60 protein-coding genes, 4 tRNA genes and 1 pseudogene (1 of these 65 only partly in view) are annotated in these 53,631 nt (G+C 65.0%); 59 read left to right on the plus strand and 6 right to left on the minus strand.

Translation table 11 applies throughout. The features are described from left to right. Positions 1–206: 206 nt before the first annotated feature. Entirely contained in the window at positions 207–674 is a 468-nt protein-coding gene (locus QRN34_RS15920) for a MarR family transcriptional regulator (protein ID WP_285405879.1), read from the plus strand. Positions 675–719: 45 nt separating this feature from the next. Here QRN34_RS15920 and QRN34_RS15925 read toward each other — a convergent pair whose 3' ends face one another. Genes QRN34_RS15925 through QRN34_RS15935 form a run of 3 tightly spaced genes read right to left on the minus strand, consistent with a single transcriptional unit; the run spans position 720 to position 3,413 of the window. Next, positions 720–1,094 (minus strand): STAS domain-containing protein, encoded by a 375-nt coding sequence (locus tag QRN34_RS15925; RefSeq protein ID WP_285405880.1) that lies wholly within the window; start codon positions 1,092–1,094, stop codon positions 720–722. Continuing rightward, positions 1,091–1,516: an ATP-binding protein gene (locus tag QRN34_RS15930; protein ID WP_285405882.1), complete on the minus strand. Its 426-nt coding sequence runs from the start codon at positions 1,514–1,516 to the stop codon at positions 1,091–1,093. Before QRN34_RS15930 ends, QRN34_RS15925 begins: the two co-directional genes overlap by 4 nt. After that, positions 1,497–3,413 carry a SpoIIE family protein phosphatase gene (locus QRN34_RS15935; protein WP_285405884.1) on the minus strand — a complete coding sequence of 639 codons (1,917 nt, stop codon included), beginning with the start codon at positions 3,411–3,413 and terminating at the stop codon, positions 1,497–1,499. The genes QRN34_RS15930 and QRN34_RS15935 overlap by 20 nt, the downstream gene beginning before the upstream one ends. 102 nt (positions 3,414–3,515) lie before the next feature. Here QRN34_RS15935 and QRN34_RS15940 point away from each other — a divergent pair, with 102 nt between their 5' ends. The 48 genes from QRN34_RS15940 to QRN34_RS16175 all read left to right on the plus strand — a co-directional run bounded on the left by QRN34_RS15940 (position 3,516) and on the right by QRN34_RS16175 (position 39,565). Then, positions 3,516–4,001 (plus strand): acyl-CoA thioesterase, encoded by a 486-nt coding sequence (locus QRN34_RS15940; RefSeq protein WP_285405886.1) that lies wholly within the window; start codon positions 3,516–3,518, stop codon positions 3,999–4,001. Positions 4,002–4,173: 172 nt separating this feature from the next. Next, a tRNA-Tyr gene (locus tag QRN34_RS15945) sits at positions 4,174–4,259 on the plus strand. A 17-nt stretch (positions 4,260–4,276) separates the two neighbouring features. After that, positions 4,277–4,350: transfer RNA gene (locus QRN34_RS15950), tRNA-Gly, on the plus strand. Between the two features lie 25 nt (positions 4,351–4,375). Continuing rightward, positions 4,376–4,451, plus strand: a tRNA-Thr gene (locus QRN34_RS15955). A gap of 63 nt (positions 4,452–4,514) precedes the next feature. Further along, a complete protein-coding gene (tuf, locus tag QRN34_RS15960; RefSeq protein ID WP_285405888.1) occupies positions 4,515–5,705 on the plus strand; it encodes an elongation factor Tu in 1,191 nt (396 codons plus the stop codon). A gap of 93 nt (positions 5,706–5,798) precedes the next feature. Further along, a tRNA-Trp gene (locus QRN34_RS15965) sits at positions 5,799–5,874 on the plus strand. Positions 5,875–5,958: 84 nt separating this feature from the next. Beyond that, the gene (secE, locus tag QRN34_RS15970; RefSeq protein WP_285405890.1) at positions 5,959–6,354 is read left to right on the plus strand and encodes a preprotein translocase subunit SecE; all 396 of its coding nucleotides are present in this window, start codon (positions 5,959–5,961) and stop codon (positions 6,352–6,354) included. 8 nt (positions 6,355–6,362) lie between these two features. Continuing rightward, complete coding sequence (gene nusG, locus QRN34_RS15975) at positions 6,363–6,923, plus strand: transcription termination/antitermination protein NusG (RefSeq protein WP_036140127.1); 561 nt, start codon at positions 6,363–6,365, stop codon at positions 6,921–6,923. 203 nt (positions 6,924–7,126) lie between these two features. Continuing rightward, a complete protein-coding gene (rplK, locus tag QRN34_RS15980; RefSeq protein ID WP_285405893.1) occupies positions 7,127–7,555 on the plus strand; it encodes a 50S ribosomal protein L11 in 429 nt (142 codons plus the stop codon). Positions 7,556–7,558: 3 nt separating this feature from the next. Continuing rightward, the gene (rplA, locus tag QRN34_RS15985) at positions 7,559–8,266 is read left to right on the plus strand and encodes a 50S ribosomal protein L1 (protein ID WP_285405896.1); all 708 of its coding nucleotides are present in this window, start codon (positions 7,559–7,561) and stop codon (positions 8,264–8,266) included. 342 nt (positions 8,267–8,608) lie between these two features. Next, positions 8,609–9,142: a 50S ribosomal protein L10 gene (rplJ, locus tag QRN34_RS15990; protein WP_285405899.1), complete on the plus strand. Its 534-nt coding sequence runs from the start codon at positions 8,609–8,611 to the stop codon at positions 9,140–9,142. A 45-nt stretch (positions 9,143–9,187) separates the two neighbouring features. Further along, positions 9,188–9,559, plus strand: coding sequence for a 50S ribosomal protein L7/L12 (gene rplL, locus QRN34_RS15995; protein ID WP_036140134.1), 372 nt, complete (start codon positions 9,188–9,190; stop codon positions 9,557–9,559). 257 nt (positions 9,560–9,816) lie between these two features. Next, complete coding sequence (gene rpoB / locus QRN34_RS16000; RefSeq protein ID WP_285405903.1) at positions 9,817–13,986, plus strand: DNA-directed RNA polymerase subunit beta; 4,170 nt, start codon at positions 9,817–9,819, stop codon at positions 13,984–13,986. A 25-nt stretch (positions 13,987–14,011) separates the two neighbouring features. Next, positions 14,012–18,226 carry a DNA-directed RNA polymerase subunit beta' gene (rpoC, locus tag QRN34_RS16005; RefSeq protein WP_285405905.1) on the plus strand — a complete coding sequence of 1,405 codons (4,215 nt, stop codon included), beginning with the start codon at positions 14,012–14,014 and terminating at the stop codon, positions 18,224–18,226. Between the two features lie 174 nt (positions 18,227–18,400). Beyond that, the gene (gene rpsL, locus QRN34_RS16010; RefSeq protein ID WP_036115505.1) at positions 18,401–18,775 is read left to right on the plus strand and encodes a 30S ribosomal protein S12; all 375 of its coding nucleotides are present in this window, start codon (positions 18,401–18,403) and stop codon (positions 18,773–18,775) included. Between the two features lie 16 nt (positions 18,776–18,791). Continuing rightward, the gene (rpsG, locus tag QRN34_RS16015; protein ID WP_036140138.1) at positions 18,792–19,259 is read left to right on the plus strand and encodes a 30S ribosomal protein S7; all 468 of its coding nucleotides are present in this window, start codon (positions 18,792–18,794) and stop codon (positions 19,257–19,259) included. A 26-nt stretch (positions 19,260–19,285) separates the two neighbouring features. Beyond that, positions 19,286–21,415: an elongation factor G gene (fusA, locus tag QRN34_RS16020; RefSeq protein ID WP_285405914.1), complete on the plus strand. Its 2,130-nt coding sequence runs from the start codon at positions 19,286–19,288 to the stop codon at positions 21,413–21,415. Positions 21,416–21,465: 50 nt separating this feature from the next. Further along, positions 21,466–22,656, plus strand: a complete 1,191-nt coding sequence (tuf, locus tag QRN34_RS16025) for an elongation factor Tu (protein ID WP_285405916.1) — start codon at positions 21,466–21,468, stop codon at positions 22,654–22,656. 454 nt (positions 22,657–23,110) lie between these two features. Beyond that, positions 23,111–23,422, plus strand: coding sequence for a 30S ribosomal protein S10 (rpsJ, locus tag QRN34_RS16030; RefSeq protein ID WP_036140140.1), 312 nt, complete (start codon positions 23,111–23,113; stop codon positions 23,420–23,422). 20 nt (positions 23,423–23,442) lie between these two features. Beyond that, a complete protein-coding gene (gene rplC, locus QRN34_RS16035) occupies positions 23,443–24,084 on the plus strand; it encodes a 50S ribosomal protein L3 (RefSeq protein ID WP_036140141.1) in 642 nt (213 codons plus the stop codon). 11 nt (positions 24,085–24,095) lie between these two features. Beyond that, positions 24,096–24,698: a 50S ribosomal protein L4 gene (gene rplD / locus QRN34_RS16040; protein ID WP_036140143.1), complete on the plus strand. Its 603-nt coding sequence runs from the start codon at positions 24,096–24,098 to the stop codon at positions 24,696–24,698. Continuing rightward, positions 24,695–24,988 (plus strand): 50S ribosomal protein L23, encoded by a 294-nt coding sequence (rplW, locus tag QRN34_RS16045; RefSeq protein ID WP_036140147.1) that lies wholly within the window; start codon positions 24,695–24,697, stop codon positions 24,986–24,988. Before rplD ends, rplW begins: the two co-directional genes overlap by 4 nt. An 18-nt stretch (positions 24,989–25,006) precedes the next feature. Further along, positions 25,007–25,828 carry a 50S ribosomal protein L2 gene (rplB, locus tag QRN34_RS16050; RefSeq protein WP_036140150.1) on the plus strand — a complete coding sequence of 274 codons (822 nt, stop codon included), beginning with the start codon at positions 25,007–25,009 and terminating at the stop codon, positions 25,826–25,828. Between the two features lie 13 nt (positions 25,829–25,841). Next, positions 25,842–26,114 carry a 30S ribosomal protein S19 gene (rpsS, locus tag QRN34_RS16055; protein ID WP_029213892.1) on the plus strand — a complete coding sequence of 91 codons (273 nt, stop codon included), beginning with the start codon at positions 25,842–25,844 and terminating at the stop codon, positions 26,112–26,114. Continuing rightward, on the plus strand, positions 26,114–26,449 hold the full coding sequence (gene rplV, locus QRN34_RS16060) for a 50S ribosomal protein L22 (protein WP_029213891.1): 336 nt from the start codon (positions 26,114–26,116) through the stop codon (positions 26,447–26,449). Before rpsS ends, rplV begins: the two co-directional genes overlap by 1 nt. Positions 26,450–26,464: 15 nt before the next feature. Beyond that, the gene (rpsC, locus tag QRN34_RS16065) at positions 26,465–27,187 is read left to right on the plus strand and encodes a 30S ribosomal protein S3 (protein WP_285405928.1); all 723 of its coding nucleotides are present in this window, start codon (positions 26,465–26,467) and stop codon (positions 27,185–27,187) included. Positions 27,188–27,198: 11 nt separating this feature from the next. Next, positions 27,199–27,612, plus strand: coding sequence for a 50S ribosomal protein L16 (gene rplP, locus QRN34_RS16070; protein ID WP_036115475.1), 414 nt, complete (start codon positions 27,199–27,201; stop codon positions 27,610–27,612). Further along, the gene (gene rpmC, locus QRN34_RS16075; protein ID WP_036115473.1) at positions 27,612–27,797 is read left to right on the plus strand and encodes a 50S ribosomal protein L29; all 186 of its coding nucleotides are present in this window, start codon (positions 27,612–27,614) and stop codon (positions 27,795–27,797) included. The genes rplP and rpmC overlap by 1 nt, the downstream gene beginning before the upstream one ends. An 11-nt stretch (positions 27,798–27,808) precedes the next feature. Next, positions 27,809–28,069, plus strand: a complete 261-nt coding sequence (rpsQ, locus tag QRN34_RS16080) for a 30S ribosomal protein S17 (protein WP_036115469.1) — start codon at positions 27,809–27,811, stop codon at positions 28,067–28,069. Between the two features lie 14 nt (positions 28,070–28,083). Next, positions 28,084–28,452 (plus strand): 50S ribosomal protein L14, encoded by a 369-nt coding sequence (gene rplN, locus QRN34_RS16085; protein ID WP_036115467.1) that lies wholly within the window; start codon positions 28,084–28,086, stop codon positions 28,450–28,452. 13 nt (positions 28,453–28,465) lie between these two features. Next, on the plus strand, positions 28,466–28,777 hold the full coding sequence (gene rplX, locus QRN34_RS16090) for a 50S ribosomal protein L24 (protein WP_036140155.1): 312 nt from the start codon (positions 28,466–28,468) through the stop codon (positions 28,775–28,777). A gap of 12 nt (positions 28,778–28,789) precedes the next feature. After that, entirely contained in the window at positions 28,790–29,329 is a 540-nt protein-coding gene (gene rplE / locus QRN34_RS16095; RefSeq protein ID WP_285405932.1) for a 50S ribosomal protein L5, read from the plus strand. Between the two features lie 13 nt (positions 29,330–29,342). Further along, positions 29,343–29,648, plus strand: a complete 306-nt coding sequence (gene rpsN / locus QRN34_RS16100) for a 30S ribosomal protein S14 (RefSeq protein WP_036115457.1) — start codon at positions 29,343–29,345, stop codon at positions 29,646–29,648. Between the two features lie 165 nt (positions 29,649–29,813). Then, on the plus strand, positions 29,814–30,209 hold the full coding sequence (rpsH, locus tag QRN34_RS16105) for a 30S ribosomal protein S8 (protein ID WP_036115455.1): 396 nt from the start codon (positions 29,814–29,816) through the stop codon (positions 30,207–30,209). Positions 30,210–30,220: 11 nt separating this feature from the next. Beyond that, positions 30,221–30,748, plus strand: a complete 528-nt coding sequence (rplF, locus tag QRN34_RS16110) for a 50S ribosomal protein L6 (RefSeq protein WP_285405937.1) — start codon at positions 30,221–30,223, stop codon at positions 30,746–30,748. A 30-nt stretch (positions 30,749–30,778) separates the two neighbouring features. After that, positions 30,779–31,129: a 50S ribosomal protein L18 gene (gene rplR, locus QRN34_RS16115; protein WP_285405938.1), complete on the plus strand. Its 351-nt coding sequence runs from the start codon at positions 30,779–30,781 to the stop codon at positions 31,127–31,129. Positions 31,130–31,256: 127 nt separating this feature from the next. Then, positions 31,257–31,766, plus strand: a complete 510-nt coding sequence (gene rpsE, locus QRN34_RS16120) for a 30S ribosomal protein S5 (protein ID WP_029213879.1) — start codon at positions 31,257–31,259, stop codon at positions 31,764–31,766. Continuing rightward, a complete protein-coding gene (rpmD, locus tag QRN34_RS16125) occupies positions 31,759–31,962 on the plus strand; it encodes a 50S ribosomal protein L30 (protein ID WP_036140158.1) in 204 nt (67 codons plus the stop codon). The genes rpsE and rpmD overlap by 8 nt, the downstream gene beginning before the upstream one ends. A gap of 3 nt (positions 31,963–31,965) precedes the next feature. After that, a complete protein-coding gene (gene rplO, locus QRN34_RS16130; protein ID WP_036140160.1) occupies positions 31,966–32,397 on the plus strand; it encodes a 50S ribosomal protein L15 in 432 nt (143 codons plus the stop codon). A gap of 4 nt (positions 32,398–32,401) precedes the next feature. Then, complete coding sequence (gene secY / locus QRN34_RS16135) at positions 32,402–33,721, plus strand: preprotein translocase subunit SecY (protein ID WP_036140161.1); 1,320 nt, start codon at positions 32,402–32,404, stop codon at positions 33,719–33,721. Between the two features lie 126 nt (positions 33,722–33,847). Continuing rightward, positions 33,848–34,204, plus strand: coding sequence for a 30S ribosomal protein S13 (gene rpsM / locus QRN34_RS16140; RefSeq protein WP_036115440.1), 357 nt, complete (start codon positions 33,848–33,850; stop codon positions 34,202–34,204). A 12-nt stretch (positions 34,205–34,216) separates the two neighbouring features. Further along, complete coding sequence (gene rpsK / locus QRN34_RS16145; protein ID WP_007513384.1) at positions 34,217–34,603, plus strand: 30S ribosomal protein S11; 387 nt, start codon at positions 34,217–34,219, stop codon at positions 34,601–34,603. 11 nt (positions 34,604–34,614) lie between these two features. Then, the gene (rpsD, locus tag QRN34_RS16150) at positions 34,615–35,241 is read left to right on the plus strand and encodes a 30S ribosomal protein S4 (RefSeq protein ID WP_036140163.1); all 627 of its coding nucleotides are present in this window, start codon (positions 34,615–34,617) and stop codon (positions 35,239–35,241) included. A gap of 18 nt (positions 35,242–35,259) precedes the next feature. Then, the gene (gene rpoA / locus QRN34_RS16155) at positions 35,260–36,258 is read left to right on the plus strand and encodes a DNA-directed RNA polymerase subunit alpha (protein ID WP_036115434.1); all 999 of its coding nucleotides are present in this window, start codon (positions 35,260–35,262) and stop codon (positions 36,256–36,258) included. Positions 36,259–36,466: 208 nt separating this feature from the next. Beyond that, a complete protein-coding gene (rplQ, locus tag QRN34_RS16160) occupies positions 36,467–36,853 on the plus strand; it encodes a 50S ribosomal protein L17 (protein ID WP_285405982.1) in 387 nt (128 codons plus the stop codon). Between the two features lie 157 nt (positions 36,854–37,010). Next, complete coding sequence (locus QRN34_RS16165) at positions 37,011–37,511, plus strand: disulfide bond formation protein B (RefSeq protein WP_285405985.1); 501 nt, start codon at positions 37,011–37,013, stop codon at positions 37,509–37,511. 45 nt (positions 37,512–37,556) lie between these two features. Then, positions 37,557–38,930 (plus strand): 3-deoxy-7-phosphoheptulonate synthase class II, encoded by a 1,374-nt coding sequence (locus QRN34_RS16170; protein WP_285405988.1) that lies wholly within the window; start codon positions 37,557–37,559, stop codon positions 38,928–38,930. 131 nt (positions 38,931–39,061) lie between these two features. After that, entirely contained in the window at positions 39,062–39,565 is a 504-nt protein-coding gene (locus QRN34_RS16175; protein ID WP_285405991.1) for a hypothetical protein, read from the plus strand. A 59-nt stretch (positions 39,566–39,624) separates the two neighbouring features. On the opposite strand, the gene queG is transcribed toward QRN34_RS16175, so the two are convergent. Further along, positions 39,625–40,695 (minus strand): tRNA epoxyqueuosine(34) reductase QueG, encoded by a 1,071-nt coding sequence (gene queG / locus QRN34_RS16180; protein ID WP_285405993.1) that lies wholly within the window; start codon positions 40,693–40,695, stop codon positions 39,625–39,627. Positions 40,696–40,730: 35 nt separating this feature from the next. On the opposite strand from queG, the gene QRN34_RS16185 reads away from it, so the two are divergent. The 5 genes from QRN34_RS16185 (at position 40,731) to QRN34_RS16205 (ending at position 47,290) form a co-directional block, all read left to right on the plus strand. Next, positions 40,731–42,203 (plus strand): NAD(P)H-hydrate dehydratase, encoded by a 1,473-nt coding sequence (locus QRN34_RS16185; RefSeq protein ID WP_285405995.1) that lies wholly within the window; start codon positions 40,731–40,733, stop codon positions 42,201–42,203. After that, a complete protein-coding gene (gene tsaE, locus QRN34_RS16190; protein ID WP_285405997.1) occupies positions 42,200–42,661 on the plus strand; it encodes a tRNA (adenosine(37)-N6)-threonylcarbamoyltransferase complex ATPase subunit type 1 TsaE in 462 nt (153 codons plus the stop codon). Before QRN34_RS16185 ends, tsaE begins: the two co-directional genes overlap by 4 nt. A gap of 119 nt (positions 42,662–42,780) precedes the next feature. Further along, positions 42,781–44,424 (plus strand): N-acetylmuramoyl-L-alanine amidase, encoded by a 1,644-nt coding sequence (locus QRN34_RS16195; RefSeq protein ID WP_285406000.1) that lies wholly within the window; start codon positions 42,781–42,783, stop codon positions 44,422–44,424. Between the two features lie 52 nt (positions 44,425–44,476). Next, positions 44,477–46,354: a DNA mismatch repair endonuclease MutL gene (gene mutL / locus QRN34_RS16200; protein ID WP_285406003.1), complete on the plus strand. Its 1,878-nt coding sequence runs from the start codon at positions 44,477–44,479 to the stop codon at positions 46,352–46,354. Between the two features lie 45 nt (positions 46,355–46,399). Beyond that, complete coding sequence (locus QRN34_RS16205; RefSeq protein WP_285406006.1) at positions 46,400–47,290, plus strand: DUF1684 domain-containing protein; 891 nt, start codon at positions 46,400–46,402, stop codon at positions 47,288–47,290. A gap of 18 nt (positions 47,291–47,308) precedes the next feature. Here the strand turns inward: QRN34_RS16205 and QRN34_RS16210 are convergent, their stop codons facing one another. Next, complete coding sequence (locus QRN34_RS16210) at positions 47,309–48,091, minus strand: enoyl-CoA hydratase-related protein (protein ID WP_285406009.1); 783 nt, start codon at positions 48,089–48,091, stop codon at positions 47,309–47,311. A 146-nt stretch (positions 48,092–48,237) separates the two neighbouring features. On the opposite strand from QRN34_RS16210, the gene QRN34_RS16215 reads away from it, so the two are divergent. The 3 genes and pseudogenes from QRN34_RS16215 (at position 48,238) to QRN34_RS16225 (ending at position 50,636) form a co-directional block, all read left to right on the plus strand. After that, positions 48,238–48,960, plus strand: a complete 723-nt coding sequence (locus tag QRN34_RS16215; protein WP_285406012.1) for an FKBP-type peptidyl-prolyl cis-trans isomerase — start codon at positions 48,238–48,240, stop codon at positions 48,958–48,960. A 25-nt stretch (positions 48,961–48,985) separates the two neighbouring features. Next, a pseudogene (locus QRN34_RS16220) lies at positions 48,986–49,779 on the plus strand (CoA pyrophosphatase). Continuing rightward, positions 49,773–50,636, plus strand: coding sequence for a sulfurtransferase (locus tag QRN34_RS16225; protein ID WP_285406015.1), 864 nt, complete (start codon positions 49,773–49,775; stop codon positions 50,634–50,636). Before QRN34_RS16220 ends, QRN34_RS16225 begins: the two are co-directional and overlap by 7 nt. Here the strand turns inward: QRN34_RS16225 and QRN34_RS16230 are convergent. After that, positions 50,631–51,662 carry an oxidoreductase gene (locus QRN34_RS16230; protein WP_285406016.1) on the minus strand — a complete coding sequence of 344 codons (1,032 nt, stop codon included), beginning with the start codon at positions 51,660–51,662 and terminating at the stop codon, positions 50,631–50,633. The genes QRN34_RS16225 and QRN34_RS16230 overlap by 6 nt on opposite strands. 97 nt (positions 51,663–51,759) lie before the next feature. Here QRN34_RS16230 and QRN34_RS16235 point away from each other — a divergent pair, with 97 nt between their 5' ends. Both QRN34_RS16235 and QRN34_RS16240 read left to right on the plus strand, forming a co-directional pair. After that, a complete protein-coding gene (locus tag QRN34_RS16235; RefSeq protein ID WP_285406018.1) occupies positions 51,760–53,319 on the plus strand; it encodes an oligopeptide:H+ symporter in 1,560 nt (519 codons plus the stop codon). Between the two features lie 57 nt (positions 53,320–53,376). Then, a protein-coding gene (locus QRN34_RS16240; RefSeq protein WP_285406020.1) for an SDR family oxidoreductase crosses the window boundary here: on the plus strand, positions 53,377–53,631 show its start. 552 nt of this gene lie beyond the right edge of the window; only the first 255 of its 807 coding nucleotides appear in the window; the start codon lies at positions 53,377–53,379; its stop codon lies beyond the right edge, outside the window.

The raw sequence follows: 53,631 nt of genomic DNA on the forward strand, positions 1-53,631 counted from the left end.
TCGGGTGGTCATCCTCTGAGCGAGTTCGGCCGCTTGCGGCCGCTGCTCGAGCGCATAGGGTGACCGCCCGACGCCTCCTCCCCGGTAACGCGCGAAGAACCTTTTTTGCAGCTGAGTGAATTCAACTGCCATCCTGGCTGCGACGGTTTCTTCGTCTGGCGATTAAATCGCTTGCAATTGAATAGTCGCATCCCTACCTTTCTTTCATGATCAAGCCCGCCCTCCCCGAAGGCGTCGAAGCCCCGCGCACGCTCGACGGCCAGCTCTGCTTCGCCCTCTATTCGGCCAACCTGGCCATGGGCAAGCTCTACCGGCAGTTGCTGGCCAGGCTTGACCTTACCTACCCGCAGTACATGGTCATGCTGGTGCTGTGGGAGCGCGACGGTGTCACGGTGTCAGGGCTGGGCGAGCGGCTGTTCCTCGATTCGGCCACGCTTACGCCGCTTCTCAAGCGCCTGCAATCCGCCGGGCTGGTGCAGCGCACGCGCGGCACGCAAGACGAGCGGCAGGTGATCGTCACCCTGACCGAGCAAGGCAGAGCCCTGCAGGAGAAGACCGGCGATGTGCCCGTCCACGTGTTCTGCGCCACGGGATGCGAACTGGATGAACTGGCCGGCCTCAAGCGGCAGCTGGAAGCGCTGCGCACCAGCGTGCTCGAGACCACGAAAGGGTAGGTCGGCGCCCCGTCGCGCCTGGCACCCGCTAAACGAAGTTCCGAGTCAGCCCGTGATCTTCCGCTGCATATGGTCCAGGTACTGGTCCAGTTCCGCCACGCTGGCGAACACCTCGGCCACCGGTACCGCCTTGACGATCTCGAACACCTTCTTTACCTGCGGCTGCGGGTTGAGCAGCAGCACGCGTCCGGTCCGGTCGTGCATCTGCTTGCGCAACTGCGCCAGGCTGCGCAGTCCGGCGCTGCTGATGTAGTCCAGCGCGGAAAGGTCGACGATCAGGGTGCCGCCGTTGTCCACCATGGGCGTGATATCTCGCAACGCCTCGTCGAACTCGCCGAAGGATGCGGCGTCCAGCCGGCCTTCAAGCCAGACGGTGCTGCGTTCGGGGGTGGGGGACTCGCTGCGGACGATCAGGGTCATGGGATGGGCTCGCCGTACAGGGAGGGATCGAAGCGGATCACGACACGGTTGCCGTATTCGTCGTGTGCATAGTCGAAGGCGCTGGCGATGCTGCGCGCGAGGTGCAGGCCGAGGCCGCCGATATCGCGCTGGGCGATGTCGCCTGGAAGCTCCGGCGCAGGGGGTTCGAGCGGGTCGAACGGGGCACCGTCGTCGCGCAGTTCCAGGCACACGCTGGCGCGTTCGATCGCCATGTGGATATCGATGCGGCCTTCGCGGCCATCGGGGTAGCCGTGCCGCACGGTGTTGACCAGGAGTTCCTCCAGCACCAGTCGCACGTCGGCACGACAGGCGATGTCGATGTCGCTGCGCTCGAGGATGTCTGCGGCGCGGTCCAGCGCCAGGAAGACGTCCTCCAGACGGTTAGAAATGCGCAGCCGCATCGAGGTGCGCCCCCTGGGTCTCGGTGTCGTGCCAGGTAAGTGCGAGCAGGGCGATGTCGTCGTAGGCCGGCGCGCCCTCGACGTAGGCGTCCACGTCGCCGAGGACGCCTTGTACGTAGGCTTCGGGCGTCGCGCCTTCGGCGACGCGCGCCACGCTGTCCAGCAGCGAATGGGCGCCGTAGAGGCGCTGGTCGCCGGCATGCGCTTCGCTGACACCATCGGTGTACATGAGCACGGTGTCCCCTCCCAGCAGCGTGAGTACCCGGACAGGGTAGCGCGCCTCGCGGTCCAGGCCGAGCGCCGGGCCGGTTTCCACGTCGATCAGGATGGCGGAGCCCCCCGCCCGCAGCACGGGCTGTTCATGGCCCGCGCTGGCCATCGAGAGCATCCCGGTTTCCGTCTCCACCACGCCGCACAGCAGGGTCACGAACATGCAGGTGTCGTTACCTTTGCATAGCTCGCGATTCAGGGCGCCCAGGATGTCGCTGGGCGAGCGCGCATGGGTGGCGAGCGTGCGGGCCAGCGTGATGGTGCGGGCCATGAACAGCGCGGCCGGCACCCCCTTGTCGGACACGTCGCCGACCATGACGCAGACATGCCGGGCCCCCAGGGCGAAGTAGGTGTAGAGATCGCCGCCCACGGCCTGGGCCGGCCGCAGGGCGGCATAGAGCTCGAGCCGTCCGTCCTCGGCCAGCCAGTGCGGCTCGGGGATCAGGGCGAGCTGGATCTGCCGGGCGATCTCCAGTTCGCTGGCGATGCGCTCCTGATCGCGTGCCGTGCGCTTGGCCAGGTCGATGTGGCCGGCCAGTTCGTGGCGCATCTGGTCGAAGGCGCGCGTCAGGCGGCCTACCTCGTCGTCCCTCCGCACGCGGGGCAGTGCGAAGTCCAGGTCGCCTCGTGCAACGTTCTCGGCCCGCTCGGCAAGCACGCCCAGGGGTGCCATCAGCCGGCGCGTGATGAACAGCGCGATCAGCGAGACGCCGGTCAGTGCCAGCACGCCGAGCAGGATATCGACCAGGTAGGTGCGCCGCAGGTCGGCCAGCACGGCCCGCTCGGGCATGCTCAGGCCGAAGGTCCAGCGGGTGCCGCGGATGGGCACAAGGTAGACCCACACCGGCTCGCTGACCCGCGCGCCCATCTCCGGCGTGAGCCGGGTGGCCGGGTTGCCGGATGCGATGGCCTCGCGCAGCGGATGGCTGGCGCGGCTGCCGATGTAAGAGGCCCAGTCGTGCGCCAGGAACACTCCATCGCCGTCCACGACGAAGCCGGAGGCATGACCCGGCTTGTTCAGCTGCGACACGACGCGCTGCAGCCAGTCGAGGCTGATCGTGGCATCGGCGACGCCAATCACCGGCACCCGGTCGCCGCCGGGGATGGCGACCGAGTAGCCGATCAGCGTGCGACTCTCGCCGGCGGCGTGGAACGGCGGCTGCCAGCAACCGCCGTCGCAGTTCAGGCCGCGGATGAACCACGGCGAGCGCCAGTAGGGCTCCGGGTCCGTTCGCCGGCTACCCATGACCAGGTGGCCATCGGCGCCGCGGCGCGCCACCGGGGCATCGTCGTTCCGGGGCATGGCCGTGTTGCGCGGCACGAACGCGGCGGTGATGTCGACGAGGTCGGGGTGGGCGGCCAGCGTGTCGCGAATCAGCGGCGCGGCCTGGTCGCGGCGGTCGCGCAGGAGGAACGCCAGCGTGCGTGCCACCGTGCCTACCCCGTCGATGCGGCCCTGGATGCGCAGTGCCGCGGATTCGGCGATGGCGTCCGCCTCCCTCTGGGTCTGGGCGAGGGTCTGCTCGCGCGTGTGCGACAGCAGCAGGCCACCGGTGACGACCATGACGATCGCCGATCCCAGGAGCACGGCCAGGGCAAGCCGTGAGGCGACACTGCGAAGGACCATCGATGGCTCCAGGGGGTGATGGTTCCGAATCTATGCCGGGCAGGGCGGTACGACAAGCGGTCCAGCGGCCATAATGCGGCTTTCCCCAGCAAGGCTTGCGGCATGTCCGGCACCCAGCGAGAAGTCGAGTTCCGTTTCCTGGCGCAGCCGACCGACGTGAACTTCGGTGGCAAGGTCCATGGCGGCATGGCCATGAAGTGGCTGGACCAGGCGGGGTACGCCTGCGCGGTCGGCTGGAGCGGCGCCTATTGCGTCACCGTGTCGGTCAGTGGCATCCAGTTCCTCGCGCCCATCCTCATCGGCGACCTGGTCACCGTGCGCGCCCGGCTGATCCATACGGGCACCTCCAGCATGCACCTGGCCGTGGACGTGCTGGCGCGCGACCTGCGGAGCGGTCAGGAGCGCCTGGCGACCAGCTGCGTGATGGTCTTCGTCGCCATGGACAAGGCCGACGGCGGCAAGCCCACCCCGGTGCCGCCCTGGAAGCCGGTGGACGCGCGGGACCTCCGCCTGCAGGAATACGCCCTGAAACTCATGGAGATGTCGCGCGCGATGGAGCCGCTGGTACAGGCCACCCGCGAAGCCTGAGTCTCCGGCTCTTCCCATTCCCGATCGGCATCGCTACACTGCGCGGCTCGCTCACCGACTACCCGTATCGGTGGGCTGTCCGGGCCGTCGGAAGTCGTCATCGCATGTGAACTCAACGTGCGGAAGTTATTGACAGTTTCCGGGGCGCTCGCGACAATAGGCGTTCTATGTTGGAGGAATACCCAAGCGGCCAACGGGGGCAGACTGTAAATCTGCTGGCTTACGCCTTCGGTGGTTCGAATCCACCTTCCTCCACCAGACGAGTTCCGCGCAGTGCGGGAGTAGTTCAATGGTAGAACTTCAGCCTTCCAAGCTGATTGTGCGGGTTCGATTCCCGTCTCCCGCTCCATTGTCCTAACGCGCGCTGCGTTCGTGCTCATGTAGCTCAGTCGGTAGAGCACTTCCTTGGTAAGGAAGAGGTCGCTGGTTCGATTCCAGTCATGAGCACCATCTTCGTCGCCTGCGGCGGTTCCTTTTTTACTATCTCATTGGCTCCAGCGGAGTTTAGCGCTCATGGCAAAGGGTAAGTTCGAACGTAAGAAGCCGCACGTCAACGTCGGCACCATCGGTCACGTCGATCACGGCAAGACCACGCTCACGGCTGCCCTGACCAAGATCGGCGCCGAGCGTTTCGGTGGCGAATTCAAGGACTACGGTTCGATCGATGCGGCGCCGGAAGAGAAGGCGCGCGGCATCACGATCTCGACCGCGCACGTGGAATACGAATCGCCGATGCGCCACTACGGCCACGTCGATTGCCCGGGCCACGCCGACTACGTGAAGAACATGATCACGGGTGCCGCGCAGATGGACGGCGCGATCCTGGTCTGCTCCGCCGCCGACGGCCCGATGCCGCAGACGCGTGAGCACATCCTGCTGTCGCGCCAGGTGGGCGTGCCGTACATCGTGGTCTTCCTGAACAAGGCGGACATGGTGGACGACGCCGAGCTGCTCGAGCTGGTGGAGATGGAAGTCCGCGAACTGCTGTCGAAGTACGAGTTCCCGGGCGACGACACCCCGATCGTGCACGGTTCGGCCCGTCTCGCCCTCGACGGCGATCAGTCCGAAATCGGCGTGCCGTCGATCATCAAGCTGGTCGACGCACTCGACAGCTGGATCCCGGAGCCGGAGCGCGTGATCGACAAGCCGTTCCTGCTGCCGGTGGAAGACGTGTTCTCGATCTCGGGTCGTGGCACGGTGCTGACCGGTCGCGTCGAGCGCGGCATCGTCAAGGTGGGTGACCCGGCCGAAGTGGTCGGTCTGAAGGACACCCAGCAGACGACGGTCACGGGCGTGGAAATGTTCCGCAAGCTGCTGGACCAGGGTCAGGCCGGTGACAACGTCGGCGTGCTGGTTCGCGGCCTGAAGCGTGAAGACGTGGAGCGTGGCCAGGTGCTGGCGGCTCCGAAGTCGGTCACGCCGCACACCGAGTTTGAGGGTGAGGTTTACATCCTGTCGAAGGACGAGGGTGGCCGTCACACGCCGTTCTTCAGCAACTATCGTCCGCAGTTCTACTTCCGTACCACGGACGTGACCGGTTCGATCAAGCTGCCGGAAGGCGTCGAGATGGTGATGCCGGGCGACAACGTGAAGATCTCGGTGACCCTGGGCTTCCCGATCGCCATGGACGAAGGCCTGCGCTTCGCGATCCGCGAAGGCGGTCGTACCGTCGGCGCCGGCGTCGTGTCGAAGATCAACAAGTAAGAAAAGTGATGCCCGCCCTTCGGGGCGGGCACCCGGTCGCGGGGCGGGTCGGTCTTCGGGCTGCCCGCCCCGCGGTTCAACGGTTTTATTTGTACGCCAGTAGCTCAATTGGCAGAGCAGCGGTCTCCAAAACCGCAGGTTGGGGGTTCGAGTCCCTCCTGGCGTGCCACTTTCGAGGAACCACGGCGGTTGACGTCGGACGCAGGCAGGCGGTTTCGCTCGCCACGTTCGTAAGGCACCTTGCCAAGCGCGCATGAACACCAAGGCAGAACAAGCCAGGACTATGGGCCCGGCCGATTTCGGCAAGCTGGCGCTCGCGCTGGTTGTGCTCGTCGCCGGCATCGTCGGCTTCTACTATTTCAGCGATAACCCGAACGTGCCGTCCTTCGCGCGCGTCGTCGGTGTCATCGCCGCGGTCGTCGCCGCCATGGCGATCGGTGCCTTCACGGTGCCCGGCCGCAAGCTGCGCGGTTTCGTCTCCGAATCGCAGTTCGAGTTGCGCAAGGTCGTCTGGCCGTCGCGCGACGAAACGTTGAAGACCACCGGTATCATCATCGTGGTCGTCATCATTCTCTCGCTGCTGATGGGGCTGATCGACTGGTTGTTGAAGACCATCGTGCTCGATTGGCTGCTTAAACTCGGACATTGAGGTAAGGCATGAGCAAGCGCTGGTACGTGGTTCACGCCTATTCGGGTTTCGAACAGCAGGTTCGCAAGGCCCTCAACGAGCGCGTCGTGCGCGAGGGCATGGAAGAAAAGTTCGGTGAGATCCTGGTTCCGACCGAGGAAGTCATCGAGATGCGCGGCGGCCAGAAGCGTCGCAGCGAGCGCAAGTTCTTCCCCGGTTACGTCCTGGTCCAGATCGAGACGGATACGAACGGCAAGGTGCCGCGTATCGACGACGAATGCTGGCACCTGGTCAAGGAAACCCCGAAGGTCATGGGGTTCATCGGCGGCACCGCCGACCGTCCGCACCCGATCCGTGACACCGAGGCGGAAGCCATTCTCAGCCGCGTCCGCGAAGGCGTCGAGAAGCCCCGTCCGAAGGTCCTCTTCGAGCCGGGCGAGATGGTCCGCGTCACCGAAGGCCCGTTCAACGACTTCAACGGCGTGGTCGAGGAAGTCAATTACGAAAAGAGCCGCCTGCGCGTCGCGGTGCTCATTTTCGGTCGTTCTACCCCGGTCGAGCTCGAGTTCGGCCAGGTGGAGAAGGCCTGACGGCCTCCTGGCGGGGTCGCTCCCGCCCATTCGGCACGGGGTTTGCTTAACCCGGGTCGGACGCCTATAATGCCCGGTCCACGCTGGAGCTTTTTGCTCCGGCGTGTCCGTGTTTCAGGGGTTCGCAGGTGCGGACCCCACCACTTCCAGGGAAGGCCAACAGCGAGGAGCCGCAAGGCGCCAGCACTCGCGAGGAACGTAAAATGGCAAAGAAAGTCATTGGTTACATCAAGTTGCAGGTCAAGGCCGGCCAGGCCAACCCGTCGCCGCCCGTGGGTCCCGCCCTCGGTCAGCGCGGCCTGAACATCATGGAGTTCTGCAAGGCGTTCAATGCCGCCACGCAGAAGCTCGAGCCGGGTCTCCCGATCCCGGTCGTGATCACGGCCTACTCGGACCGTACCTTCACCTTCATCACGAAGACCCCGCCGGCCTCGATCCTCCTCAAGAAGATCACGGGCGTGGCCAAGGGCTCGCAGAAGCCGAACACCGACAAGGTCGGCAAGGTCACGCGTGCCCAGCTCGAGGAAATCGCCAAGGCGAAGGAGCCGGATCTCACGGCTGCCGATCTCGAAGCCGCCGTGCGTACCATCGCCGGCAGCGCGCGTTCCATGGGTCTGGTAGTGGAGGGTTAAGACATGGCAAAGCTCACGAAGCGTATGAAGGCCGCATCGGCCGCCGTCCAGCCCGGCAAGACCTACGGTCTCGACGAAGCGCTGAAGATCGTCAAGGACAACGCCAAGGCCAAGTTCGGTGAGTCGGTCGACGTCTCGGTCCGTCTGGGCATCGATGCGAAGAAGTCCGACCAGGGCGTTCGCGGTTCCTCGCTGCTGCCGCACGGCACCGGCAAGACCGTTCGCGTGGCCGTGTTCGTGCCGCCGGGTGAGAAGGCCGATGCCGCTCTCGCCGCGGGCGCCGACGCCGTCGGTATGGACGACCTCGCCGAGAAGATGGCCGCTGGCGATCTCAACTACGGCCGCGTCATCGCCACCCCCGACGCCATGCGCGTCGTCGGTAAGCTCGGTCAGGTGCTCGGTCCCCGTGGCCTGATGCCGAACCCGAAGGACGGCTCGGTCACCGCCGACGTCGCCACGGCGGTCAAGAACGCCAAGGCCGGCCAGGTCAAGTTCCGCAACGACAAGGGTGGCATCATCCACGCCACCATCGGCAAGGCGACGTTCGAAGCCGCCCAGCTGGCCGACAACCTCAACACGCTGATCGCCGACCTGCTCAAGGCCAAGCCTTCGGCTGCCAAGGGTCAGTACATCCAGCGCGTGTCGCTGTCGAGCACCATGGGCGTGGGCGTGCCGGTCGATACCTCGACCGTGAACACCTCGGCCAAGTAAGCAGTTTTACGGCCCCCGCCGGCATGCCGGCGGGGGAACGTTTTTGAGGGCAGCCATGGCCGCAAGGTCGTGGTAGCCGTCAAAGACCGTAGGCGCGTTCAGCGCGCGACGGCGACGAGCAAGGAGCTCGTGTTGGCATGGATACGCCGTCGTCGTTAGCGGGTTCGCTTAATCGGGTGCCTCGCGGTATCCGGCCTGCGTAGATGGTGTAGCCCCTTCCGTATTCGTTTCGAATGGGGAAAGGCCACCACCCGGGACACGTCGTGTCCCCGACGTCAGGATGATGTCGCCCAGGACCGCAAGCGGCAGGAGTCGCAAGCGGAGTTCAATTGGAGGAGTGCAATGGCTCTCAATCTGTCCCAGAAGCAAGAAGTAGTCGCAGAGCTGGCAGAAATCGCCGCGAAGGCTCACTCCCTGGTCGCTGTCGAGTACGCAGGCACCACGGTCTCCCAGATGACCGCGATGCGCAAGAAGGCTCGTGAGTCGGGTGTTTTCTTGAAGGTTGTCAAGAACACGCTCGCCGCGCGCGCCGTCGCCGGTACCGAGTTCGAGGTCGTCAAGGACGCCCTGGTCGGTCCGCTGCTGTATGCGTTCTCGCTGGAAGAGCCCGGTGCTGCCGGGCGCGTGATCAAGGAATTCGCGAAGGCGAACGCGAAGCTCATCCCGAAGGTCGTTTCGGTGGAAGGCAAGCTGCTTCCCCCGGCGCACGTCGACGTTCTCGCGTCGCTGCCGACCCGCCAGGAAGCGCTTGCGATGCTGGCCCGCGTCCTGTCCGAACCGGCTGCGATGTTCGCACGCGCCGTCAAGGCAGTGGCCGACCAGCAGGGTGGTGGCGAAGCCGCCGCCGAGGCCTCGGCCGAAGCCGAACCCGCCTAAGCTCGCCGACTTTTCTCATCGAAACCATTTAAAAGGTAAGAAACAATGTCCACCCTGACCACCGAACAGATCGTCGAAGCCATCAAGGCCAAGTCCCTGATGGAAATCATGGAACTGGTTAAGTCGATCGAAGACACCTTCGGCGTCTCGGCTGCTGCCCCGGTTGCCGCTGCTGCTGCCGGTCCGGCCGCTGCCGCTGTCGAAGAGCAGACCGAGTTCGACGTCATCCTGAAGTCCGCCGGCGACAAGAAGGTCGACGTCATCAAGGCTGTCCGCGCCATCACCGGCCTGGGCCTGAAGGAAGCGAAGGACCTCACCGAAGCCGGTGGCGTCGTGAAGGAAGCTGCATCGAAGGACGACGCTGCCAAGTTCAAGAAGGATCTGGAAGCTGCCGGCGCCACGGTCGAACTCAAGTAATCGGCGCCTTGCGCGCCAGTAGTTCGACATAGCGTCAAGTGAGCCTGGGGGCGTAAGCCCCCGGGCTTTGGCCGTTCCAAGGCCTGTTCCACGCACCACGTTCCCCGCGCCATGCACGTGCACCACGTCGCGTCCCCGTCGGAAATGGGACATCGGGAGTCGAGGGCAGCGATGCCCTGCGGTACGAATCTCGATCTCCGATTTTCGATTCATCCGATTTTTGATCGACCCATTACTGAGCCGAGGCGGTACCCACCATGACCTACTCGTTTACCGAGAAGAAGCGCATCCGTAAGGATTTCGGCAAGCGCCCGCCCGTCCTGGGCGTGCCCAACCTGCTGACCATCCAGACCGACTCGTACAAGGAATTCCTGCAGGAGCAGGTCAGCTCCAAGCATCGCGAGGAGAAGGGCCTGCACGCCGCGCTGAAGTCGGTGTTCCCGATTTCCAGCTATTCCGGCAACGCCGCGCTCGAATACGTCGACTACAGGCTCGGCGAACCCGCGTTCGATGAACGTGAATGCCGCAACCGTGGCATGACCTTCGGTGCGCCGCTGCGCACGACGGTCCGCCTGGTGATCTACGACAAGGACAGCCCGGCCTCGAAGAAGGCCGTGAAGTACGTCAAGGAGCAGGAGGTCTACATGGGCGAGATCCCGCTCATGACCGACACCGGCACCTTCATCATCAACGGCACCGAGCGCGTCATCGTCTCGCAGCTGCATCGTTCGCCGGGCGTGTTCTTCGACCACGACCGCGGCAAGACGCACAGCTCGGGCAAGTTGCTGTTCTCGGCCCGCGTCATTCCTTACCGTGGCTCGTGGCTGGACTTCGAGTTCGACCCGAAGGACGCGCTGTTCACCCGCATCGATCGTCGCCGCAAGCTGCCGGTGACGGTGCTGCTGCGCGCGCTCGGCTACGGCAACGAGGAGATGCTCGACATCTTCTTCGAGCACAACGTGTTCCACCTCGGCAAGAAGGGCGGCGTCATGCTCGACCTCGTCGCCGAGCGCCTGCGTGGTGAAACCCTGTCCTTCGATCTGGTGATCGACGGCAAGGTGCTGGTGGAAGCCGGCAAGCGCATCACCGCGCGCCACGTGCGCCAGCTGGCCAGCGAGAAGATCACCACGCTCGAAGTGCCGGACGATTACCCGGTCGGCCGCATCGTGGCCATCGACATGATCGACAAGGACACGGGCGAGATCATTGCCGCGGCCAACGACGAGCTGACGCTCGAGCACCTCGAGAAGTTCCGCAAGGGCGGGATCGAGACCGTGCCGACGCTGTACGTCAACGACCTCGATCGCGGTGCGTACATCTCGAACACGCTGCGCATCGACAACACGCGCACGCAGCTCGAGGCCCTGGTCGAAATCTACCGGATGATGCGTCCGGGCGAGCCGCCGACCAAGGACGCCGCGCAGAACCTGTTCTTCAACCTGTTCTTCACCTTCGACCGCTACGACCTCTCGGGCGTCGGCCGCATGAAGTTCAACCGTCGTGTCGGCCGCAAGGACGTCGTCGGTCCGGGCGTGCTCTACGACCACAAGTACTTCAGCGAGCGCAAGGAAGAGGAATCGCAGCGTCTGGTCGCCGAGCAGGGCGAGACCTCCGACATCCTCGACGTGCTGCGCGTCCTGATCGACATCCGCAACGGCACCGGTACGGTCGACGATATCGACCACCTGGGTAACCGTCGCGTGCGTTCGGTCGGCGAAATGGCGGAGAACACCTTCCGCATCGGTCTCGTCCGTGTCGAGCGCGCGGTTCGCGAGCGCCTGTCGCTGGCCGAATCGGAAGGCCTGACCCCGCAGGAACTGATCAACGCCAAGCCGGTCGCGGCGGCGGTGAAGGAGTTCTTCGGTTCGTCGCAGCTCTCGCAGTTCATGGATCAGAACAACCCGCTGTCGGAAGTTACCCACAAGCGCCGCGTGTCCGCGCTTGGACCGGGCGGCCTGACCCGTGAGCGCGCCGGCTTCGAAGTCCGCGACGTGCACCCGACCCATTACGGTCGCGTCTGCACCATCGAAACGCCGGAAGGCCCGAACATCGGCCTGATCAACTCACTGGCCGTGTACGCCCGCACCAACGCCTACGGCTTCCTCGAGACGCCGTACCGCAAGGTCGAGAACGGCAAGGTCACCGACAAGGTCGATTACCTCTCCGCGATCGAAGAGGGCGATCACGTGATCGCGCAGGCGAACTCGCCGCTGTCGAAGGAAGGCAAGTTCCTCGAGGACTTCGTTTCCTGCCGCTTCCGCGGCGAGTCCGAGCTGCGTCCGTCCGCCGAGATCAACTACATGGACGTCTCGCCCATGCAGACGGTGTCGGTGGCGGCGGCGCTCGTGCCCTTCCTCGAGCACGATGACGCGAACCGCGCCCTGATGGGCGCGAACATGCAGCGCCAGGCCGTTCCGACCCTGCGCAGCCAGAAGCCGCTCGTCGGCACGGGCATCGAGCGCGCCGTGGCGCGCGACTCGGGCGTCACCGTGTCCGCCAAGCGCGGCGGTGTCATCGACCAGGTCGATGCCGCCCGTATCGTCGTGCGCGTCAACGAAGTGGAAGTGGACGAGAACGACGCCGGCGTCGATATCTACACGCTCACCAAGTACACCCGCTCCAACCAGAACACCAACCTCAACCAGCGTCCGCTGGTGAACGTCGGTGACGTGGTGGCCGTGGGCGACACCCTGGCGGACGGTTCCTCGACCGATCTGGGCGAGCTCGCGCTCGGCCAGAACATGCTCGTGGCCTTCATGCCGTGGAACGGCTACAACTTCGAAGACTCGATCCTGATCTCCGAGCGCGTGGTCCAGGAAGATCGCTACACCTCGATCCACATCGAGGAGATGACCTGCATCGCCCGCGACACCAAGCTGGGCGCCGAGGAAATCACGGCCGATATCCCGAACGTCGGTGAGCAGGCCCTGGCCCGCCTCGACGAGTCCGGCATCGTCTACATCGGTGCGGAAGTGAAGGCCGGCGACATCCTGGTCGGCAAGGTCACGCCCAAGGGCGAAAGCCAGCTGACCCCGGAAGAAAAGCTCCTCCGCGCCATCTTCGGCGAGAAGGCCTCGGACGTGAAGGACAGCTCGCTGCGCGTGCCCCCGGGCATGGACGGCAACGTCATCGACGTGCAGGTCTTCACCCGCGACGGCATCGAGAAGGACAAGCGCGCCAAGCAGATCGAAGAAACCGAGCTGAAGCGGATCCGCAAGGATCTCGACGACCAGTTCCGTATCCTCGAGGGCGCGATCTACGCCCGCATGCGCTCGCAGCTGGTCGGCAAGTCCGCGATGAGCGGTCCGGGCGGTCTCAAGCGCGGCGTGGTCATCGACGACGCCTACCTCGATACGCTCAAGAAAGACGACTGGTTCAAGATCAACGTCAAGGAAGAGGAAGTCTCGGAGTTCCTCGAGCGCGCGGCCGACCAGGTCAAGCGCCATCGCGAGGCCTTCGACAAGCGCTTCAAGGAGAAGCAGGGCAAGATCACCCAGGGCGACGACCTCGCTCCGGGCGTGCTCAAGATGGTCAAGGTGTACCTCGCCGTGAAGCGCCGCATCCAGCCGGGCGACAAGATGGCAGGCCGTCACGGTAACAAGGGTGTGGTCTCGATGATCGTCCCGGTCGAGGACATGCCGTTCTCCGCCGACGGTCGTCCGGTCGACATCTGCCTGAACCCGCTGGGCGTGCCGTCGCGTATGAACATCGGTCAGATTCTCGAGGTCCATCTGGGCTGGGCTGCCAAGGGCCTGGGCCACAAGATCTCGGCCATGATCGAAGCCAACGAGAAGCCGGCCAAGCTGCGCGAGTTCCTCGACGAGGTCTACAACCACGGCAACGCCGGTGCGGAAGGTGCGGTGCGCCACGTCGACCTCAAGTCGATGACGGACGCCGAGATCATCCAGCTGGCCGACAACCTGCGTGACGGCGTGCCCATGGCGACGCCCGTCTTCGACGGTGCCGAAGAGACCGAAATCAAGCACATGCTCAAGCTCGCCGATCTGCCGGAATCCGGCCAGACGACGCTCTACGACGGCCGTACCGGCGAGGCGTTCGATCGCCCGGTCACCGTGGGCTACATGCACATGCTGAAGCTGAACCATCTCGTCGACGACAAGATGCATGCGCGTTCCACCGGTCCGTACTCGCTCGTTACCCAGCAGCCGCTGGGCGGCAAGGCGCAGTTCGGTGGCCAGCGCTTCGGCGAAATGGAAGTCTGGGCGCTCGAGGCCTACGGCGCGGCGTACACCCTGCAGGAAATGCTGACCGTCAAGTCGGACGACGTGCAGGGCCGTAACCAGATGTACAAGAACATTGTCGACGGCAACCACGAGATGGCGGCGGGCATGCCGGAATCCTTCAACGTGCTCGTGAAGGAAATCCGTTCGCTCGCTATCGACATCGAGCTGGAAGAGATCAAGTGATCGTCGCGGCTACCGGAGATTACGCATGAAAGACCTGCTCAATCTGTTCAACCAGCAGCGACAGACGCTGGACTTCGACGCGATCAAGATCGCTCTGGCTTCGCCGGAGCTGATCCGTTCGTGGTCGTACGGCGAAGTGAAAAAGCCGGAAACCATCAACTACCGCACGTTCAAACCCGAGCGTGACGGTCTGTTCTGCGCGGCCATCTTCGGCCCGATCAAGGACTACGAGTGCCTGTGCGGCAAGTACAAGCGCATGAAGCACCGTGGCGTGGTCTGCGAGAAGTGCGGCACCGAGGTCACCCTGGCCAAGGTCCGTCGCGAGCGCATGGGCCACATCGAGCTGGCCAGCCCGACCGCGCACATCTGGTTCCTGAAGTCGCTGCCTTCGCGCATCGGCCTCATGCTGGACATGACGCTGCGTGACATCGAGCGCATCCTGTACTTCGAAGCCTTCGTCGTGATCGATCCGGGCCTGACCGCGCTCGAGCGCGGCCAGCTGCTCAGCGAAGACCAGTACCTGGAAGCGACCGAAGAGCACGGCGACGAGTTCGACGCCCGCATGGGTGCCGAGGCCGTCTACGAGCTGCTGAAGAGCCTCGACCTGCCCGGCGAAGTCATCCGCCTCAAGGAAGAGATCACGGCGACCAACTCCGAGACCAAGCTCAAGCGCCTCACCAAGCGCGTGAAGCTGATCGAGGCGTTCCTGGAATCCGGCAACAAGCCGGAGTGGATGGTCATGACCGTCCTTCCCGTGCTGCCGCCGGACCTGCGTCCGCTGGTGCCGCTGGACGGCGGCCGTTTCGCCACGTCCGACCTGAACGACCTGTACCGCCGCGTCATCAACCGTAACAACCGCCTGAAGCGCCTGCTCGAACTCGCTGCGCCGGACATCATCGTCCGCAACGAGAAGCGCATGCTGCAGGAATCGGTCGATGCGCTGCTCGACAACGGCCGCCGCGGTCGTGCCATCACCGGCACGAACAAGCGCGCGCTGAAGTCGCTGGCCGACATGATCAAGGGCAAGCAGGGCCGCTTCCGCCAGAACCTGCTCGGCAAGCGCGTCGACTACTCGGGCCGTTCGGTCATCGTGGTCGGCCCGACGCTGCGCCTGCACCAGTGCGGCCTGCCGAAGAAGATGGCGCTCGAGCTGTTCAAGCCCTTCATCTTCGCCAAGCTGCAGGCTCGTGGCGAAGCCACGACCATCAAGGCCGCGAAGAAGCTCGTCGAGCGCGAAGAGGCCCAGGTGTGGGACATCCTGGAAGACGTGATCCGCGAACATCCGGTCATGCTCAACCGCGCCCCGACCCTGCATCGCCTGGGCATCCAGGCGTTCGAGCCGGTCCTGATCGAAGGCAAGGCGATCCAGCTGCACCCGCTCGTCTGCACGGCGTTCAACGCCGACTTCGACGGTGACCAGATGGCCGTCCACGTGCCGCTGTCGATCGAGGCGCAGCTCGAAGCCCGCGCCCTGATGATGTCCTCGAACAACATCCTGTCGCCGGCCAACGGCGAGCCGATCATCGTGCCGTCGCAGGACGTCGTGCTCGGCCTGTACTACATGACCCGTGAGCTGATCAACGCGAAGGGCGCCGGCATGGTGTTCGCGAACGTCGGCGAAGTGCGTCGTGCGTACGACAACCGTGCCGTCGAGTTGCACGCGAAGGTCAAGGTGCGCGTGCACATGACCGAGCAGGACTCGGAAGGTGCCACGTCGTCGCGTACGGCCATCGTCGATACGACGGTCGGTCGCGCGCTGCTCATGGAGATCATCCCGGACGGCCTCCCGTTCGCGTTGGTCAACACCGAGCTGACCAAGAAGAACATCTCGCGCCTGATCAACCAGAGCTACCGTCTGCTCGGCCTGAAGGAATCGGTCGTGTTCGCCGACAAGCTGATGTACACCGGCTTCCGTTTCGCGACGCGCGCCGGTATCTCCATCGGCATCGACGACATGAAGATCCCGGCCGAGAAGAAGGGCATCCTCGAGGAAGCCGAGAAGGAAGTCGTCGAGATCCAGGAGCAGTACCAGTCGGGCCTGGTCACCGCCGGCGAGCGCTACAACAAGGTCGTCGACATCTGGAGCCGCACCAACGAACTCGTCGCCAAGGCGATGATCGACGGTATCGGCACCGAGAAGGTCGAGGACGCCGACGGCAAGACGGTCAACCAGAAGTCGATGAACTCGCTGTACATCATGGCCGACTCCGGCGCGCGTGGTAGCGCGGCGCAGATTCGCCAGCTGGCCGGCATGCGCGGCCTGATGGCCCGTCCCGATGGTTCCATCATCGAGACGCCCATCAAGGCGAACTTCCGCGAGGGCCTCAACGTCCTGCAGTACTTCAACTCGACCCACGGTGCCCGTAAGGGCCTCGCGGATACCGCGCTGAAGACCGCCAACTCCGGTTACCTGACCCGTCGTCTCGTCGACGTGGCACAGGACGTCGTCATCACCGAGCACGATTGCGGCACGGAAGACGGCGTCATGATGTCCCCGATCGTCGAAGGCGGTGACGTGGTCGAGCCGTTGCGTGACCGCGTGCTCGGTCGTGTCGTGGTCGAGGACGTCTACGCCCCCGGCGACGACGACCAGCCCATCGTCACCCGCGACACGCTGCTCGACGAGTACCTGGTCGACAAGCTCGACAAGGCCTCGGTGCAGCTGATCAAGGTGCGCTCGCCGATCACCTGCCGTGCCAGCCACGGCGTGTGCGCCCTGTGCTACGGCCGCGACCTGGCTCGTGGTCACCTGGTCAACATGGGTGAGGCCGTGGGCGTCGTCGCCGCACAGTCCATCGGTGAGCCGGGTACCCAGCTGACAATGCGTACGTTCCACATCGGTGGTGCGGCGTCGCGTGCGGCTGCGGTCGACAACGTCACCGTCCGTACCACCGGTGCGCTGAAGTTCAACAACCTGAAGTCGGTCGAGCACAATCAGGGTCACCTGGTCGCCGTCTCGCGTTCGGGCGAAGTCAGCGTCATCGACGCCAACGGTCGCGAGCGCGAGCGTTACAAGGTGCCTTACGGCGCGACCATTTCCGTCAAGGACGGCGATCCGGTCAAGTCGGGCCAGACGGTCGCCAACTGGGATCCGCATACCCATCCGATCGTCACGGAAGTGGCCGGTGTGGTGCGCTTCATCGACTTCATCGACGGCATTACCGTGCAGTCGCAGACCGATGAACTGACCGGCCTGGAGTCGGCGGTGGTCACCGATCCGAAGCGTCGCGGTACGCAGGCCAAGGATCTGCGCCCGATCGTCCGCCTGGAAGACAGCAAGGGCCGTGAGCTCAAGCTGCCGGGTACGGACATCGCGGCCCAGTACTTCCTGCCGGCCGGCGCCATCGTGTCGATCCAGAACGGGACGGAAGTGGGCGTGGGTGACGTGGTCGCCCGTATCCCGCAGGAAACCTCCAAGACCCGCGACATCACCGGTGGTCTGCCGCGCGTGGCCGATCTGTTCGAAGCCCGCAAGCCGAAGGAGCCGGCGATCCTCGCGGAGCGCTCGGGTATCGTCAGCTTCGGCAAGGACACCAAGGGCAAGCAGCGCCTGATCATCAAGGACGTGGACGGCAACGAGCACGAGGAGCTGATTCCCAAGTGGCGTCAGGTCATCGTCTTCGAAGGCGAGCATGTGGAGAAGGGCGAGACCGTCGTCGACGGCGAGCCGAATCCGCACGACATCCTGCGCCTGCTGGGTGTGGAGCCGCTGGCTTCGTACCTGGTCAAGGAAATCCAGGACGTCTACCGCCTGCAGGGCGTGAAGATCAACGACAAGCACATCGAAGCGATCATTCGCCAGATGCTGCGCAAGGTCGAGATCACCGAGGCGGGTGACAGCACCTACCTGCGCGGTGAGCAGGTCGAGCGCGTCCGGATCAACGAAGAGAACGACCGTGCCGAGGCTCGTGGTGAGCGTCGCGCCGGGTTCGAATCGGTCCTGCTGGGTATCACCAAGGCGTCGCTGGCCACCGAGTCGTTCATCTCGGCGGCATCGTTCCAGGAGACCACCCGCGTCCTCACCGAAGCGGCGGTTCGTGGCACCCGGGATACGTTGCGGGGCCTGAAGGAAAATGTTATTGTTGGGCGGCTAATCCCTGCAGGTACGGGTCTGGCATACCACGCTTCGCGTCGTAGCCAGGGCGGTCTGACGGCTTCGGAGCTCGAAACCCTCTCGGGTTCGGCGCCTGCCGTTTCGTTCGCCGAAGCCCCTGCCGGGTCCAACGATAGCGCTGAGTAAGGCCCGTATTCCGGGTTTTGCTCGTACATACGAAATGAGGCGCAGGGACGCGCCTCGTGTTCGGATTCAGGGACGATGGGCGCTGGCTCGCTTCGTGGGCGGCGCACGTCAACAACGTTTCTCTGGCGGGCCGATCTTTCGGTCTGCCTTTATGTTTCTCAGGAATAGCTTCGCATGACGACAGTCAACCAGTTGGTGCGCAAATCCCGCAGCCCGAAGGCGTACAAAAGCGCCTCCCCGGCCCTGCAGAGCAGCCCGCAGCGCCGCGGCGTCTGCACGCGCGTGTATACGACCACCCCGAAGAAGCCGAACTCGGCACTGCGTAAGGTTGCCAAGGTGCGCCTGACCAACGGTTTCGAAGTCATCAGCTACATCGGTGGCGAAGGTCACAATCTCCAGGAGCACTCGGTGGTCCTGATCCGCGGCGGTCGCGTCAAGGATCTCCCCGGTGTGCGTTACCACACGGTTCGCGGCAGTCTCGACTGCGCCGGCGTGACCAAGCGTCGCAAGTCGCGCTCGAAGTACGGCGCCAAGCGCCCGAAGAGCTGAGTAAAGGACAAGAATTATGTCGCGTAAAGGTTCCCATCCCGCCCGTGTGGTCCTCCCGGACCCGAAGCACGGAAGCCAGCTGATTGCCCGTTTCATCAATATGGTGATGAAGTCCGGCAAGAAGTCCGTCGCCGAATCCATCGTGTACGGCGCTCTCGAAGAAATCGGCAAGAAGCACGCTGAAGCCGTGCAGCTCGTCGAGAAGGCCCTGGGCAACATCGCCCCGGCCGTCGAGGTGAAGTCGCGTCGTGTCGGTGGTGCCACGTACCAGGTGCCGGTCGAAGTCCGTCCGGGCCGTCGTATGGCGCTTGCCATGCGCTGGGTGATCGACGCAGCGCGCAAGCGCGGCGAGACGTCCATGCCGCGCAAGCTGGCCGCCGAACTGCTCGAAGCCTCGGAATCCCGTGGCGGCGCCGTCAAGAAGCGCGAAGAAACGCACCGCATGGCGGAGGCCAACAAGGCCTTCTCGCATTACCGCTGGTAATTTCAGCTCCAGATTGAGGAAAGACCGTGGCACGCACTACGCCCATCGAGCGCTACCGCAACTTCGGCATCATGGCTCACATCGACGCCGGCAAGACCACGACCACCGAGCGTATCCTGTTCTACACCGGTGTCAGTCATAAGATTGGCGAGGTGCATGACGGTGCCGCTACGATGGACTGGATGGAGCAGGAGCAGGAGCGCGGCATCACCATCACTTCCGCTGCCACCACGGCATTCTGGAAGGGCATGGACCGTTCGCTGCCCGAGCACCGCTTCAACATCATCGACACCCCGGGGCACGTCGACTTCACCATCGAGGTGGAGCGTTCGCTCCGCGTGCTCGACGGTGCGGTGTTCGTGCTCTGTGCCGTCGGTGGCGTGCAGCCGCAGTCCGAAACCGTCTGGCGCCAGGCCAACCGGTACAAGGTGCCGCGTCTCGCGTTCGTCAACAAGATGGACCGCACCGGCGCGAACTTCTACAAGGTGGTCGAGCAGCTGAAGGCTCGCCTTGGCGCCAATCCGGTGCCGATGCAGGTGCCGATCGGTGCCGAAGACAACTTCGAAGGCGTCGTCGACCTCCTCAAGATGAAGGCGATCAACTGGGACATGGAGTCCCAGGGCATGAAGTTCGATTACAAGGACATTCCGGCCGAACTGCTCGAGAAGTCGAAGCAGGCTCGCACCGAAATGATCGAAGCCGCCGCGGAAGCGACGGAAGAGTACATGGACAAGTACCTGGGTGGCGAAGAGCTGACCGAGGCCGAGATCATCGAAGGCCTGCGTCTGCGCACGCTGCGTAGCGAGATCATCCCGGTGTTCTGCGGCACGGCGTTCAAGAACAAGGGCGTCCAGGCGATGCTCGACGCGGTGGTCAACCTGCTTCCGTCGCCCCTCGACCGCCCGCCGGTCGAAGGCATCGACGAGAACGAGCAGCCGGACACCCGCGAAGCGAAGGACGATGCTCCGTTCTCCGCGCTGGCGTTCAAGATCATGACCGACCCGTTCGTCGGTGCGCTCACGTTCTTCCGTGTCTATTCGGGCACGCTGAATGCGGGCGACCCGGTCTACAACCCGGTCAAGTCGAAGAAAGAGCGCATCGGCCGCATGCTGCAGATGCATGCCAACGAGCGTCACGAACTGAAGGAAGTCCGCGCGGGCGACATCGCCGCCGCGGTCGGCCTGAAGGACGTCACGACCGGCGATACGCTCTGCTCGCAGGACAAGATCATCACCCTCGAGCGCATGTCGTTCCCGGAGCCGGTGATCTCGATGGCGGTCGAGCCGAAGACCAAGTCGGACCAGGAAAAGATGGGTGTCGCCCTCGGCCGTCTGGCTGCGGAAGATCCGTCGTTCCGCGTCAAGACGGACGAAGAGTCGGGTCAGACGATCATCTCGGGCATGGGCGAGCTTCACCTGGACATCCTGGTGGACCGCATGCGTCGCGAGTTCAACGTCGAGGCCAACGTGGGCAAGCCGCAGGTCGCTTACCGCGAAACGATTCAGGCGTCGGACGTCAAGTCGGACTACAAGCACGCCAAGCAGTCGGGTGGTAAGGGTCAGTACGGTCACGTCGTGATCGAGCTGTCGCCGATCTCCGATGCCGATCGTGCCGATCCCAAGATCGCACCGTCGATCAAGGACGACTTCCTCTTCATCAACGACATCTCCGGTGGCGTGATCCCGAAGGAATTCATTCCTTCGGTCGAGAAGGGTCTGCGTGAGACGATCACCAGTGGTCCGCTCGCGGGCTTCCCGGTGGTGAACGTGAAGGTCAAGCTCGTCTTCGGTTCGTACCATGACGTCGACTCCTCGGAAATGGCGTTCAAGCTCGCCTCGTCGATGGCGTTCAAGCAGGGTTTCGCCAAGGCGAAGCCGGTTCTGCTCGAGCCGATCATGAAGGTCGAAGTCGTGACGCCGCCGGACTACGTCGGTGACGTGATGGGCGATATCTCGCGCCGTCGCGGCATGCTGACCGGTCAGGAAGAAACGCCGTCGGGCAACACGATCAACGCGATGATCCCGCTTGGCGAAATGTTCGGTTATGCGACGACGATCCGCTCGCTGTCGCAGGGTCGTGCCACGTTCACGATGGAATTCGATCATTACGAGCCGGCGCCGAGCAACATCGCCGAAGAGGTCATGAAGAAGTCCTGATCGGGCTTCTTCATTAAAACTTTCAACGATTTTTCAGAGGTTTCAGAGTCATGGCAAAGGGTAAGTTCGAGCGCAAGAAGCCGCACGTCAACGTCGGCACCATCGGTCACGTCGATCACGGCAAGACCACGCTGACGGCCGCGCTGACCAAGATCGGCGCCGAGCGCTTCGGTGGCGAATTCAAGGACTACGGTTCGATCGATGCGGCGCCGGAAGAGAAGGCGCGCGGCATCACGATCTCGACCGCGCACGTGGAATACGAATCGCCGATGCGCCACTACGGCCACGTCGATTGCCCGGGCCACGCCGACTACGTGAAGAACATGATCACGGGTGCCGCGCAGATGGACGGCGCGATCCTGGTCTGCTCCGCCGCCGACGGCCCGATGCCGCAGACCCGTGAGCACATCCTGCTCTCGCGTCAGGTGGGCGTGCCGTACATCGTGGTCTTCCTGAACAAGGCGGACATGGTGGACGACGCCGAGCTGCTCGAGCTGGTGGAGATGGAAGTCCGCGAACTGCTGTCGAAGTACGAGTTCCCGGGCGACGACACCCCGATCGTGCACGGTTCGGCCCGTCTCGCCCTCGACGGCGACCAGTCCGAAATCGGCGTGCCGTCGATCATCAAGCTGGTCGACGCGCTCGACAGCTGGATCCCGGAGCCGGAGCGCGTGATCGACAAGCCGTTCCTGCTGCCGGTGGAAGACGTGTTCTCGATCTCGGGTCGTGGCACGGTGCTGACCGGTCGCGTCGAGCGCGGTATCGTCAAGGTGGGTGATCCGGCCGAAGTGGTCGGTCTGAAGGACACCCAGCAGACGACGGTCACGGGCGTGGAAATGTTCCGCAAGCTGCTGGACCAGGGTCAGGCCGGTGACAACGTCGGCGTGCTGGTTCGCGGCCTGAAGCGTGAAGATGTCGAGCGCGGCCAGGTGCTGGCGGCTCCGAAGTCGGTCACGCCCCACACCGAGTTCGAGGGTGAGGTGTACATCCTGTCGAAGGACGAGGGTGGCCGTCACACGCCGTTCTTCAGCAACTATCGTCCGCAGTTCTACTTCCGTACCACGGACGTGACCGGTTCGATCAAGCTGCCGGAAGGTGTCGAGATGGTGATGCCTGGCGACAACGTGAAGATCTCGGTGACCCTGGGCTTCCCGATCGCCATGGACGAAGGCCTGCGCTTCGCGATCCGCGAAGGCGGTCGTACCGTCGGCGCCGGCGTCGTCGCCAAGATCGTCAAGTAAGAAGGACGGCCGGGGCAGGGTGACCTGCCTGGGTGTCCCGAAGAGGCGGAGGCGAAAGCCTCCGCTTTTTTTATGGCACGCCTCTTCCCTTTTTATGATCTATCCGCTATAGTCGCCGAGTTATATCAGCCAGATCGCCTTCAAGGCGACGGCTCACAGCGAAATGAGGCGCACGGAATGTGCTTCGAGTTCGCAGGCAGGGATGCCGAATGGAGTGCCGACTGGGTCACGGAGCGAGAGCTCTGTTGATCCGTATCGTTGTGTATTCTATACTTTTCTGTCCTGGCGGATCGTTTATGCGGTCCGCCTCGACTTTTTCGGGTCGCCCGGATGGCTTCATGCCACGCCACGGCGGCCCGTCGCGACACCTGCAAGTAGCTACATGGGTTGTGCGGGGCGGCGAGAAGCCACTCCGAATCACAAGAACGTTCTTTCGATAACAGGACACGGTTTTATGGCGAACCAAAAGATTCGCATTCGGCTCAAGGCCTTCGATCATCGCCTGATCGATCGTTCGGCCAGCGAAATCGTCGAGACGGCCAAGCGCACTGGCGCCACGGTCCTCGGCCCGATCCCGCTGCCGACCAAGATTGAGCGCTACACCATTCTGGTGTCGCCGCACGTCGATAAAGATGCCCGCGACCAGTACGAGACCCGTACGCACAAGCGCGTTCTGGACATCATCGACCCCAACGACAAAACCGTGGACGCGCTCATGAAGCTCGATCTCGCGGCTGGCGTTGACGTGCAGATCAAGCTCGGCTGAGCGGATAAAAGGATACGAAGATGAGTATCGGACTGGTTGGCCGCAAGTGCGGCATGAGCCGGCTCTTCACCGAAGACGGCCGCTCGATTCCGGTGACGCTGATTGAAGCGACCCCGAATCGTGTGACGCAGGTGAAGACCGAAGAAAACGACGGCTACAGCGCCGTGCAGGTAACGACGGGTGCCAAGCGCGCCTCGCTCCTGACCTCGCCGCTGAAGGGCCATTACGCCAATGCCAAGGTCGAGCCGGGCCGCGGTCTGTGGGAATTCCGCGTTTCCGCGGAAGACGCAGGCAAGTACGCGATCGGCACCGAGATCAAGGCGGATGATGTCTTCACCGTCGGTCAGACGGTCGACGTCGCCGGCGTGTCGAAGGGTAAGGGTTTCCAGGGCACCATCAAGCGTCACCACTTCAAGATGGGCGACGCCACGCACGGTAACTCGCTGTCGCATCGCGCCCCGGGCTCGATCGGCCAGCGCCAGACGCCGGGCCGCGTGTTCCCTGGTAAGAAGATGTCGGGCCACATGGGCGCGGTCAATCGCACCCAGCAGGGCCTCGAAGTGGTCAAGGTCGATGCCGAGCGTCACCTCATCGCTGTCAAGGGCGCTGTCCCTGGCGCGCCGGGTGGCGATGTCGTGATCCGTCCGACGACCAAGGGCTGAGGAGAGACGCCATGGAACTCAACGTTATTGGCGCCAAGGCGCTCACCGTGTCGGACGACGTGTTCGGCGGCGAGTACAAGAAGGCCCTCGTGCACCAGGTCGTCACCGCCTATCAGGCGGCTGGCCGTGCCGGCACGAAGGCTCAGCTGTCTCGCGGTCAGATGTCCGGTACGACCAAGAAGTTCAAGAAGCAGAAGGGTGGCGGCGCTCGCCACGGCGATTACCGCGCCCCGATCTTCGTCGGTGGTGGTGTGACGTTCGCGGCCAAGCCGCGCAGCTTCGAGCAGAAGGTCAACCGCAAGGCGTATCGCGTCGCGATTCGTTCCATCGTTGCCGAGCTCAACCGTCAGGATCGCCTGAAGGTCGTGACCGAGCTGTCGATGGAAGCCCCGAGCACCAAGGGCATGATCGCGAAGCTCGCCGAGCTCGAAGTCAAGGGTCGCGTGCTGCTGGTGTCGGAAGACGCCACCGAAGCGCTGTACCTGTCCGCCCGCAACATTCCGTATATCCACGTCGTCGACGTGCTGGCCCTGAACCCGGTCAGCCTTGTCGGTAGCGACTACGTCGTCATGACGGTGGACGCGGTCAAGAAGGTCGAGGAGTGGCTCGCATGAGCACCGAACGCACGCTCAATACGCTTCGCGCGCCGCACATCTCCGAGAAGTCGGCTCGCCTTGCTGAGAACAACCAGTACGTTTTCGTCGTGGCGCCTGAGGCGACCAAGGCCGATGTCCGTGCAGCGGTGGAACACCTTTTCGACGTCAAGGTCGAGAACGTGAACCTCGTGAACACCAAGGGCAAGGTCAAGTCGTTCCGCAATCGCACTGGCAACCGCCAGGGCAAGCGCAAGGCCTACGTGCGCCTCGCCGACGGTCATACGATCGACGTGTCGGCCAAGGCCTGAGCCAGGAGTTGAATTGAGATGGCACTGATCACTCACAAGCCGACCTCCCCGGGTCGTCGCGACGCAGTCAGCGTACGGACCGAAGGTCTGTACAAGGGCGCCCCCTATGCGCCCCTGACCGAATCGCAGTCGAAGACCGGCGGTCGCAACCATTACGGTCGCATCACCACCCGTCATCGCGGCGGCGGTCACAAACAGGCGTACCGCATCATCGATTTCAAGCGTGACAAGGAAGGCATTGCCGCCGTTGTCGAGCGTCTTGAATACGATCCGAACCGCACCGCGCACATCGCGCTGCTGTGCTACGCCGACGGCGAGCGCCGCTACATCATCGCGCCCAAGGGCGTGTCGGTGGGCGACCGTCTCGTGTCCGGTTCCGACTCCCCGATCAAAGCGGGCAACTGCCTGCCGCTTCGTTCGATCCCGGTCGGTTCCACGATCCACTGCATCGAGATGAAGCCGGGCAAGGGTGCGCAGATCGCACGCTCCGCCGGCGCCTCGGTCCAGCTGGTTGCTCGCGAGCAGGGCTATGCCACGCTGCGTCTTCGCTCCGGCGAAATGCGTCGCGTCCCGGTTGAATGCCGCGCCACCATTGGTGAAGTCGGCAACTCCGAGCACAGCCTGCGCAAGCTCGGCAAGGCCGGTAAAAAGCGTTGGGCCGGCATTCGTCCTACGGTTCGCGGCGTCGTCATGAACCCGGTCGACCATCCGCATGGCGGTGGTGAAGGCAAGACCTCGGGCGGCCGTCATCCGGTCTCGCCGTGGGGTACGCCGACCAAGGGCTACAAGACGCGTAACAACAAGCGCACCGAGCAGTTCATCGTGCGTCGTCGCAAGTAATTAGGAAACGATCATGCCGCGCTCTCTAAAAAAAGGTCCGTTCGTCGACCTGCACCTCGTGAAAAAGGTGGAAGCCGCCGTTTCCGCCAATAACAAGCGTCCGATCAAGACCTGGTCGCGTCGTTCGATGATCCTGCCGGAGATGGTCGGTCTGACCATCGCCATCCACAACGGCCGCCAGCACGTGCCTGTGTTGATCAACGAGAACATGGTCGGGCACAAGCTCGGCGAGTTCGCGGTGACCCGCACGTACAAGGGCCACGCCGGCGACAAGAAGGGCAAGTGATGAGCACCGAAGCCAAAGCGATCCTGCGTAGCGCCCGCATCTCGGCGCAGAAGGCACGCCTGGTGGCTGACCTGGTCCGCGGCATGCCCGTGGGCCGAGCCAGCGACGTGCTCGCCTTCACCAACAAGAAAGCCGCTCACCTTGTCCGCAAGGTGCTGCTCTCCGCCGTCGCCAACGCCGAGAACAATCTCGGTGCGGACGTGGACGAGCTGAAGGTCGCCCGCATCTTCGTCGATGAAGGTCCGGCGATGAAGCGCATGTACGCCCGCGCCAAAGGCCGCGGTTCGCGCATCCTGAAGCGCACCAGCCACATCACTGTGGTTGTTGGCAACTGACTGGGGTAAGACACGATGGGTCATAAAGTTCATCCCACCGGTATCCGCCTCGGCATTGCCAAGGACTGGAACTCGAAGTGGTACGCAAACAAGGGTGAGTACGCGGTTTATCTGCAGGCCGATCTTAAGGTCCGCGAGATGCTCCGCAAGAAGCTCGCTGCCGCCGGCATCTCGAAGATCCAGATCGAGCGCCCGGCCAAGACCGCCCGCGTGACGATCCACACCGCCCGTCCGGGCGTGGTGATCGGCAAGAAGGGCGAGGACATCGAGAAGCTGCGTAAGGAAGTCACCGACATGATGGGCGTTCCGACGCACATCAATGTCAGCGAAGTCCGTAAGCCGGAGCTCGACGCCCAGCTTGTCGCCGAATCGATCGCTCAGCAGCTCGAGCGTCGCATCATGTTCCGCCGCGCGATGAAGCGCTCGGTCGGCAACGCGATGCGCCTTGGTGCCCTGGGTATCAAGATCAACGTCTCCGGTCGTCTGAACGGCGCCGAGATCGCTCGCTCCGAGTGGGCCCGTGAAGGTCGCGTTCCGCTGCACACCCTGCGTGCGGACATCGACTACGGCACCGCCGAAGCCAAGACCCAATACGGCATCATCGGTGTCAAGGTGTGGGTCTACAAGGGTGAGATCTTCGATCTGGCGGCTGCTACGGCCGAGTCGAAGGAAGACCAGCAGCCTCAGCAGTCGCGCCGCGATGGTGGTGAAAACCGCCGCGAGCGGACGGCCAAGTAAGGAGTGTTGCCATGTTGCAACCTAAGCGCACCAAGTTCCGCAAGCAGTTCAAGGGCCGCAATGACGGCCTGGCGTTCAACTCCAACCTCGTAAGCTTCGGCGAGTACGGCCTCAAGGCGACGACGCACGGTCAGCTGACCGCGCGCCAGATCGAAGCGGCCCGTCGTTGCATCACGCGTTTCGTCAAGCGTGGCGGCAAGCTCTGGATCCGCGTGTTCCCGGACAAGCCGATCACCCGCAAGCCGATCGAGGTTCGAATGGGCGCCGGTAAGGGTAGCGTCGAGTTCTGGGTCGCTCCGATCCAGCCCGGTCGCATGCTTTATGAAATCGAAGGTGTCGACGAGACGACGGCACGCGAAGCGTTCCGTCTGGCCGCAGCCAAGCTGTCCGTCCAGACCCAGTTCGTCTCCAGGGCGGTGATGTAATGGCCAGCAAAGATATCAACCAGAAGTCGGCGGAAGAGCTTAAGCAGGATCTGCTGGACCTTCGCAAGGAGCAGTTCAATCTGCGCATGCAGAAGGGCTCCGGTCAGCTCACTCAGCCGCACCAGCTGCGCCGCGTTCGGCGTGACATCGCCCGCACGAAGTTCGTGCTCGGCGCTAAGAAGTAAGGACGGCGGACATGAGTGATAACACGAAGACGGCGCGCACCCTCACGGGGCGTGTCATCAGCAACAAGATGGACCATACCGTAACGGTACTGATCGAGCGTCAGGTGCAGCATCCGCTGCTCGGCAAGATCATCCGCCGCTCCACGAAGCTCCACGCACATGACGAGACCGGTGCGAACGAGGGTGACCTGGTGCGGATCGCGGAATGCCGTCCGCTGTCGAAGACCAAACATCACCGCGTGGTCGAAATCGTCACGCGCGCTGAAGTCTAAGGAGAAGAGCAGCCATGATTCAGGTGCAGAGCTCGCTTTCCGCCGCGGACAACAGCGGTGCGAAGGAAATGATGTGCATCAAGGTGCTGGGCGGCTCGAAGCGCCGTTATGCCAGCGTCGGTGATGTGATCAAGGTGACCATCAAGGACGCCATTCCTCGCGGTAAGGTCAAGAAGGGTGAGGTGTACAACGCCGTGGTGGTTCGTACCGCCAAGGGTGTGCGCCGCGCCGACGGTTCCGTGATCCGTTTCGACGGTAACGCAGCCGTGCTCCTCAACAATAAGCTCGAGCCGATCGGTACCCGTATTTTCGGGCCGGTTACTCGCGAGCTGCGCAACGAGAAGTTCATGAAGATCGTCTCGCTCGCGCCCGAAGTGCTCTGAGCGGAGGCCAGACATGAACCGTATCCGCAAGGGTGATAACGTCGTCGTCATCACCGGCAAGAACAAGGGGCAGCGCGGCGACGTGCTGCGCGTCGATGGCGAGCGCGTCGTCGTCTCGAACGTCAACCTGGTCAAGCGTCACACCAAGCCGAACCCCCAGGCCAACCAGCCGGGCGGGATCGTCGAACGTGAGGCCTCGATCCATATCTCCAACGTACAGCTCTTCAACTCCGCCACCAACAAGGGCGAGCGCGCTGGCACCAAGACGCTCGAGGACGGGCGCAAGGTGCGCGTGTTCCGCTCCGGCGAAGAAGTCGACGCGTAAGGAACCGAAGTCATGACCCGTCTTGAAACGTTTTACAAAGAGTCGGTAATGCAGAAGCTCACTGAGCGCTTCGGTTACCAGAACGTCATGCAGGTGCCCCGCATCACGAAGATCACGCTCAACATGGGCGTCGGCGAAGCTGCCGGTAACAAGAAGATCCTCGACAATGCGGTCGCCGACATGACCAAGATCGCCGGCCAGAAGCCGATCACGACGAAGGCCCGCGTGTCGGTCGCTTCGTTCAAGATCCGCGACGGTTGGCCGATCGGTTGCAAGGTCACGCTGCGTCGTGCCCAGATGTGGGAATTCCTGGACCGCCTGATCAACATCTCGCTGCCGCGTACGCGCGACTTCCGTGGTGTCTCGGGCCGTGCCTTCGATGGCCGTGGTAACTACAACTTCGGCATCAAGGAACAGATCATTTTCCCGGAAATCGACTTCGATCAGGTTGACGCGCTGCGCGGTATGGATATCTCCATCACCACCACCGCCAAGACCGACGAAGAAGCCAAGGCGCTGCTGGAAGCTTTCAGCTTCCCGTTCCGCAACTGATCACAGGTAGAACATGGCCAAGACCTCGATGGTCGAGCGCGACCTCAAGCGCACCAAGCTCGTCAAGAAGTACGCTGCCAAGCGTGCGGAATACAAGGCGATCGTCCTTAGTGCGACCGCTTCGTACGACGAGAAGATGGAAGCCCAGACCAAGCTGCAGAAGCTTCCCCGTGATGCGAGCCCGTCGCGCCAGCGTAACCGCTGTGCACTGACCGGTCGTCCGCGCGGCGTCTACAGCAAGTTCGGCCTCGGTCGCAACAAGCTCCGCGAAGCCACCATGCGTGGTGACGTCCCGGGCCTGCGCAAGGCCAGCTGGTAAACCAGCCTCCGCTTCGGCGGGGTAGGGCGCTCCTGGACAAAACTTGTCCGGGGCGCCTCTTGCTGCTATAGTCGTCGGTCTGCGCAATGCAGACCGACGTTATGTCGGCACTACAATTCAAGATTTCCGGTCATACGGATATCGGTACTCTCAAGGGTTTTTCTTATGAGCATGACTGATCCCATCGCCGATCTGTTTACGCGCATCCGTAACGGCCAGGCATCTGGCAAAGCGGTTGTCCGTATGCCGTCGTCGAAAGTGAAGCTGGCCCTGGCCAAGCTTCTCCAGAACGAAGGCTATATCCTCGACGCCCGTACCGCTGACGAAGCGGGCAAGCCGGTCCTCGAGATCAAGCTGAAGTATTTCGAAGGCCGTCCGGCCATTGAAACCATCTCCCGTGTCAGCCGTTCCGGTCTCCGCGTCTACCGCGGCAAGGACGAACTGCCGAAGGTCCTCGGCGGCCTGGGTATCTCGATCATCTCGACTTCCGCCGGTCTCCTGACCGACGCGCAGGCCCGTTCCAAGGGTCTGGGCGGCGAAGTCATCGGCCAGGTGGCGTAAGGAGTACCGACATGTCACGTGTAGCCAAGCTCCCCATCACCCTCCCGAAGGGCGTTGAATTCGCCGTTGCCAATGGCACGGTCTCGGTCAAGGGCCCGAAGGGCACCCTGACGACCCACGAGCTGCCGGGCGTTTCGCTCTCGCAGGAAAACGGCGTCGTTTCGATCGTCCTCGCCGATGGCGCCGACGACAAGTTCGGCGGCACCGCCCGCGCGATCATCGCCAACATGGTCACCGGCGTCGCCCAGGGCTTCGAGAAGAAGCTCGAGCTGGTCGGCGTGGGTTACCGCGCGCAGCTGCAGGGCAAGGCCGTCAATTTGTCCCTCGGCTTTTCGCACCCGGTCGTGTTCGACGCGCCGGAAGGCATCACCATCGAAGTCCCGACGCAGACGGAAATCCTTATCAAGGGTGCCGACAAGCAGCTCGTGGGCCAGACGGCCGCCAAGATCCGTGCTTTCCGTTCGCCGGAGCCCTACAAGGGCAAGGGCGTTCGCTACGCCGGCGAGAAGATCATCCTGAAGGAAGCCAAGAAGGCCTAATCGGCCTATCCGCTTTCTGGAGACGAGACGATGAACAAGAATACATCCCGCCTGCGCCGCGCCAAGTCGACCCGTGCCCACATCCGTGAGCTCGCCGTCGCCCGCCTGAGCGTGCACCGCACCGGTCAGCACATCTACGCCCAGGTCTTCGCGCCGAACGGCACTGTCGTGGCAGCTGCCTCGACCGTGCAGAGCTCGGTTTCCGAAGGTCTCAAGAGCAAGAAGAACGTCGAGGCCGCCACCACGGTGGGTCGCATCGTTGCCGAGCGCGCCAAGGCCGCCGGTATCGAAGCCGTCGCGTTCGACCGCTCGGGTTTCCGTTATCACGGTCGCATCAAGGCTCTCGCCGATGCGGCACGTGAGGCCGGCCTCAAGTTCTAAGAGGCGTCAGGCCACGGCATCGGCCCTTCGGGGCCGGTGTCGCCCGATGTACCTACAACTCCAAGCGGCGACCAAGCCGTAAACAGAAGTCCCGGCTAACCATCATTCCGGGCTATCAGGAAAAGAGATGTCCTCGACAGATCGCGAAAATTCGGACGGCATGCTTGAAAAGCTTATCGCCGTCAACCGCGTGGCCAAGACCGTCAAGGGTGGCCGCCAGATGAGCTTCACCGCGCTGACCGTCGTCGGCGACGGCGAAGGCCGCGTGGGCTTCGGTTATGGCAAGGCGCGTGAAGTGCCGGTCGCCATTTCCAAGGCCATGGAACGCGCCCGCCGCAACATGGTGTCCATCGAACTCAACAACGGCACGCTGTGGTACGCCATCAAGGCCAACCACGGTGCGGCTCGCGTCTACATGCAGCCTGCCTCGCAGGGTACCGGCGTCATCGCCGGCGGCGCCATGCGCGCTGTCCTCGAAGTGGTTGGTGTGAAGGACGTGCTGGCCAAGGCCGTCGGCTCGCGCAACCCGATCAATCTCGTCCGCGCGACGATCAAGGGTCTGCAGGCCGTCGCCTCGCCGAAGCGCATCGCCGCCAAGCGTGGCAAGACGATCGAAGAGGTCCTCGGCAATGGCTAAGAAGAATGAAACCGCCGCTGGCGGTACTGTCCGCGTGCGCCTGGTCAAGGGTCTGCGTGGCGTGCAGGGTCGGCATCGTCTGAGCGTCAAGGCCCTGGGCCTGAGCAGGATCAACGATGTCCGCGAACTGAAGGATAGCCCGCAGGTCCGTGGCCTTATCAACACGGTCTATTACCTGGTTCGGGTCGAGGAGTAAGTCATGCGTCTTAACGATCTCAGGCCCGGCAAGGGCGCTCGCAAGACCCGTACCCGCGTCGCGCGCGGTATCGGTTCCGGCCTCGGCAAGACCGCCGGCCGCGGCCACAAGGGTCAGCACGCCCGTGCGGGTAACACGCACCGCGTCGGCTTCGAAGGCGGTCAGATGCCGCTGCAGCGTCGCCTGCCGAAGGTGGGCTTCCGCTCGCTGAAGAAGGCCGACACGCAGCAGGTCATGCTGTACCAGCTCGCCACCATCCAGGCCGACACGATCGACCTGATCGCTCTGCACGCCGCCGGTCTCGTGACCAGCCGCGCGAAGAAGGTCAAGATCGTCCTGAAGGGTGAAATCAATCGCGCGATCAAGCTCTCGGGCGTGCTTGCGACGGCCGGCGCCAAGGCGGCTATCGAAGCCGCCGGCGGCAGCGTGGAGTAATCAGGTGGCAGCAGCGCAGGGCACAACGCTCGGCTCGCTGGGCAAACTGACGGAACTGCGTCAGCGCATCTTCTTCTTGATTGGTGCGCTGATCGTCTTCCGCCTCGGTTCGTTCATTCCCGTTCCGGGCGTGAATCCCGAGGCGATGACGAGCCTGGTGGAAGGTGGTGGCGGCCTGCTGAACATGGTCAACATGTTCTCCGGCGGTTCGCTGTCGCGTTTTTCGGTGTTCGCGCTTGGTGTGGTGCCGTATATCTCGGCGTCGATCGTGGTGCAGATGATGGGCTCGGTCGTACCGTCGCTCATGGCTCTGCGCAAGGAAGGCGAGGCGGGTCGTCGCAAGATGACCATGTACACGCGTTTCGGCACGGTCGGCCTGGCGGCATTCCAGGCTTTCGGTATCGCGGTCGCCCTGCAGAAGCAGGTCGGCGCCAGCGGTCCGGTGGTCTACATGCCGGGTGCCGGCTTCGTCATGGCATCGGTCGTCGGTCTTACCGCCGGCACGATGTTCCTGATGTGGCTGGGTGAGCAGATCACGGAGCGGGGTATCGGCAACGGTATCTCCATGCTGATCTTCGCCGGTATCGTCGCGGGTCTGCCGGGTGCCATCGCGCACACGTTGACCATGGCGAACAACGGCGAGCTGTCGGTCCTGAAGCTGCTCATGGTTACGGCACTGATTCTCGCGGTCACCGCCTTCGTGGTGTTCATGGAGCGCGCCCAGCGGCGCATTACCGTGAATTACGCGAAGCAGGGCAGCCAACGTCAGTTCCAGCGCCAGACCTCGCACCTGCCGCTGAAGATCAACATGGCGGGTGTCATTCCGCCGATCTTCGCGACCAGTCTTCTGCTCTTTCCGGCAACAGCCGCGACCTGGTTCGGCTCCGCCCACCAGTCGCGCTGGTTGCAGTGGCTGACCACGGCGCTGAGCCCGGGTGAGCCGGTCCACGACATCGTGTTCGCGGTGCTGGTGATCGGGTTCGCCTTCTTCTATACGGCGATCGTGTTCAACTCGCAGGAAACGGCCGATAACCTCAAGCGTTCGGGCGCGCTGATTCCGGGCATTCGTCCGGGTCGCGCCACGGCAGACTACATCGATGGCGTCATGACCCGGCTTACCGGTGTTGGCGCGATTTACATCGTACTGGTCTGCCTGGTGCCCACGTTCATGCAGAACGCCTGGCACGTCCCGTTCTATTTCGGCGGCACTTCGCTGCTGATCGTGGTGGTGGTGGTGATGGACTTTACGGCTCAGGTCCAGGCCCATCTCGTGAGCCACCAGTACGAGAGTCTGCTCAAGAAGTCCAATCTCCGCCGTGGCTGAGATTGGACGTTAAGCCCCCAAGTAGGGGAGCCCTTGGCGCCCAGCGCCGCAGGACTTCCCGTTTAGGTTAATTCAGGTTAGAATTGCGCGTTTACCGCGCACGAAACGCATCGGAGACAGTACATCATGGCGCGCATCGCGGGTGTCAATTTGCCGGTCCAGAAGCATGTCTGGGTCGGCCTGCAGAGCATTTTCGGAATCGGCCGTTCGCGGGCGAAGCAGGTTTGTGTGGATGCCGGCGTGGTTCCGACCACGCCCATCAAGTCGCTCAGCGAAGGCGAAGTGGAGAAGATCCGCGCCGAAATCGCTAAGTACACGGTCGAAGGTGACCTCCGCCGCGAAGTCGGCATGGCGGTCAAGCGCCTTATGGACCTGGGTTGCTATCGTGGCCTGCGCCATCGTCGCGGCCTGCCGGTGCGCGGCCAGCGCACGCGTACCAACGCCCGTACCCGCAAGGGTCCGCGTCGTCCGATCAAGAAGTAACGGATACCGATTATGGCTAAGCCGGTTAAAACCAAGAAGAAGATCAAGCGCGTCGTCACGGATGCCGTGGCCCACGTGCAGGCTTCTTTCAACAACACCATCGTCACGATCACCGATCGCCAGGGCAATGCCCTGTCGTGGGCGACGGCGGGCGGCGCGGGTTTCCGCGGTTCCCGTAAGTCCACCCCGTTCGCTGCCCAGGTTGCCGCCGAAAAGGCTGGCCGCGCTGCAGGCGACTACGGTGTGAAGACGGTTGAAGTTCGCATCAAGGGCCCCGGCCCGGGCCGTGAGTCGGCCGTGCGTTCACTGAATGCGTTGGGCTACAAAGTGCTCAACATTATCGATGTCACGCCGATTCCGCATAACGGCTGCCGTCCCCCCAAGAAGCGTCGCGTCTAAGGAGCATACCCATGGCCCGTTATCGTGGAGCTACCTGCAAACTTGCGCGTCGTGAAGGTGTCGACCTCGGTCTGAAGAGCCCGGCTCGCGCGCTCGATTCCAAGTGCAAGCTCGAAACCAAGCCCGGTCAGCATGGCGCCAACAAGCGCGCCCGCCTGTCCGATTACGCAGTGCAGCTGCGTGAGAAGCAGAAGGTCAAGCGCATCTACGGTGTGCTTGAGCGTCAGTTCAGCAACTACTACACCAAGGCTTCGACCCAGAAGGGCAACACGGGTGAAAACCTGCTGCGCCTGCTGGAAAGCCGTCTCGACAACGTCGTGTTCCGCATGGGTTTCGCGGTTACCCGCGCCCAGGCTCGTCAGCTCGTGGCCCACAAGGCCGTGACGGTCAATGGCAAGAAGGTCAACGTACCTTCCTACCACGTCCGTCCGGGCGACGAAGTCTCGCTGACCGAAAAGGCTCGCACGCAGTTGCGCGTCCAGGAAGCAGCGACGGTTTTCGACACGATGGACCTTCGTCCGTCGTGGGTCGAGGTCGACAGCAAGAAGTTCGCAGGCACGTTCAAGGCTGTGCCGGATCGCGGTGATCTGCCGGCCGATATCAACGAAGCCCTGATCGTCGAGCTTTACTCGAAGTAATCTTCACCGGAGCCTTGCATGGCAGTTTCGTCAACTAGTGTGCTGCGGCCTCGTGGCCTCAGCGTCGAGCAGCTCGGCGCCAACCGCGCCAAGGTGGTGGTCGAGCCGCTCGAGCGTGGCTTTGGTCACACCCTGGGCAACGCGCTGCGTCGCGTGCTGCTCTCTTCGATCCCGGGTAGCGCGATCGTCGAGGTCGAAATCGACGGCGTGCTGCACGAGTACACCACTCTGGAAGGCCTGCAGGAGGACGTGATCGAAGTCCTGCTGAACCTCAAGGATGTCGCCATTCGTCAGCATAGCGGTGACGAAGTCACCCTGACGCTTTCGAAGAAGGGCAAGGGCGTGGTCACGGCAGGCGATATCGCCGTCGACCATTCCGTTGAAATCGTCAACCCGGACCATGTGATCTGCCACCTCACCAAGGATGTGGCCCTGAACATGCGCCTGAAGGTTCGTCGCGGCGTCGGCTACCAGCCGGCCAGCGCGCGCCAGCATCCGGATGACGAGACGCGGCCGATCGGCCGTCTGCAGCTCGACGCGTCGTTCGCGCCGGTCCTGCGCGTGGCTTACGAAGTGGACGCCGCTCGTGTCGAGCAGCGCACCAACCTCGACAAGCTCGTGCTCGACATCGAGACGAACGGCACGATCGGTGCTGAAGACGCTGTCCGCAAGGCGGCTGAAATCATCAACGACCAGCTGTCGGTGTTCGGCGATTTCTCGCGCCGCGAGAGCGATTCGACCAAGGCGGAGAAGGGCGGGTTCGATCCGCTGCTGCTGCGTCCGATCGACGATCTCGAACTGACGGTCCGTTCCGCGAACTGCCTCAAGGCCGAAAGCATCTACTACATCGGCGACCTGGTCCAGAAGACCGAAGTCGAGCTGTTGAAGACGCCGAACCTTGGCAAGAAGTCGCTGACGGAAATCAAGGATGTCCTGGGCGGGCGTGGTCTCGCACTGGGCATGAAGCTCGAAAACTGGCCGCCGCCGGGTCTTTCCCACGGCATGCAGCTGGGCTGATCCACACGGGGCGATCGCTTTTCGATCGCCCCGTTCCTTTGCGCCATCCGGTGGATGCCCTGTGCACTTCCATCGTGAATCGACAGCGGTCCATAGAGGCCGCCCTCTTATAACGAGGCGTACTGACAGCCTCGCATCAGCGGGTAACCGCGGAACGTCGGTCCATCCGGCCGGCTTTTCATAACAACAGACTTAGAGAGTACACGTCATGCGTCACCAGAAATCCGGTCGCAAGCTCAACCGTACGAGCAGCCATCGCGAAGCCATGTTCAAGAACATGGCGTCGTCGCTGATCAAGCACGAGCTTATCCGTACCACGCTGCCCAAGGCCAAGGAACTCCGTCGCGTTGCCGAGCCGCTCATCACGCTCGCCAAGACCGACGGCGTCGCCAACCGCCGCCTCGCCTTCTCGCGTCTGCGCGACAAGGTTGCGGTGGGCAAGCTTTTCGTCGAACTCGGTCCTCGCTACCGCGAGCGTCCCGGCGGTTACCTGCGTATCCTCAAGTGCGGCTTCCGTCCGGGCGACAACGCTCCGATGGCCTATGTCGAGCTGGTGGATCGCCCGACCGCTGCCGAAGCCGTCGACGCCGAGTAAGCGCCAAGGTTGTCCCAAAGAACCCCGGCCGGGTGACCTGCCGGGGTTTTTTTTATGCAAGTGATTGAATTACGGTTACAAACGAAACTTCACGTGCTTGCTGACAAACGCATGCACATCGGGTTAACGTGGTTGTCCTGACACCTATCCGTTACCCATGGCTCTCTCCTCCCTGACGTTCCGTTCGCGTTACCTGCTGGCCTTCCTCGTCTGCGTCGGCCTGATGGCCTTCGCCTTGTATTCGCAGTATGTGATGCACCTGGATCCGTGCCCGCTGTGTATTTTCCAGCGTATTGCGGTGTGCATCATGGGTCTGTTCTTCCTGCTGGGTGCCCTGCATGCGCCAGCGACGCGACGCGGCCGATCCATCTATGCAGCCCTCATCACCCTGGGTGGTCTATGGGGCGTGGCGACCGCGGGTCGTCATCTGTGGCTGCAATCGCTGCCTGCCGATCAGGTTCCCGCCTGCGGTCCCGGGCTGGGCTACCTGTTCGACGCCTTCCCCTTCATGAAAATGCTGAAGCTGGCGTTCACGGGTTCCGGCGAGTGCGCAAAGATCGAACCCATCCTCGGGCTGCCCATGCCGGCCTGGACGCTGCTCTGGTTCATCGCCTTGATCGTCTGGGCGCTTGTCGCCCTCCGTCGCACCGTTCGCTGATTTCTCCTGCGCCGCTCCAGGCGCCATTACGAAGGCACCACCGTCATGCAGCACTCCCTCAAAGCCGTAGTTCCCCCGTCCGCCGACTGGACGCCGGGTTCGTGGCGTTCGAGGACCGCCCTCCAGCAGCCGACGTATGAAGACGCGGCGGAGCTCAACCACGCCCTGACCCAGCTCGGCGAATTGCCGCCGCTGGTCACCTCGTGGGAAGTCCTCACCCTGAAGCAGCGCATTGCGGAAGCGCAGGACGGCGAGCGATTCCTTTTGCAGGGCGGCGATTGCGCCGAAAGCTTCGCGGACTGCAACAGCCCGATCATTTCCAACCGGCTGAAGGTGCTGCTGCAGATGAGCCTGGTGCTGGTGCACGGCATGAAGAAGCCGGTGCTGCGCGTCGGTCGCTTTGCCGGCCAATACGCCAAGCCGCGCTCCGCCGATACCGAAACGCGCGATGGCGTTACCCTGCCGGCCTTCCGCGGCGACCTGGTCAACAGCCCCGAGTTCACGCCAGCCGCGCGTCGCGCCGATCCGCAGCGGCTCATCAAGGCGCATGCCCGCTCCGCGATGACGATGAACTTCGTCCGCGCGCTGATCGACGGTGGCTTTGCCGACCTGCACCACCCCGAGTATTGGGACCTGGCCTGGGTGGATCATTCGCCGCTGGCTGCCGAGTACAAGCGCATGGTCGCCACCATCGGCGATTCGCTGCGCTTCATGGAAACCCTGGCCGGCCAGTCGATCTCCAGCTATTCGCGGGTGGATTTCTACACCTCGCACGAAGCGCTCCTGCTGCACTACGAGGAAGCGCTTACCCGTCAGGTGCCGCGCCAGGACGGCTGGTTCAACCTGTCGACGCACTACCCGTGGATCGGCATGCGCACGGCCGCGCTGGACGGCGCGCACTCGGAATACTTCCGCGGTATCCGCAACCCGATCGCCGTGAAGGTCGGCCCGACGGTGCAGCCGGACGAACTGCTGCGTCTGATCGACGTGCTCAACCCGAACGAGGAGCCGGGTCGCCTGACCCTGATCCATCGCATGGGCAACGACAAGATCGCCACGCAGCTGCAGCCTCTGCTTGAGGCGGTCAAGCGGGAAGGTCGCCGCGTGCTCTGGGTCGCCGATCCGATGCACGGCAACACCGAGAGCACCAGCAACGGCTACAAGACGCGGCGCTTTACCAACATCGCGGGCGAGCTGGACCAGGCGTTCGACATCCATGCCGCGGCCGGCACCCGCCTGGGCGGCGTGCACCTGGAGCTGACCGGCGAGAACGTCACCGAGTGCCTCGGCGGTGCTCGTGGTCTGGTGGAAACGGACCTGGACCGCGCGTACAAGTCGATGGTCGATCCCCGGCTCAACTACGAGCAGTCACTGGAACTGGCGATGCTGATCGTGAAGAAGTCGGGCGGCATGGCCTGAGCTTTTTCATGAGGCAGCCGTCTCGCGGTTGTTCATCGGCGGCACTCCCACTGGGTGTCGCCGTCGCTCTTAGCTTTGCGCTCGCCACATCCGTGGCGTGGGCAAAGGATATGGCCCACGCGGCTTCAGGCGTGCGCAGCTCCGCTACACACGGCGCCACGCCATCCGGCCGGATCACGGCCACCCAGGCGCTCGATGGCGTCATGGCGCTGATCCGATCGCACAGGAGCGTGGCGGAACTGACGCCGGAGTCCATGGGTCAGGCCCTTGGCGTACCTGTAACGCGAGTAAGCGCCGACCACTTCGGCTACGCCCAGCAACTTCCTGGCGACTGGTCGTTCAGCGTGCAACGCCAGCTGGTGCCCTCGATCGGTCCACGGGTGGACCTCGCGTTCTCGCCCATCGACGAGGCTGAGCCATCGCCGCAGGCCATCTGCTCACCCGACTTCGCTCATTTCACCGCAGCGCTGGAGCAGTGGGGTTTCACCCGGCAGACATCGCGTGGCGAGCACGGTCGATGGACCTTCGATGCGTTCGACCGACCCGGCCAGCATGTCGAGGTTTATCCACTGGTCCATGTGGGCGACACGCGGGGCACGGACCTCACGTGCGTCGGAAGGGTCTCGATCCGGTAATTCTCGACGCGGTAAGTCGTGCAGGTGTCGCGCGCCTTGGACGAGTGGGAGGTGTGCGCTCAGCCGTCTGCGGCATGCCGGCCCAATGCCCACGCCACGTGTTCGCGCACGATGGGTGATGGATCGTCCGCGCGTGCGCGGAGTGCGGCGACGATCTCGTCGGAGGTGGGGGCGTTGCCGAGGCCCACGGCCAGGTTGCGCAGCCAGCCTTCGTAACCGGTGCGGCGGATCGCCATGCCCTCGGTACGCGAGAGGAAGTCCGCTTCGCTCCAGGCGAACAGGTCGATCAGGCGCGGGCCGTCCAGGCTATGCCGTGGGGCGAAGTCGGGCTCGGTGGCTTCCTGCGCGAACTTGTTCCACGGGCAGATCAGCTGGCAGTCGTCGCAGCCGAAGATGCGGTTGCCGATCGGCGCACGCAGTGCTTCGGGGATGCTGCCCTTCAGTTCGATGGTCAGGTAGGAAATACATTTGCGTGCATCCAGCCGATAGGGCGCGACGATCGCCTGCGTCGGGCAGATGTCGATGCAACGCCGGCAGCTGCCGCAGTGCGCACTGGCCGGCTGATCGACGGGCAGGGGCAGGTCGGTATACAGCTCGCCGAGGAAGAAATAGGAACCCGCGCGCTTGTTGATCAGCACCGTGTGCTTGCCGATCCAGCCGAGGCCGGCATTGCGGGCCAGGGCCTTTTCGAGCACGGGAGCGGAGTCCACGTAAGCGCGGTAACCGAAGTCGCCGATGCGCTCGCCGATCCGTGCCGCCAGCTTCTGCAGCCGGTTGCGCATCACCTTGTGGTAATCGCGACCGAGCGCATAGCGCGCGACGTAGGCCTTTTCGCCATCCTCGATCACGTCCCAGGCATTGGACGTGCCGGGCGGGATGTAATCCATCCGTACCGAGACCACCCGCAGCGTTCCCGGCTCCAGTTCGGCCGGGCGGCTGCGTCGCGTGCCATGGCGCGCCATGTAGTCCATTTCGCCGTGGTGACCGTCGTCCAGCCAACGCTGCAGGTAGGCCTCGTCGTTACCCAGGTCGGTGCCGGCGATGCCGACATCCGCGAAGCCGAGTTCGCGCGCCCAACGCTTGATGTCGTCGGCGAGTGCGGCGTAGTCGGTGTCGGGGGGTGCGGGCATGCGTGCATTCTACTTGCCCCTCCTATAATCCTCCGATGACTTCGCCCAACCTCGATATCGCTCTTTTCACGTCCGCGCAGGCCCGCACTATCGACCAGCGCGCCATCGGCGACCTCGGTATCCCGGGCTTTGCGCTGATGACGCGCGCGGCTGCCGCGGCGTTCGGCATGCTGCGCCAGCGCTGGCCCCAGGCCCGGCGCCTCCGCGTGGTCTGCGGCGCCGGCAACAACGGCGGTGACGGCTACCTCGTGGCTCGCGACGCGCTGGATCTCGGCCTCGCCGTCGATCTCGTCGCGCTGGAAGCCCCACGGGGGACGGACGCCATGCAAGCTCGCGACGCCTTCGTCGCCGCGAGTGGCAAGGTGTTGTCGTGGAACGCCTGGGCCGGACTCGCTCCCGCCGATGTCATCGTCGACGCTATTTACGGCACGGGCCTGAACCGGGCGCCCCAGGGCGCGGCGGCCCTCGCCATCGAGGCGATCAACGCTGCCGGCCTCCCCGTACTCGCCCTGGACGTGCCCTCGGGGCTCGACGCCGATACCGGCGATTGCCCCGGCGTCGCGGTGCAGGCCGTGGCGACGGCTACGTTCATCGTGCACAAGCGCGGCCTGCATACCCATCGCGCCGCGCTCGCCGGCGACGTCGAACGGCATGGCCTGGACCTGCCCGGCAGCATCCTGGAAGCGCCCGACGCGCGCCTGCTGGTAGAAGCCTCCCTCCCGAGACGCCCGCGGGATTCGCACAAGGGCAACAACGGGCACGTCCTGGCCATCGGTGGCGACCACGGCACGGGCGGTGCGGTGCGCATGGCCGCGGAGGCCGCCCTGCGCACCGGCGCGGGGTTGGTCAGTGTGGCCACGCGCGAAGCGAACGTGCCGGCGATGAACGCGGCGCGTCCGGAACTGATGGCGCATGGCGTCGACGGTCCGCAGGCGCTGCAGCCCATGCTCGACAAGGCATCCGTGGTTGCGCTGGGGCCCGGCCTCGGCCAGGCCGCCTGGGGTCACGCGCTGTGGACCACGGCGCTGGACGCCGGCCTGCCGACGGTGCTGGATGCGGACGGCCTCAACCTGCTGCATACCCATGCGCGCGCGCTGCCGGAGAAGGTCGTGCTGACGCCGCATCCGGGCGAGGCGGCCCGCCTGCTTGGCCGGGATACCCGGGCCGTCCAGACGGATCGCTTCGCCGCGGTCCGCGAGCTGGCGCAACGCTACGGGGCGGTTGTGGTGCTCAAGGGCAACGGCAGCCTGATCGCCTCGCCGGACGGCCAGGTCTCGGTCTGCCCCTGGGGTAATCCGGGCATGGCCAGCGGCGGCATGGGCGATACCCTTACCGGCATCATCGCCGGCTTGCTGGGGCAGGGTTGCGAGCCTTACGAGGCCGCCTGCCTGGGCGTGGCGCTGCACGCGCGCGCGGCGGACGTGGCCGCACGGCAGGGCGAGCGGGGGCTGCTGGCCGGCGACCTGCTGGAGCCCTTGCGCCGGCTGGTCAACGGGTTGCCCGCATGAGTGGCGAAGAACGCGTCCTTGCCGACGAAGACGCCACGCTGGCCTTTGGCCGCGAACTGGCCGTGGCCCTGCAGGGTGGCCTCGTCGTGTTCCTGCATGGCGACCTGGGGGCGGGCAAGACCACGTTCGCCCGGGCCTTCCTCCGCGCCCTTGGCGTGGGCGAGCGGGTGAAGAGCCCCACCTACAGCCTGGTCGAGGGCTACGACATCGGCGACCGACGGGCCTTCCACCTCGATCTGTACCGCATCGCCGACCCCGGCGAACTGGAGTGGCTCGGCCTGGACAGCCTGGCGGAGCCCGGCGCCGTCGTGCTGGTGGAATGGCCGGAGCGCGGCGTGGGCGCGTTGCCGCCGGTCGACCTGGAACTCCATTTCCGCCACGCCGACGGCGGCCGTGCCGTGCGGCTGGAGGCCCGCTCGGTGCTCGGGGAGCGCCTCCTTGCGGGGTTACCTCGCTGACACGTGTCCTCGTTTGGAAGACATTCCTGTACGGACGTTGACGAAGGTTTCGCAGGTTATGGATTATCAAGGGAAAACATATTGCATTCGTCGGGCGCATGGAGTTCAATCCGGGCCGTATGAGGGGAATCATCTTCAAATTCCGTGGATTCGTGTGCGCGATCGCCCTCGCGACGCTGGCGCCTGCCCTGGCTTTGGCCGCCGACGTCAAGTCGGCGCGGGTGTGGGCCGGTCCTGAATACACCCGTGTGGTGTTCGATCTGTCCGGCCCCGCCACGTACAAGATGTCCCAGGGCGATACGCCCGGCAGCGTAGTCCTCGATATCGCCGGGAGCACCGTGGCGGGCAACTTCTCCGCGCCGGGCAAGCAGGGCCTGTTCCAGTCCATGACGGCGGGGAAGCAGGGCGGCGGCGCCCGCGTGGTGGCTACCGTGGACGCCCGCGCCAAGCCCAAGAGTTTCCTGCTCAAGCCGGCCGGCGATTACGGCTATCGGCTGGTGCTCGATCTGTACCCCGGCGGCCAGAGCGATCCAGGCGACAACAGCCCGTCGGATACGGATGCGCCGTCGCTCGCCACGGCTATCGCCGAATCCCCCACCGAGGCGCCCGCTGTGGCTCCCCTGCGCGGCAGGCGCGGCAAGGCGGGCAAGACGATTCCGGCGGGTTCGCCGCCGATGCTCGGTGGCGAGCGCAAGGTGGTCGTGGCCATCGATGCCGGCCACGGTGGCGAGGATCCGGGCGCCCGCGGCGCCACCGGCTTGCGCGAAAAAGATGTCACCCTGCAGGTGGCGCGCGAGCTGGCCGACCAGATCAACCGCCAGCCCGGCATGCAGGCCGTGCTGACCCGCAACGGCGACTACTTCATCCCGTTGAAGCGCCGCTACGAGATCGCCCGCGAGCACAACGCCGACATGTTCGTGTCGATCCACGCGGATGCGTTCAAGAACGGCGACGCGAAGGGCTCGTCGGTCTGGGTGCTGTCGCCGCGCGGCAAGACGTCCGAAGCCTCGCGCTGGCTGGCCGATCGCGAAAACCGCGCCGACCTGGTCGGCGGCGTGTCGCTGGACGACAAGGACGACTCGCTGGCGGCGGTGTTGCTGGACCTCCAGCAGGGCTACGCCATGCAGGCCAGCGAATCCATCGCTGGCAACGTGCTCAAGGCGCTGGGTCGCCTGGGTCCGACGCACCGCGGCTACGTGGAGCGCGCCAACTTCGTGGTGCTGCGTTCGCCGGACGTGCCGTCCATCCTCGTGGAAACGGCCTTCATCACCAACCCGGAAGAAGAACGCCGCCTGCGTGACGACGGCCATCGCCGCGAGCTGGCTACCGCCGTGCTCGGTGGCGTGCGCAATTATTTCGAATCCATGCCGCCGCCGGGCACCTGGTTCGCGGCGCAGGCCGCGCGGCGCAACGGCACCTCGCTGGCCGCGACGGCCGCGTCCGCACCCGCGGCGCCTGCCGTGGCGTCCGACGCCGGTGCGGTGGCCTCCGATGCCGTCAAGGCGGCTTCGCGCGTGGCGACGCCCGGCCGTAAGGCCCTTGCCAAGGCCGAGGCCTCCCCGTCGCCCGCACGGAATCGCGTCGAAACGCGGTCGGGTCGTGCCGACGAGAACGTGCGCGACCTCCACCGCGTCAACCGCGGCGAGACCCTGACCGGCATCGCCCAGCAGTACGGCGTATCCGTCGGCGCACTCAAGATCGCCAACAAGATGAACGACAACAACGTCCGCGTCGGCTCGGTCATGGTCATTCCCGCGAGCTGACGCCGCGCCCTTGGGCTATGCTTTCAACCTGAACGCAGTCAGGTTGTCATCCATGCCCATCCGCCCCCTGCCGCCCGAGCTGATCAACCAGATCGCGGCCGGCGAAGTCATCGAGCGACCCGCCTCGGTAGTCAAGGAACTCGTCGAGAACAGCATCGATGCCGGTGCGCGCCGGATCGAGGTCGACATCGAGCAGGGCGGCTCCCGGCTGATTCGCGTGCGCGACGACGGCGGCGGCATTCCGCGTGACGAACTGGCCCTGGCCGTCGCCTCGCATGCCACCAGCAAGATCGGCAGCTTCGACGACCTGGAGCGCGTGGCCAGCATGGGCTTTCGTGGCGAGGCGCTGGCCTCCGTCTCGTCCGTGGCGCGCTTCTCGCTCACCTCGCGGCATGCGGGGCAGGACGCCGCCTGGCGCATCGACGTGGACGGCGGTCGCCTGCAGGATGCGCGGCCCGCGCAGCATCCGCCGGGCACCACCATCGAGGTGCGCGACCTGTTCTACAACGTGCCGGCCCGGCGCAAGTTCCTCCGCGCCGAGCGCACCGAGTTCGCGCACATCGACGACCTGCTGAAATCGCTGGCGCTGGCCCGCGAGGGTGTCGATATCCGGCTCTCGCACAACGGCAAGCCGGTGCGCCTGCTCAAGCCGGCACGCGACGAACACGCGGCGCTGGCGCGCGTGGCCGAAGTGCTCGGCCCCGAGTTTCCCGGCCAGGCCCTGCGCGTGGACCACGAGGCCGCGGGCCTGAGCCTGTCCGGCTGGGTCGGCCTGCCTACCGCGTCACGCTCGCAGGCCGACCAGCAATATTTCTACGTCAACGGTCGGCTGGTCCGCGACCGCATCGTCGCCCACGCCGTGCGCCAGGCGTATGCGGACGTGCTGTTCCACGGTCGCCATCCGGTGTTCGTGCTGTTCCTAGCGCTCGATCCGGTCGGCGTGGACGTGAACGTGCACCCGGCGAAGAGCGAAGTGCGCTTCCGCGAGCAGCGGCTGATCCACGATTTCCTGTTCCGCACGCTGCACGAGGCACTGGCGCAGACGCGTGCCGGCATCGGCGCAGCGCCCTCGACCGATGCGCCGTCAGGCATGGCCGGCGGCACCGACGCGGGGCAGGGGACAGCGCCGGGGGCATTTGCGGGCGGTGGCGCGGGATCGCGCATGGCATCGATGCCCGCCTGGCCGCAGGCAGGCAGCCAGTCGCGACTGGGCCTGGGCGTGCGCGACGAGCCCCTGGCCGACTACAAGACCCTGTTCGGCGCCACGACGTCCCTGTCGACGCCGCGGCCGTCGACTTCCTGGACGCCGCCGGCCGCCGGCGACGAACCGGATACGGAGGGTGGCATCCCCCCGCTGGGCTACGCCATCGCGCAGCTGAAGAGCATCTACGTGCTGGCCGAGAACGAACACGGCATGGTGCTGGTCGACATGCACGCCGCGCACGAGCGGATCACCTACGAAAAGCTGAAGAACGGCCGCGTCACCTCCAGCCTGCGCTCGCAGATGCTGCTGGTGCCGCTGTCGATCGCGGTCAGCGCGCGCGAGGCCGCCGCCGCGGAAGAGCATGCCGAGGCGCTCGCCGACTGGGGCCTGGAGCTGTCGCGCAGCGGTCCTTCGGGCGTGGTCGTGCGGCGCGTGCCGTCGTTGCTGGAAAGCGCCGATGTGGCCCAGCTCACCCGCGACGTGCTGGCCGAACTGGCCCAGCACGGCAGCTCGCGCCGGCTGGAAGAACTGGAAAACGAACTGCTCTCCACCATGGCCTGCCATGGCTCCGTGCGTGCCGGCCGGCGCCTGGGCCTGCCCGAAATGAACGCGCTGCTGCGCGAGATGGAAGCCACCGAGCGCTCCGCCCAGTGCAACCATGGCCGTCCCACCTGGGTGCAGCTGTCGCTGGGCGAGCTGGACCGGCTGTTCCTGCGCGGTCGATGAATCGATGTATGCTGGACGGATAGACGTCCAAACCGGGGTTTCGCCATGATCCGTTCGCTTGCCTTCGCCTCCGTCGTCGCGGTCACCACCGGCAACGCCATTGCCGGCGACGCCTACACCGCCGCCATCGAGAAGGTGCGTGCCGCACGCATCGACGCACTGAAGGCGCCGGACGGCTGGCTCAGCCTGGTCGGGCTGGACTGGTTGCAGCCCGGTGCCAATCGCATCGGCAGCGCCGCCGACAACGATATCGTCCTCAAGGCCGGCCCCGCCCACCTGGGTGTCGTCACGCTGGACGACGGCGGGGCGGTCACCATCGAGCTGGCGCCCGGCAGCGGTGCGCTGGTCGACGGTCGCGAGGTGCAGCGCGCCACGCTCGTCGACGATGGCGGCGCCGGCGGCAAGCCCACGGAAGTCCGCTTCGGCTCGGCCCGTTTCTTCGTCATCGCCCGCGACGGCAAGAAAGCCCTGCGCGTGAAGGACGACAACGCCGCCACGCGCACGCACTTTGCTGGCCTGGATTACTTCACCGTCGATCCGACGTGGCGCGTGGAAGCCCGCTGGGTGCCGTTCGATCCGCCGCACGAGCTGGAAATCGGCTCGGTGCTCGGCACGATCGACAAGGAGAAGGTGCCGGGCAAGGCGGTGTTCACGCGCGATGGCCACACCTTCGAGCTCTACCCCATCCAGGAAGAACCCGATTCGCTGTTCTTCGTCTTCGCCGACCGTACCAGCGGCAAGGAAACCTACGGCGCGGCGCGCTTCCTGGATACGCCGCTGGCCAAGGACGGCAAGCTGGTGCTGGATTTCAACGAGGCGCGCAACCCGCCGTGCGCGTTCACGCCGTATGCCACGTGCCCGCTGGCGCCGCCGGAAAACCGGCTGGACGTGCGCGTGACCGCGGGCGAGAAGAAATACGCCGGCGGCCACGACTGACGCACCACGGGCGCCGTATCAGGCGCCCTTGAACACCGGCTTGCGCCGTTCCAGGAACGCGCCGGTGCCTTCACGCATGTCCTCGGTGGAGAACGCGATGGCGAAGCCCTGTGTCTCGAAGGCCAGGCCCTGGTCGATCGCGCATTCGCCGCCTTCGATCACGGCCTCCAGGATGCCCTTGAGGGCCAGCGGTGCCGCGGCCGCCAGCTGGTCGGCCAGGTTATCCACGGCGGCGTCCAGTTCGTCGGCCGCCACCACGCGGGTGACCAAGCCGGTGCGCTCGGCGCGGGCCGAATCGATTTGCTGGCCCAGCAGGCACAACTCCAGTGCCAGGCCCCGACCGGCGAGACGGGTCAGGCGCTGCGTGCCGCCGAAACCGGGAATCAGACCCAGGCCGATCTCCGGCTGGCCGAAGCGTGCCTTTTCGCTGGCTACGCGAAGATGGCACGCCATGGCCAGCTCCATCCCGCCACCCAGGGTGTAGCCCTGGATCTTCGCGATCACGGGCTTGCCCAGGCGCTCTACCGTCAGCATCAGGTCCTGCCCGGCGCGTGACGCGGCCTGCGCCTTCACGGGCGACCAGTCGGACATTTCGGAAATGTCCGCGCCGGCGACGAATGCCTTCTCACCCGCACCAGCCAGCACCACGACGCGGATGGCGTCGTCCTGCGCGGCCTGCCGGAAGGCCAGGGTCAGCTCGCCGATGGTCTCGCAGTTGAGCGCGTTGAGCTTGTCGGGGCGGTTGACGGTGATGTGACGGACGGCGCCGCGATCGGCGGTGACGAGGGTACGAAAGGCCATGGAGGCTCCTGGCGGTGGGGCAAGGCGGCGGATGGTAGCAGGGGAACCTTTACCCCTTCCGCGGCGTCTGAGGGTGTACGGACGGGGCAGCGGCCGATGGATTATCCTCCACGCACGCCCAGGGTTCCGGGTTCTTGGAGAACGGGATGCCATCCTCGCGTTTGCTGGTCACGATCGCCGCCTTGCTGTGCCTGCCCGCCATCCCGGCGTTGGCCCAGGGGCCGGCCACGGCAAACGCTTCCGCCGCACCGGCCATCGACAAGACCCGGCTGTCGTACGCCATCGGTTACCAGATCGGCACCCAGTTCGCCAACAGCGCCCAGCCCGATGTCGACATCGCGGTGCTGGTCAGGGCGCTCCAGGACGGCTACGCCAAGCGCGCGCCGGGCGTGCCCATCGATGTCATGCAGCAGCAGTTGGTGAACTTCGACGCCAAGGTGCAGCGCGATTCCGTGGTGGAGTTCCGCCGTGTCGCCGCCGCCAACGCCAAGCGCAGCAGCGATTTCCTCGCCCGCAACCGGGTCCGACCGGGCGTCACCACGCTGCCTTCCGGTATCCAGTACGCCGTGCTCAACAAGGGCCGCGGCGCGCAGGCGAGCGTCACCAGCACCGTGGTGGTCAATTACCGCGGTGCGTTGATCGACGGCACCGAGTTCGATAGTTCCTACGCGCACGGCAAGCCCGTGACCTTCACGGTCAACCGGGTGATTCCTGGCTGGCAGGACGTGATCCCGCGCATGCGCGTGGGCGACAAGTGGAAGGTCGTGATTCCGCCCGCGCTGGCGTATGGCGAGCGCGGCGAACTGCCCCGCATCGGCCCCAACGAGGCGCTGGTGTTCGACCTCGAGCTGATCGACGTCAAGCCCTGAGGGTCGCGCTAGAATGGCCGACGGTATGTCCCCGGTCCCTTCCTCCTCGCTCCCCCTTACCCCGTGCACCGGCGTGTGCCGCCTCGACGCGCGCGGCCTGTGCGTGGGTTGCCTGCGCACGGGCGACGAGATCGCCTGCTGGTCGTCGCTGGACGACGACCGCAAGCGCTGGCTGATGGACGAGGTCCTCCCGACCCGGCAGGCCGGGTAATGGAAGACCTCCTGGCCCGTTTGCGTGGCGCGTTGTTGCCGCTGGACGCACCGCCCGGCCCGCGCGGCTGGAACCACCACGACATGGCTGAACTGATCGGCGACGGTCCGCGCCGTGCGGCTGCCGTGCTGATCGGCATCCGCGACGATCGCGAGCAGAACGTCGTGCTCACGGTCCGTACGGACACGTTGCAACAGCACGCGGGGCAGGTCGCGTTTCCCGGCGGGCGGGTGGAAGACGTCGACCGGGACGCGGTCGCCACCGCGCTGCGCGAGAGCCACGAGGAAATCGGGCTGGACGCGCGCAAGGTCACGCCGCTGGGCTTCCTGGACGCGTTCGAGACGATCAGCGGCTACTCGGTCACGCCGGTGGTCGCGCGCATCGACGCCGATGCCGTGCTCCGGCCGGATCCCGGCGAAGTGGCCGAGGTGTTCGAGGTGCCGTTCGCGTTCTTCCTCGAGCCGGACAACCTGCGTCGCTACACCATGGAGTTCCGCGGCCATCGTCGTGACATGGTCGAATTCCTGCATGCCGGCTACCGCATCTGGGGCGTCACGGCGGCCATCCTCCTCAACCTGCTGAAACGGATGGGACACCACCCATGCTGATCTCGCGCACGCTCGTCGATGCCGGCACCGCCGCCCACCTCTCCGCGCACGACGTGCTGTTCGTCGATGCCCGTTTCGACCTCGCCCACCCCGACCAGGGCGACGCGGACTATGCACGGGCGCATGTCCGCGGCGCCGTGCGTGCCGATCTCGACCGCGACCTGGCCGACATGGCGACGCCCGCGAACGGCCGCGGTCGCCATCCGTTGCCCTCGCCCGAGCGCTTCCAGGGCTGGCTGGCGCGCTCGGGCTGGCGGCCGGACCTGCAGGTGGTCGTCTACGATGCGGCCGGCGGGGCCCTGGCAGCCGCGCGCTTCTGGTGGCTGGCGCGGCTGGCCGGCCTAGACAACGTGGCCGTGCTAGATGGCGGCTGGGCCGCCTGGACGCGGGCCGGGTTGCCCGTGGATGCCGAGGTGCCGCAGCGCGAGGCGACGGCTGTGCATGTGGCCTTCGACGAAGCCGGCACGGTGGATGCCGACGCCCTGGCCGAGGGTGTGGCGTCGGGACGGCTGGTCCTGCTGGATGCGCGTGCCACGCCGCGTTATCGCGGCGAGGTCGAGCCGTTGGACCCGGTGGCCGGGCACGTGCCCGGTGCGCGCAACCGCCCGTTCGCGGACAACCTCGACGCCGATGGCACGTTCCATTCCCCCGAGAGCCTGCGTCGGGCGTTCGAGGGTGTGATCGGTCCGCACCCCGCGGACGATGTGGTGCACATGTGCGGATCCGGCGTCACCGCGTGCCACAACCTGCTCGCCATGGAGCACGCGGGCCTGTGCGGTTCGCGCCTGTATGCACCGTCATGGAGCGGCTGGGTCAGCGACCGCTCCCGTGGCGTGGCCACCGGCGATGCCCTATAGCACCACCGTGCGTCGTTCGCGTGCGCTCACCTGCGCCGCCTCGATCACGCGGATGACGTCGCGCGATTCGCGCGGGTCCACGGGTACCGCCGATGCCCCGCGGATGGCCGCCGCGACGCCGTCGTAGTACGCGGTGTAGCGGCCAGGCAGGGTGTCGATGACCGTGGTGCTGCCATCGGCATCGGTGAAGCGACCGAACAGCGTGGGATCGTCGTCGCCCCAGTGCTCGCTGCCCGGACGGCGACCTTCGCGCAGGGCGGCCTCCTGCCCGTCGATGCCGTACTTGACGAAGCTGCCGCCATCGCCGTGCACCAGGTAACGCGGCCCCGGATCGCGGACCAGTGCCGACGCGTGCAGCACCGCGCGGCGGTGACCGTAATCCAGCACCAGGTGGAAGTAGTCATCGGTTTTGGCGGCCGCGCGCTGGCGCATGACATCCGCGGTGATCGCGCGGGGCAGGCCGAACAACACCAGGGCCTGGTCGATCAGGTGCGCGCCGAGGTCGTACAGCACGCCCGACCCGGCAACGTCGGTTTCCCGCCAGCCCGGCTTGATCTCGGGCCGGAAGCGATCGAAGTGGGTTTCGAAGTAGACGACTTCGCCCAGTCGGCCGTCTTCGATCAGGCGGCGTACCGTCAGGAAATCGTTGTCCCAGCGACGGTTCTGGAAAACCGAAAGGCGGCGCTCCACCCGGTCGGCCAGTTCGATGAGCGCGTCGGCTTCCGCCGTGTCCAGGGTGAACGGCTTGTCGACCACGACGTGCTTGCCGGCTTCCAGCGCGGCACGTGCCAGCGGGGCGTGGCTTTCGTTCGGCGAGGCGATGACGATCAGTTCGAGCGAGGGGTCGGCCAGCAAATCATGAGGATTTTCGTAGGCCTTGGCCTCGGGAAAGTCACGGGCGATCTGGTCGGCGCGGCGGCTGCCGATGGCGGCAAGGTGCAGGCCCTCCGCAGCGGCGATCAGTGGTGCATGGAAGAAGGCGCCTGCGGTGCCGTAGCCGATGAGGCCGGTGGGGATCGCGTGCATGGTCGCTCCTTGGGCTGTCGAATGACCTAGCGTAACGCGGGGCGCCTGAGCGTTTCGTTTAGCATCCAGCGCTTCTTCGTAAGCCGCGGAAACGCCCATGACGCCCATCGCCGATGCCGCCAGCCCGCCGGAGTGCATGCCGCGGCAGATCGCCTACATCATCGGTAACGAGGGGTGCGAGCGCTTCAGCTTCTACGGCATGCGCAACATCCTGACGCCGTTCCTGATCACTTCGCTGCTGCTGTACCTGCCGGAGGCGGAGCGTGCGGGGGCGGCCAAGGACGTGTTCCATACCTTCGTCATCGGCGTGTATTTCTTTCCGCTGCTGGGCGGCTGGCTGGCCGACCGCTGGTTCGGCAAGTACCGCACCGTGCTGTGGCTCAGCCTGGTCTACTGCCTGGGGCACCTCTGCCTGGCCATGTTCGAGCACAGCGTGGCAGGCTTCTACACCGGCCTTGCGTTGATCGCCCTGGGCGCGGGCGGGATCAAGCCCTGCGTCGCGGCGTTCGTCGGCGACCAGTTCGACGAGGGGAACCGACGCCTGGCGAAGGTCGTGTTCGATGCGTTCTACTGGATCATCAACGTCGGTTCGTTTCTCGCATCGGTGTCTATGCCCTTCTTCCTGCGCCATTACGGCGCAGCCGTGGCGTTTGGCATTCCCGGTGCGTTGATGTTCGTTGCCACCGTGGTGTTCTGGTGCGGTCGGCGTCACTACGTGATGGCACCACCCGCGGGGAACGATCCCCACGGTTTCATGAAGGTGGTGCGCACCGCGTTGCTCACCCGTCGCGAAGGGCAGGGCCGGCCGGGTTTATGGGTCGCCGCGGGGTCTGTTATGCTGGCGCTGGCGGCACTGGCGACCACGCCGGTGCTCGGCATCGTCGCGGCGCTGTGCCTCGGGCTCGTGGCGATCCTGGTCGGGGGTGGCATCGGTACGCGCATGCAGCTGGAGCGGGCGCGCGGTGCTCACCCCGACGAGGCGATCGACGGCGTGGCGGTGGTGCTGCGCGTGCTGGTGGTGTTCGCCCTGGTTACGCCGTTCTGGTCCCTGTTTGACCAAAAAGCCTCGACCTGGGTGCTCCAGGCTGGCGCGATGCGTGCGCCCGACTGGCTGCACCCCGCGCAGATGCAGGCGATCAATCCGCTGCTGGTGCTGCTGCTGATCCCCTTCAACAACCTCGTGCTCTTTCCGCTGCTGCGCAAGGCCGGCATCGAGCCCACGGCCCTGCGTCGCATGACGGCGGGCATCGTGTTTTCCGCGCTGGCCTGGGTAGTGGTCGGCGTGTTGCAAATGGCGTTGGACGGTGGCGACGCGCTGTCGATCGCATGGCAGGTGCTGCCGTACGTGTTGCTGACCATGGGCGAGGTGCTGGTCTCGGCGACCGGCCTGGAATTTGCCTACAGCCAGGCACCGCCGTCGATGAAGGGCACGCTGATGAGCTTCTGGACGTTGAGCGTCACCGTCGGCAACCTCTGGGTGCTGCTGGCCAACGCAGGTGTGCGCAACGAGGCCGTGCTGGCGGGCATCGCGGGCACGGGCATGGGGGCTACCGCGTTCCAGATGTTCTTCTTCGCCGCCTTTGCTGCCGTCGCCGCGCTGGCGTTCGGCCTGTACGCACGCGGCTATCGTCCCGTGGACTATTACCGCGCCGCGTGACGTTCCCTGCACGGCGTCGCGCGGAGCATCGAGGCCTTCCGGCAGGAGACACGACCCATGGCGGCAGCGAACAAGGCGGCACCCCTTCCGTCGACGGGCACCGGCGAGTGGCCCGGCAAGGTGGTGCTGGTGACCGGCGGCGCGCAGGGCATCGGCAAGGGCATCGCCGAGGCCGTGCTGGACGTCGGTGGATCGGTGCTCATCGGCGACCTGGATGCCGACGCGGGAAGGGCCTGCCTGGAGGAATGGGACGCCGCCGAGCGTGCCGCCTTCCTGGTGCTGGACGTGTCGAAGGAAGCCAGCGTGAAACGC

This window comes from Luteibacter sp. ME-Dv--P-043b, assembly GCF_030209605.1.
Taxonomy (GTDB): domain Bacteria; phylum Pseudomonadota; class Gammaproteobacteria; order Xanthomonadales; family Rhodanobacteraceae; genus Luteibacter.

What these genes read in the sequence shown, in the direction of transcription:
- rpsL (WP_036115505.1), top strand. Translation starts at nt 18,401, where the DNA reads ATGACGACAGTCAACCAGTTGGTGCGCAAATCCCGCAGCCCGAAGGCG.
- rpmC (WP_036115473.1), top strand. Translation starts at nt 27,612, where the DNA reads ATGGCCAGCAAAGATATCAACCAGAAGTCGGCGGAAGAGCTTAAGCAG.
- QRN34_RS16225 (WP_285406015.1), top strand. Translation starts at nt 49,773, where the DNA reads ATGCTGATCTCGCGCACGCTCGTCGATGCCGGCACCGCCGCCCACCTC.
- QRN34_RS15920 (WP_285405879.1), top strand. Translation starts at nt 207, where the DNA reads ATGATCAAGCCCGCCCTCCCCGAAGGCGTCGAAGCCCCGCGCACGCTC.
- QRN34_RS16170 (WP_285405988.1), top strand. Translation starts at nt 37,557, where the DNA reads ATGCAGCACTCCCTCAAAGCCGTAGTTCCCCCGTCCGCCGACTGGACG.
- rpsE (WP_029213879.1), top strand. Translation starts at nt 31,257, where the DNA reads ATGTCCTCGACAGATCGCGAAAATTCGGACGGCATGCTTGAAAAGCTT.
- tuf (WP_285405916.1), top strand. Translation starts at nt 21,466, where the DNA reads ATGGCAAAGGGTAAGTTCGAGCGCAAGAAGCCGCACGTCAACGTCGGC.
- rplF (WP_285405937.1), top strand. Translation starts at nt 30,221, where the DNA reads ATGTCACGTGTAGCCAAGCTCCCCATCACCCTCCCGAAGGGCGTTGAA.
- rplO (WP_036140160.1), top strand. Translation starts at nt 31,966, where the DNA reads ATGCGTCTTAACGATCTCAGGCCCGGCAAGGGCGCTCGCAAGACCCGT.
- rplJ (WP_285405899.1), top strand. Translation starts at nt 8,609, where the DNA reads ATGGCTCTCAATCTGTCCCAGAAGCAAGAAGTAGTCGCAGAGCTGGCA.
- QRN34_RS15935 (WP_285405884.1), bottom strand. Translation starts at nt 3,413, where the DNA reads ATGGTCCTTCGCAGTGTCGCCTCACGGCTTGCCCTGGCCGTGCTCCTG.
- QRN34_RS16215 (WP_285406012.1), top strand. Translation starts at nt 48,238, where the DNA reads ATGCCATCCTCGCGTTTGCTGGTCACGATCGCCGCCTTGCTGTGCCTG.
- QRN34_RS15940 (WP_285405886.1), top strand. Translation starts at nt 3,516, where the DNA reads ATGTCCGGCACCCAGCGAGAAGTCGAGTTCCGTTTCCTGGCGCAGCCG.
- rpsQ (WP_036115469.1), top strand. Translation starts at nt 27,809, where the DNA reads ATGAGTGATAACACGAAGACGGCGCGCACCCTCACGGGGCGTGTCATC.
- rplP (WP_036115475.1), top strand. Translation starts at nt 27,199, where the DNA reads ATGTTGCAACCTAAGCGCACCAAGTTCCGCAAGCAGTTCAAGGGCCGC.
- QRN34_RS16185 (WP_285405995.1), top strand. Translation starts at nt 40,731, where the DNA reads ATGACTTCGCCCAACCTCGATATCGCTCTTTTCACGTCCGCGCAGGCC.
- mutL (WP_285406003.1), top strand. Translation starts at nt 44,477, where the DNA reads ATGCCCATCCGCCCCCTGCCGCCCGAGCTGATCAACCAGATCGCGGCC.
- rpoB (WP_285405903.1), top strand. Translation starts at nt 9,817, where the DNA reads ATGACCTACTCGTTTACCGAGAAGAAGCGCATCCGTAAGGATTTCGGC.
- QRN34_RS16230 (WP_285406016.1), bottom strand. Translation starts at nt 51,662, where the DNA reads ATGCACGCGATCCCCACCGGCCTCATCGGCTACGGCACCGCAGGCGCC.
- rpmD (WP_036140158.1), top strand. Translation starts at nt 31,759, where the DNA reads ATGGCTAAGAAGAATGAAACCGCCGCTGGCGGTACTGTCCGCGTGCGC.
- QRN34_RS16195 (WP_285406000.1), top strand. Translation starts at nt 42,781, where the DNA reads ATGAGGGGAATCATCTTCAAATTCCGTGGATTCGTGTGCGCGATCGCC.
- rplD (WP_036140143.1), top strand. Translation starts at nt 24,096, where the DNA reads ATGGAACTCAACGTTATTGGCGCCAAGGCGCTCACCGTGTCGGACGAC.
- rplX (WP_036140155.1), top strand. Translation starts at nt 28,466, where the DNA reads ATGAACCGTATCCGCAAGGGTGATAACGTCGTCGTCATCACCGGCAAG.
- rpsH (WP_036115455.1), top strand. Translation starts at nt 29,814, where the DNA reads ATGAGCATGACTGATCCCATCGCCGATCTGTTTACGCGCATCCGTAAC.
- rplR (WP_285405938.1), top strand. Translation starts at nt 30,779, where the DNA reads ATGAACAAGAATACATCCCGCCTGCGCCGCGCCAAGTCGACCCGTGCC.
- rpsN (WP_036115457.1), top strand. Translation starts at nt 29,343, where the DNA reads ATGGCCAAGACCTCGATGGTCGAGCGCGACCTCAAGCGCACCAAGCTC.
- rpsS (WP_029213892.1), top strand. Translation starts at nt 25,842, where the DNA reads ATGCCGCGCTCTCTAAAAAAAGGTCCGTTCGTCGACCTGCACCTCGTG.
- rplC (WP_036140141.1), top strand. Translation starts at nt 23,443, where the DNA reads ATGAGTATCGGACTGGTTGGCCGCAAGTGCGGCATGAGCCGGCTCTTC.
- QRN34_RS16165 (WP_285405985.1), top strand. Translation starts at nt 37,011, where the DNA reads ATGGCTCTCTCCTCCCTGACGTTCCGTTCGCGTTACCTGCTGGCCTTC.
- QRN34_RS16235 (WP_285406018.1), top strand. Translation starts at nt 51,760, where the DNA reads ATGACGCCCATCGCCGATGCCGCCAGCCCGCCGGAGTGCATGCCGCGG.
- secE (WP_285405890.1), top strand. Translation starts at nt 5,959, where the DNA reads ATGAACACCAAGGCAGAACAAGCCAGGACTATGGGCCCGGCCGATTTC.
- rplW (WP_036140147.1), top strand. Translation starts at nt 24,695, where the DNA reads ATGAGCACCGAACGCACGCTCAATACGCTTCGCGCGCCGCACATCTCC.
- nusG (WP_036140127.1), top strand. Translation starts at nt 6,363, where the DNA reads ATGAGCAAGCGCTGGTACGTGGTTCACGCCTATTCGGGTTTCGAACAG.
- rpsD (WP_036140163.1), top strand. Translation starts at nt 34,615, where the DNA reads ATGGCCCGTTATCGTGGAGCTACCTGCAAACTTGCGCGTCGTGAAGGT.
- tsaE (WP_285405997.1), top strand. Translation starts at nt 42,200, where the DNA reads ATGAGTGGCGAAGAACGCGTCCTTGCCGACGAAGACGCCACGCTGGCC.
- rpoC (WP_285405905.1), top strand. Translation starts at nt 14,012, where the DNA reads ATGAAAGACCTGCTCAATCTGTTCAACCAGCAGCGACAGACGCTGGAC.
- QRN34_RS15930 (WP_285405882.1), bottom strand. Translation starts at nt 1,516, where the DNA reads ATGCGGCTGCGCATTTCTAACCGTCTGGAGGACGTCTTCCTGGCGCTG.
- rpsK (WP_007513384.1), top strand. Translation starts at nt 34,217, where the DNA reads ATGGCTAAGCCGGTTAAAACCAAGAAGAAGATCAAGCGCGTCGTCACG.
- rplA (WP_285405896.1), top strand. Translation starts at nt 7,559, where the DNA reads ATGGCAAAGCTCACGAAGCGTATGAAGGCCGCATCGGCCGCCGTCCAG.
- rplK (WP_285405893.1), top strand. Translation starts at nt 7,127, where the DNA reads ATGGCAAAGAAAGTCATTGGTTACATCAAGTTGCAGGTCAAGGCCGGC.
- QRN34_RS15925 (WP_285405880.1), bottom strand. Translation starts at nt 1,094, where the DNA reads ATGACCCTGATCGTCCGCAGCGAGTCCCCCACCCCCGAACGCAGCACC.
- rplN (WP_036115467.1), top strand. Translation starts at nt 28,084, where the DNA reads ATGATTCAGGTGCAGAGCTCGCTTTCCGCCGCGGACAACAGCGGTGCG.
- rplV (WP_029213891.1), top strand. Translation starts at nt 26,114, where the DNA reads ATGAGCACCGAAGCCAAAGCGATCCTGCGTAGCGCCCGCATCTCGGCG.
- rpsC (WP_285405928.1), top strand. Translation starts at nt 26,465, where the DNA reads ATGGGTCATAAAGTTCATCCCACCGGTATCCGCCTCGGCATTGCCAAG.
- QRN34_RS16210 (WP_285406009.1), bottom strand. Translation starts at nt 48,091, where the DNA reads ATGGCCTTTCGTACCCTCGTCACCGCCGATCGCGGCGCCGTCCGTCAC.
- queG (WP_285405993.1), bottom strand. Translation starts at nt 40,695, where the DNA reads ATGCCCGCACCCCCCGACACCGACTACGCCGCACTCGCCGACGACATC.
- rplE (WP_285405932.1), top strand. Translation starts at nt 28,790, where the DNA reads ATGACCCGTCTTGAAACGTTTTACAAAGAGTCGGTAATGCAGAAGCTC.
- rplB (WP_036140150.1), top strand. Translation starts at nt 25,007, where the DNA reads ATGGCACTGATCACTCACAAGCCGACCTCCCCGGGTCGTCGCGACGCA.
- rplQ (WP_285405982.1), top strand. Translation starts at nt 36,467, where the DNA reads ATGCGTCACCAGAAATCCGGTCGCAAGCTCAACCGTACGAGCAGCCAT.
- QRN34_RS16205 (WP_285406006.1), top strand. Translation starts at nt 46,400, where the DNA reads ATGATCCGTTCGCTTGCCTTCGCCTCCGTCGTCGCGGTCACCACCGGC.
- rplL (WP_036140134.1), top strand. Translation starts at nt 9,188, where the DNA reads ATGTCCACCCTGACCACCGAACAGATCGTCGAAGCCATCAAGGCCAAG.
- rpoA (WP_036115434.1), top strand. Translation starts at nt 35,260, where the DNA reads ATGGCAGTTTCGTCAACTAGTGTGCTGCGGCCTCGTGGCCTCAGCGTC.
- tuf (WP_285405888.1), top strand. Translation starts at nt 4,515, where the DNA reads ATGGCAAAGGGTAAGTTCGAACGTAAGAAGCCGCACGTCAACGTCGGC.
- rpsG (WP_036140138.1), top strand. Translation starts at nt 18,792, where the DNA reads ATGTCGCGTAAAGGTTCCCATCCCGCCCGTGTGGTCCTCCCGGACCCG.
- rpsM (WP_036115440.1), top strand. Translation starts at nt 33,848, where the DNA reads ATGGCGCGCATCGCGGGTGTCAATTTGCCGGTCCAGAAGCATGTCTGG.
- rpsJ (WP_036140140.1), top strand. Translation starts at nt 23,111, where the DNA reads ATGGCGAACCAAAAGATTCGCATTCGGCTCAAGGCCTTCGATCATCGC.